Origin of the sequence: Gordonia oleivorans (assembly GCF_040044975.1) — a bacterium.
In the GTDB taxonomy this organism is placed as follows: Bacteria; Actinomycetota; Actinomycetes; order Mycobacteriales; family Mycobacteriaceae; genus Gordonia; species Gordonia oleivorans.
This window is the reverse complement of the sequence record NZ_JBDZDI010000008.1, coordinates 115,343-173,013: the sequence shown is the minus strand read 5'-3', so window position 1 is coordinate 173,013 and position 57,671 is coordinate 115,343. Positions and strand designations below refer to the sequence as shown.

The 57,671-nt window shown below is 68.5% G+C and carries 47 protein-coding genes and 1 pseudogene (2 of these 48 running past the window's edge); 28 read left to right on the top strand and 20 right to left on the bottom strand.

The window, feature by feature from the left end; all coding sequences use genetic code 11:
* From ABLE92_RS14540 to ABLE92_RS14530, 3 genes are all read right to left on the bottom strand, one after another.
* Window positions 1-2,447, bottom strand: the 5' portion of a protein-coding gene (locus ABLE92_RS14540) for an MMPL/RND family transporter (RefSeq protein WP_348805518.1). It extends 592 nt beyond the left edge of the window; the window shows 2,447 of its 3,039 coding nt (coding positions 1-2,447); it begins with the start codon at window positions 2,445-2,447; its stop codon lies beyond the left edge, outside the window.
* Window positions 2,448-2,533: 86 nt separating this feature from the next.
* A complete protein-coding gene (locus ABLE92_RS14535; protein WP_348805488.1) occupies window positions 2,534-3,172 on the bottom strand; it encodes a TetR/AcrR family transcriptional regulator in 639 nt (212 codons plus the stop codon).
* A 39-nt stretch (window positions 3,173-3,211) separates the two neighbouring features.
* Window positions 3,212-4,759 carry a CitMHS family transporter gene (locus ABLE92_RS14530; RefSeq protein WP_348805487.1) on the bottom strand — a complete coding sequence of 516 codons (1,548 nt, stop codon included), beginning with the start codon at window positions 4,757-4,759 and terminating at the stop codon, window positions 3,212-3,214.
* A 182-nt stretch (window positions 4,760-4,941) separates the two neighbouring features.
* Here ABLE92_RS14530 and ABLE92_RS14525 point away from each other — a divergent pair, with 182 nt between their 5' ends.
* Window positions 4,942-5,619: a response regulator transcription factor gene (locus ABLE92_RS14525; RefSeq protein WP_348805486.1), complete on the top strand. Its 678-nt coding sequence runs from the start codon at window positions 4,942-4,944 to the stop codon at window positions 5,617-5,619.
* Between the two features lie 6 nt (window positions 5,620-5,625).
* Here the strand turns inward: ABLE92_RS14525 and ABLE92_RS14520 are convergent, their stop codons facing one another.
* The gene (locus tag ABLE92_RS14520; protein WP_348805485.1) at window positions 5,626-7,071 is read right to left on the bottom strand and encodes a sensor histidine kinase; all 1,446 of its coding nucleotides are present in this window, start codon (window positions 7,069-7,071) and stop codon (window positions 5,626-5,628) included.
* Window positions 7,072-7,164: 93 nt separating this feature from the next.
* Between ABLE92_RS14520 and ABLE92_RS14515 the strand changes: the two genes are divergently transcribed.
* Window positions 7,165-7,872, top strand: a complete 708-nt coding sequence (locus ABLE92_RS14515; protein ID WP_348805484.1) for a phosphatase PAP2 family protein — start codon at window positions 7,165-7,167, stop codon at window positions 7,870-7,872.
* Between the two features lie 36 nt (window positions 7,873-7,908).
* On the opposite strand, the gene dinB is transcribed toward ABLE92_RS14515, so the two are convergent.
* Entirely contained in the window at window positions 7,909-9,135 is a 1,227-nt protein-coding gene (gene dinB / locus ABLE92_RS14510; protein ID WP_348805483.1) for a DNA polymerase IV, read from the bottom strand.
* A gap of 82 nt (window positions 9,136-9,217) precedes the next feature.
* Window positions 9,218-10,510, bottom strand: a complete 1,293-nt coding sequence (locus tag ABLE92_RS14505) for an ion channel protein (RefSeq protein ID WP_348805482.1) — start codon at window positions 10,508-10,510, stop codon at window positions 9,218-9,220.
* A gap of 48 nt (window positions 10,511-10,558) precedes the next feature.
* Between ABLE92_RS14505 and ABLE92_RS14500 the strand changes: the two genes are divergently transcribed.
* Entirely contained in the window at window positions 10,559-11,731 is a 1,173-nt protein-coding gene (locus ABLE92_RS14500) for a MalY/PatB family protein (protein ID WP_348805481.1), read from the top strand.
* 73 nt (window positions 11,732-11,804) lie between these two features.
* On the opposite strand, the gene ABLE92_RS14495 is transcribed toward ABLE92_RS14500, so the two are convergent.
* Window positions 11,805-12,431, bottom strand: coding sequence for a class I SAM-dependent methyltransferase (locus ABLE92_RS14495; protein ID WP_348805480.1), 627 nt, complete (start codon window positions 12,429-12,431; stop codon window positions 11,805-11,807).
* 76 nt (window positions 12,432-12,507) lie between these two features.
* Here ABLE92_RS14495 and ABLE92_RS14490 point away from each other — a divergent pair, with 76 nt between their 5' ends.
* From ABLE92_RS14490 to ABLE92_RS14480, 3 genes are read left to right on the top strand one after another with little or no spacing between them, the layout of a single operon-like run.
* A complete protein-coding gene (locus tag ABLE92_RS14490) occupies window positions 12,508-13,290 on the top strand; it encodes an LLM class F420-dependent oxidoreductase (RefSeq protein WP_348805479.1) in 783 nt (260 codons plus the stop codon).
* A 60-nt stretch (window positions 13,291-13,350) separates the two neighbouring features.
* Window positions 13,351-14,163, top strand: coding sequence for a DUF1295 domain-containing protein (locus tag ABLE92_RS14485; protein WP_348805478.1), 813 nt, complete (start codon window positions 13,351-13,353; stop codon window positions 14,161-14,163).
* Window positions 14,164-14,202: 39 nt separating this feature from the next.
* Window positions 14,203-16,218: a TPM domain-containing protein gene (locus tag ABLE92_RS14480; protein WP_496560803.1), complete on the top strand. Its 2,016-nt coding sequence runs from the start codon at window positions 14,203-14,205 to the stop codon at window positions 16,216-16,218.
* Window positions 16,219-16,293: 75 nt separating this feature from the next.
* On the opposite strand, the gene ABLE92_RS14475 is transcribed toward ABLE92_RS14480, so the two are convergent.
* A complete protein-coding gene (locus ABLE92_RS14475) occupies window positions 16,294-16,632 on the bottom strand; it encodes a PLD nuclease N-terminal domain-containing protein (protein ID WP_348805477.1) in 339 nt (112 codons plus the stop codon).
* A gap of 61 nt (window positions 16,633-16,693) precedes the next feature.
* On the opposite strand from ABLE92_RS14475, the gene ABLE92_RS14470 reads away from it, so the two are divergent.
* Both ABLE92_RS14470 and ABLE92_RS14465 read left to right on the top strand, forming a co-directional pair.
* Complete coding sequence (locus ABLE92_RS14470; RefSeq protein WP_348805516.1) at window positions 16,694-17,161, top strand: MarR family winged helix-turn-helix transcriptional regulator; 468 nt, start codon at window positions 16,694-16,696, stop codon at window positions 17,159-17,161.
* 23 nt (window positions 17,162-17,184) lie between these two features.
* Complete coding sequence (locus ABLE92_RS14465; RefSeq protein ID WP_348805476.1) at window positions 17,185-18,483, top strand: MFS transporter; 1,299 nt, start codon at window positions 17,185-17,187, stop codon at window positions 18,481-18,483.
* 114 nt (window positions 18,484-18,597) lie between these two features.
* On the opposite strand, the gene ggh is transcribed toward ABLE92_RS14465, so the two are convergent.
* Window positions 18,598-19,938 carry a glucosylglycerate hydrolase gene (gene ggh / locus ABLE92_RS14460; protein WP_348805475.1) on the bottom strand — a complete coding sequence of 447 codons (1,341 nt, stop codon included), beginning with the start codon at window positions 19,936-19,938 and terminating at the stop codon, window positions 18,598-18,600.
* Window positions 19,939-20,007: 69 nt separating this feature from the next.
* On the opposite strand from ggh, the gene ABLE92_RS14455 reads away from it, so the two are divergent.
* A complete protein-coding gene (locus ABLE92_RS14455) occupies window positions 20,008-20,688 on the top strand; it encodes an SDR family oxidoreductase (RefSeq protein WP_348805474.1) in 681 nt (226 codons plus the stop codon).
* 12 nt (window positions 20,689-20,700) lie between these two features.
* On the opposite strand, the gene ABLE92_RS14450 is transcribed toward ABLE92_RS14455, so the two are convergent.
* A complete protein-coding gene (locus tag ABLE92_RS14450; protein WP_348805473.1) occupies window positions 20,701-21,096 on the bottom strand; it encodes a nuclear transport factor 2 family protein in 396 nt (131 codons plus the stop codon).
* Between the two features lie 215 nt (window positions 21,097-21,311).
* Here ABLE92_RS14450 and ABLE92_RS14445 point away from each other — a divergent pair, with 215 nt between their 5' ends.
* The 6 genes from ABLE92_RS14445 (at window position 21,312) to ABLE92_RS14420 (ending at window position 29,006) form a co-directional block, all read left to right on the top strand.
* Window positions 21,312-22,340, top strand: coding sequence for a hypothetical protein (locus tag ABLE92_RS14445; RefSeq protein WP_348805472.1), 1,029 nt, complete (start codon window positions 21,312-21,314; stop codon window positions 22,338-22,340).
* Window positions 22,337-23,020 carry a DUF4129 domain-containing protein gene (locus tag ABLE92_RS14440; protein WP_348805471.1) on the top strand — a complete coding sequence of 228 codons (684 nt, stop codon included), beginning with the start codon at window positions 22,337-22,339 and terminating at the stop codon, window positions 23,018-23,020. Before ABLE92_RS14445 ends, ABLE92_RS14440 begins: the two co-directional genes overlap by 4 nt.
* Window positions 23,017-24,324 (top strand): DUF4350 domain-containing protein, encoded by a 1,308-nt coding sequence (locus ABLE92_RS14435; protein ID WP_348805470.1) that lies wholly within the window; start codon window positions 23,017-23,019, stop codon window positions 24,322-24,324. Before ABLE92_RS14440 ends, ABLE92_RS14435 begins: the two co-directional genes overlap by 4 nt.
* Entirely contained in the window at window positions 24,321-25,373 is a 1,053-nt protein-coding gene (locus ABLE92_RS14430) for an AAA family ATPase (RefSeq protein WP_348805469.1), read from the top strand. The genes ABLE92_RS14435 and ABLE92_RS14430 overlap by 4 nt, the downstream gene beginning before the upstream one ends.
* Window positions 25,373-26,662 carry a DUF58 domain-containing protein gene (locus ABLE92_RS14425; RefSeq protein ID WP_348805467.1) on the top strand — a complete coding sequence of 430 codons (1,290 nt, stop codon included), beginning with the start codon at window positions 25,373-25,375 and terminating at the stop codon, window positions 26,660-26,662. Before ABLE92_RS14430 ends, ABLE92_RS14425 begins: the two co-directional genes overlap by 1 nt.
* A gap of 268 nt (window positions 26,663-26,930) precedes the next feature.
* Window positions 26,931-29,006 (top strand): DUF222 domain-containing protein, encoded by a 2,076-nt coding sequence (locus tag ABLE92_RS14420; RefSeq protein ID WP_348805466.1) that lies wholly within the window; start codon window positions 26,931-26,933, stop codon window positions 29,004-29,006.
* 25 nt (window positions 29,007-29,031) lie between these two features.
* Here the strand turns inward: ABLE92_RS14420 and ABLE92_RS14415 are convergent, their stop codons facing one another.
* Both ABLE92_RS14415 and ABLE92_RS14410 read right to left on the bottom strand, forming a co-directional pair.
* On the bottom strand, window positions 29,032-29,559 hold the full coding sequence (locus ABLE92_RS14415) for a GNAT family N-acetyltransferase (RefSeq protein WP_348805465.1): 528 nt from the start codon (window positions 29,557-29,559) through the stop codon (window positions 29,032-29,034).
* A 5-nt stretch (window positions 29,560-29,564) separates the two neighbouring features.
* Window positions 29,565-30,557: a stage II sporulation protein M gene (locus ABLE92_RS14410; protein WP_348805464.1), complete on the bottom strand. Its 993-nt coding sequence runs from the start codon at window positions 30,555-30,557 to the stop codon at window positions 29,565-29,567.
* Window positions 30,558-30,668: 111 nt separating this feature from the next.
* On the opposite strand from ABLE92_RS14410, the gene ABLE92_RS14405 reads away from it, so the two are divergent.
* Window positions 30,669-31,538 carry an RDD family protein gene (locus ABLE92_RS14405; protein WP_496560808.1) on the top strand — a complete coding sequence of 290 codons (870 nt, stop codon included), beginning with the start codon at window positions 30,669-30,671 and terminating at the stop codon, window positions 31,536-31,538.
* Window positions 31,539-31,541: 3 nt separating this feature from the next.
* Here the strand turns inward: ABLE92_RS14405 and ABLE92_RS14400 are convergent, their stop codons facing one another.
* Window positions 31,542-32,735 (bottom strand): acyl-CoA dehydrogenase family protein, encoded by a 1,194-nt coding sequence (locus ABLE92_RS14400; RefSeq protein ID WP_348805463.1) that lies wholly within the window; start codon window positions 32,733-32,735, stop codon window positions 31,542-31,544.
* A gap of 128 nt (window positions 32,736-32,863) precedes the next feature.
* Between ABLE92_RS14400 and ABLE92_RS14395 the strand changes: the two genes are divergently transcribed.
* A complete protein-coding gene (locus tag ABLE92_RS14395; protein ID WP_348805462.1) occupies window positions 32,864-33,196 on the top strand; it encodes a TfoX/Sxy family protein in 333 nt (110 codons plus the stop codon).
* A gap of 32 nt (window positions 33,197-33,228) precedes the next feature.
* Here the strand turns inward: ABLE92_RS14395 and leuS are convergent, their stop codons facing one another.
* Complete coding sequence (gene leuS, locus ABLE92_RS14390; protein ID WP_348805461.1) at window positions 33,229-36,144, bottom strand: leucine--tRNA ligase; 2,916 nt, start codon at window positions 36,142-36,144, stop codon at window positions 33,229-33,231.
* A gap of 100 nt (window positions 36,145-36,244) precedes the next feature.
* Here leuS and ABLE92_RS14385 point away from each other — a divergent pair, with 100 nt between their 5' ends.
* Both ABLE92_RS14385 and ABLE92_RS14380 read left to right on the top strand, forming a co-directional pair.
* Window positions 36,245-36,808, top strand: coding sequence for an SdpI family protein (locus ABLE92_RS14385; protein ID WP_348805460.1), 564 nt, complete (start codon window positions 36,245-36,247; stop codon window positions 36,806-36,808).
* A gap of 6 nt (window positions 36,809-36,814) precedes the next feature.
* Entirely contained in the window at window positions 36,815-37,813 is a 999-nt protein-coding gene (locus ABLE92_RS14380; RefSeq protein ID WP_348805459.1) for a bile acid:sodium symporter family protein, read from the top strand.
* 231 nt (window positions 37,814-38,044) lie between these two features.
* Here the strand turns inward: ABLE92_RS14380 and ABLE92_RS14375 are convergent.
* Window positions 38,045-38,359: pseudogene (locus tag ABLE92_RS14375) on the bottom strand (DedA family protein); the annotation flags it as partial.
* A 154-nt stretch (window positions 38,360-38,513) separates the two neighbouring features.
* Entirely contained in the window at window positions 38,514-39,188 is a 675-nt protein-coding gene (locus ABLE92_RS14370; RefSeq protein ID WP_348805458.1) for a YqgE/AlgH family protein, read from the bottom strand.
* A 36-nt stretch (window positions 39,189-39,224) separates the two neighbouring features.
* Between ABLE92_RS14370 and ABLE92_RS14365 the strand changes: the two genes are divergently transcribed.
* Entirely contained in the window at window positions 39,225-40,532 is a 1,308-nt protein-coding gene (locus ABLE92_RS14365; RefSeq protein WP_348805457.1) for an MFS transporter, read from the top strand.
* Here ABLE92_RS14365 and ABLE92_RS14360 read toward each other — a convergent pair.
* Complete coding sequence (locus tag ABLE92_RS14360) at window positions 40,502-41,083, bottom strand: hypothetical protein (RefSeq protein ID WP_348805456.1); 582 nt, start codon at window positions 41,081-41,083, stop codon at window positions 40,502-40,504. The two genes, ABLE92_RS14365 and ABLE92_RS14360, sit on opposite strands and share 31 nt — an antisense overlap.
* Window positions 41,084-41,101: 18 nt before the next feature.
* On the opposite strand from ABLE92_RS14360, the gene ABLE92_RS14355 reads away from it, so the two are divergent.
* Window positions 41,102-42,196: an aminotransferase class V-fold PLP-dependent enzyme gene (locus ABLE92_RS14355; protein ID WP_348805455.1), complete on the top strand. Its 1,095-nt coding sequence runs from the start codon at window positions 41,102-41,104 to the stop codon at window positions 42,194-42,196.
* 28 nt (window positions 42,197-42,224) lie between these two features.
* Here the strand turns inward: ABLE92_RS14355 and ABLE92_RS14350 are convergent, their stop codons facing one another.
* Window positions 42,225-43,688: a CCA tRNA nucleotidyltransferase gene (locus tag ABLE92_RS14350; RefSeq protein ID WP_348805454.1), complete on the bottom strand. Its 1,464-nt coding sequence runs from the start codon at window positions 43,686-43,688 to the stop codon at window positions 42,225-42,227.
* A gap of 91 nt (window positions 43,689-43,779) precedes the next feature.
* Here ABLE92_RS14350 and ABLE92_RS14345 point away from each other — a divergent pair, with 91 nt between their 5' ends.
* The 5 genes from ABLE92_RS14345 to ABLE92_RS14325 all read left to right on the top strand — a co-directional run bounded on the left by ABLE92_RS14345 (window position 43,780) and on the right by ABLE92_RS14325 (window position 54,873).
* Window positions 43,780-45,192, top strand: coding sequence for an NUDIX hydrolase (locus tag ABLE92_RS14345; protein WP_348805453.1), 1,413 nt, complete (start codon window positions 43,780-43,782; stop codon window positions 45,190-45,192).
* Window positions 45,193-45,283: 91 nt separating this feature from the next.
* Window positions 45,284-47,941 carry a DUF6049 family protein gene (locus ABLE92_RS14340; protein ID WP_496560807.1) on the top strand — a complete coding sequence of 886 codons (2,658 nt, stop codon included), beginning with the start codon at window positions 45,284-45,286 and terminating at the stop codon, window positions 47,939-47,941.
* A gap of 43 nt (window positions 47,942-47,984) precedes the next feature.
* Window positions 47,985-51,998, top strand: a complete 4,014-nt coding sequence (locus ABLE92_RS14335; RefSeq protein ID WP_348805451.1) for a murein biosynthesis integral membrane protein MurJ — start codon at window positions 47,985-47,987, stop codon at window positions 51,996-51,998.
* 14 nt (window positions 51,999-52,012) lie between these two features.
* A complete protein-coding gene (locus ABLE92_RS14330; protein ID WP_348805450.1) occupies window positions 52,013-53,377 on the top strand; it encodes an MFS transporter in 1,365 nt (454 codons plus the stop codon).
* Window positions 53,374-54,873 carry a pyridoxal phosphate-dependent decarboxylase family protein gene (locus ABLE92_RS14325; protein WP_348805449.1) on the top strand — a complete coding sequence of 500 codons (1,500 nt, stop codon included), beginning with the start codon at window positions 53,374-53,376 and terminating at the stop codon, window positions 54,871-54,873. The genes ABLE92_RS14330 and ABLE92_RS14325 overlap by 4 nt, the downstream gene beginning before the upstream one ends.
* Window positions 54,874-54,904: 31 nt before the next feature.
* Here ABLE92_RS14325 and ABLE92_RS14320 read toward each other — a convergent pair whose 3' ends face one another.
* Complete coding sequence (locus tag ABLE92_RS14320) at window positions 54,905-55,489, bottom strand: LGFP repeat-containing protein (RefSeq protein ID WP_348805448.1); 585 nt, start codon at window positions 55,487-55,489, stop codon at window positions 54,905-54,907.
* A 189-nt stretch (window positions 55,490-55,678) separates the two neighbouring features.
* Window positions 55,679-56,629, bottom strand: a complete 951-nt coding sequence (locus tag ABLE92_RS14315) for a sterol desaturase family protein (RefSeq protein WP_348805447.1) — start codon at window positions 56,627-56,629, stop codon at window positions 55,679-55,681.
* 120 nt (window positions 56,630-56,749) lie between these two features.
* Here ABLE92_RS14315 and ABLE92_RS14310 point away from each other — a divergent pair, with 120 nt between their 5' ends.
* Together ABLE92_RS14310 and ABLE92_RS14305 are read left to right on the top strand one after the other, a co-directional pair.
* A complete protein-coding gene (locus ABLE92_RS14310; RefSeq protein ID WP_348805446.1) occupies window positions 56,750-57,445 on the top strand; it encodes a TetR/AcrR family transcriptional regulator in 696 nt (231 codons plus the stop codon).
* A gap of 8 nt (window positions 57,446-57,453) precedes the next feature.
* A protein-coding gene (locus ABLE92_RS14305; protein ID WP_348805514.1) for a PPOX class F420-dependent oxidoreductase crosses the window boundary here: on the top strand, window positions 57,454-57,671 show its 5' portion. It continues 211 nt past the right edge of the window; the window shows 218 of its 429 coding nt (coding positions 1-218); its start codon is at window positions 57,454-57,456; its stop codon lies off the right edge, out of view.

The window sequence follows — 57,671 nt, the reverse complement described above, 5'->3', positions numbered from 1 at the left end:
CCGGCCAGTGTCGTGTTCGGCTGCGCACCCACGGCCACATCGTGCACGGTCGCGGTGAGACGCATCGCGTCGTCGCTGTACGGGTCATGGGCGGTCTGGACGGCGAACCGCACCGTTCTGCCGTCCGGGGAGACGAATTGGCGTGCGACGTCTGCGAACTGGCGGTTGTCGAAGGTGTCGGCGGGCAGGTAGAACCCCGCCGCCGATACCGTGTCGCCGGTCTCGCGCGAGGGTGCTCGCAGTTGGGTGGCCAGTTGCGCCATATCACCGAGCATCTGCAGGTTGGAATCCACCAGGGCATGCACACCGTCCGCGAGCATGCGGGCGCCGTCGGCGAGTTGCCCGACACCCGACCGGAGCTCGGTGAGCCGGCCGGCCAGGTCGTTCGACGACGCCGTGCCCAGAGCGGAGGTCAGGGCGGTGAGGGTGCTCTGCAGTTGGGTGATCATCTCCGTGGTCGGGGTATCCGACGAACCGAGTGTGCCGGCGAGGGCGGTGACATCGGTGAACACACCGGTGCGCTGCGCGGCCACCAGTTCGTGCGCCTGGGTGCGCAGGGCGACGCAGGCGGGCACGCCGTCACACCACGGCGCGTTGTCGATCGCGGGCAGCAGCGGCGACATCGCGGTGATCGCATTGTCGGTGCGTTGTGCCGCGGGCCCCAATCCCGTTGCCGCACGGCCAAGTTGGTCCAGTACGGCGGAGTTCTCGGCGAGGCGGTCGAGCAGCGGCCGGTAGCGGGTGGCCTGCGCACCCGCGCGCTGCGCCTCGGTCAACAGAGAGTCCAGGGGACCGAGGTTGTCGGCGATCTGCGAGTTGAGTTCCGACAGCGCGTCGGCCAGTTGGTCGGCACCGGCGGCGAGCGCCGCCAGATCGCCGCGGCGAGCCTCACCGCCGTTCACCGACTCCTGTACCCGAGCCGCGATGTGGGCGTTCTGCCACGGCAGTTGGGCTTGCTGGAGTCGCTCCCCGGTCGGACGGGTGATTCCGACGACGCGGGTGACACCCGGTATCTGGGCCACGCGCGCGGCCATCTGCTCGAGGTCGGCCAGACCCGCCGCCGTCCGCAGGTCGTCGGGCGACTGCACCACCAGGAATTCGGTGACCACGATGTCCTTGGGGAAGTGGCGGTCGAGCACGGCGTAGCCGAGGTTGCTGTCGGTGTCATCGGGTTGACCGGTGCGGTCGTCGTAGGTCAGCGCCATGGTGGTGGCCGCCGCGCCGGCGCCGAGCAGGATGACCATGCTGATCGCGAACAGCCCGGCGGGACGCCGAATCACCAACACCCCCACCCGATTCCAGTACCGGCGTGTGAGTTCGCGACGGGGCATGCCGATGCCGCGTCGGGCCGCCACCGACAGCACCGGCGGAAGCAGGGTGACGGTGGCGGCGAACCCGACGGCCACCGCGATCGCGCACGCCGGACCCACCGAGGCGAAGGCGCTGAGCCGGGCCATCAGCATCGCGAGAAACGCCAGGGCGACGGTGGCGGCGGAGGCGAGGATCACCCGGCCGATGGAGGCGGTGGCATCGATGATCGCATCATCGGGGTCCATGCCCTGCCGCAGCCGTTCGTGGTAGCGGCTGATGAGAAAGACGGAGTAGTCGACGCCGGCGCCGAGCAGCACCACCGTCATGAACGCGATGGTGAACTGGGACAACGGAAATCCCACCTCACCGAAGGCGGAGAGCAGACCACGACCGACAGCGAGGCTGATGCCGACGACGATCAGCGGCAGCATCGCGGTGAACACCGAACGATAGACGATCAGCAAGATGACCACGATCAGTCCGACGGTGACCAGGGTGATCACATTGAGATCGGCTTCGGCAGTGGTGATCTGGTCGCTGAACGTCGCCGGCGGACCGGTCACGTACACCGAGGTGCCGGTGCCGTCGAAGGCCTCGGAGGCGATGTGGCGCACCGATTCGATGGCCAATGTCGACGTGGTGCCACCGAGGGTGCCGGTGATGCCGATCGGGAGATACCAGGCTCGCGTGTCGTCGCTGACGGCCTGGCGGGCGGTGACGGGATCGGCGAGCAGATCACGCACCGCGAGGACATGTGTGGTGTCGGCGCGGAGGTCGCGCACCATCGCGTCGTACCGGGCGCGGGTGCCCTCGTCGATCCCGGCGGGATTCTCCATGGCGATGACAACGGTGTTGGTGGAACCCTTTTCGTGGAATGCCTCGCCCATCGTGTCGAGGGATTGAAACGATGCGATGTCGCGGGGCAGCGGATCGAGCGATTGATCGCGGACCACCGCTTCCAGTTGCGGGAACGCGACGGCCAGGGCGATCGCCGCCGCGACCCACGCGAGGACCACCAATGCCTTGTGCCGCAACGTGAATCGGGCGAGCCGTTCGAGCGTCACACTGTATTCGCCCCGCTTCTGCGGGCCTTCGGGATCCACGGCAGGCCGTGGACGATTCGTGTCCTCGATCATTGTCACCGCGCACGCTCCCCGTTTCGGTACAGACTGGAGCGAAACGCTACACCATGTGCCAGAAGTCGGGAAGGGCTGCGTGCGGCCTACCCGGATGCGGTGGCGTGGGCCGCGAGGAAATCGTCGACGATCCGCTCCCGGTCGGCCGCGGTCAGCCCGATGGTGCCGGACAGACGGGCGAAGACCAGCGGCCCGCCGAGTTGCAGAATCGCCAGGTCGTGGTCGATCTCGCCGAGTTCGGCGTGCGCGACAGCACTGTCGAAGAACCGGTCGAACGGTGCGCGATACTGGTGGACCACCTTCTCGCGCAGTTCGGCGAGCCGCTTCTCGCGCCCCGACGAGGGTTCGGTTGCGTTGGTGCAGATGGCCAACCACGCCAGGCTCGTGAGGTGGATCGACGACGACTCGATGACCTCGGCGTGCCGATTCATCAGGTCGATGAGGCAGTCCCGGGCCGAGCCGTCGAAATCGTCGGGTTCCACGGCGTCGGGCAGGAGCCGCTCGAAGGCCGCGGCCAGCAGGTCGGTGGTGGTGTCGAAGTGCCGGTACAGGGTGGTACGCGCCACCTTCGACGCCCGGCTCACCGCGTTCGCGGTGACCGCCTCGACTCCCCCGTTGCGCAGCAATGCCACCGCCGCGTCGACCAGTCGGGCACGGGAACGCGCGCGCCGGGGATCGACATCGTCGTCGATCCCCGGCGCGGAGGGCGGATTGCCGGTGGGCATTGGTCAAGGGTAACCGCGAGGTTCACCCATCAGGGGGCTTCAGAAGGGGATCGCGCCGACCAGGCATCCGACCCCGAGCATCACCAGCGAGACCACCGCGGCCCGCCACAGCACCTTCTTGTGGTGATCGCCGAGGCCGACGCCGGCGAGGGCCACCAGCAGCAGGATCGCGGGGACCAGCGGAGACTGCATGTGGAAGGGCTGGCCGGTGATGGAGGCGCGGGCCATTTCGGTGGGGTCGATGCCATAGCGGGTGGCGGTCTCCGACAGCACCGGCAGCACGCCGAAGTAGAAGGCGTCGTTGCTCATCAGGAAGGTCATCGGGATGGACAGGACGCCGATGACCACCGCCATGTGCGGGCCCATCCAACTCGGGATGCCGTCGGCGAGCCAGTGAGCGATGGCGTCGACCATTCCCGTTCCGCTGAACACTCCGGTCAGCACGGCGGCGGCGAGCACCATCGCGACCACCGAGACGATGCTGGAACTGTGCCGGGTGATGGCCTCCTGCTGATCCTTGAGGTGGCCGAAGTTCACCGCGAGCGCCAGGGCGGCAAAGATCATGAACAGCACCGGGATGGCGACGATATCGGCGCCCAGGATCGCCAGCAGTGCGATGGTGAGTCCGGCGTTGACCCAGAAGAGCTTGGGCCGCAGGGTCTTCCGTTGCGGATCGAGGATGCCGGTGAAGCTGGTCTCGCCGTCGGCGTCGGTCTCGTTCGGATCGTAGGCGTGCACCGGGAGGTCGCCGGTGGACGGGGCGTCGGGGGTGGTGTCGCCGGTCGCGCCGGTGCCCGTTGCGCCACTGCCCGTTGCGTCACTGCCCGTTGCGTCACTGCCCGTCACGCCACTGCCCGTGCCCGGGTTGCGGCCACGTCGGAATCCGCCCCGACGCGGGGTGTCGGTACCCGTGCCGCCGCCGGCGAGGACGAGTTCGTCCTGCGGTGCGAGCAGCGACTCCTTGATCTCGATGCGGCCGATGCGGCGCCGTTCGAGAACACCGAGGTGGTAGGCGAAGGCGAGCACCACCAGCATGCCGATGGCCAGGGCCGGGACCATCGGAAGGAAGACGTCGTTGGTATCGATCTTGAGGGCACTCGCGGCGCGGGCGGTCGGGCCACCCCACGGCAGGATGTTCATGGTGCCGTTGGCCAGGCCGGCGACGACGGTGAGGACGACCGGGGAGACACCGAGCTTGAGATAGAGCGGCAGCATCGCGGCGGTGGTGATGATGAACGTCGTCGAACCGTCACCGTCGAGGGACACGATCGCCGCGAGTACCGCGGTACCGACGACGAGTCGTGCCGGATCGTTGCGGACCATCCGGACGATGAAGCGGACGATCGGGTCGAAGAGTCCGACGTCGATCATGACGCCGAAGAAGATGATCGCGAAGAACAGCATCGCCGCGGTCGGGGCGAGATCCTTGATGCCGTCCTTGATCATGTCGCTGATGCCGAGGCCCGCACCGGCGAACAGTCCGAACGCGACCGGCACCAGGATCAGCGCGACGACCGGTGTCGCGCGTTTGGTGATGATGAGGAACATGAAGGTGGCGACCATCGCCAACCCGAGAGCTACCAACATTTGCCTGACTTTCTGCCGAGGTTTCCGACGGTGACGCGAGGCGTGGCGTCGGCTACAGGTGAAGTCTGTGGGTAACTCAGATCACAGTCACCCTTGTGCTCATTACTCGGGTTTTGCGCATTGTGCGCACGCCGCGCCCAGCGGTGCGGAGGCAATCGTGCCGGGACGAGCATGATGGAGGGGTGCGAGTCCTGGTGGTCGACGACGACCGCAATGTGGCAGAGACCCTACGGCGAATGATGCTCGCCGAAGGCTGGGTCGTGGATGTCGCACATGACGGCCGGGCCGGCTTCGAGAAGGCCGTCGGCGGCGGCTTCGATGTGGCGATCCTCGACATCATGATGCCGGGACTCAACGGGTACGAACTGGTCCGGGACCTCCGTGCCGCCGGGATCTGGACGCCGGTGCTGATGCTGACGGCCAAGGACGGCGAATACGACCAGGCCGATGCGTTCGACTTCGGCGCCGATGACTACCTCACCAAGCCGTTCTCGTTCGTGGTGCTCATCGCCCGGTTGCGCGCACTCGCGCGGCGCGGTGCGCCGCAACGTCCCACTGTGCTCACGGCCGGATCGCTGCGGCTCGACCCGGCCGCACACACCGCGTCCCGGTGCGGCGACGACTTGACCTTGACCCCTCGTGAATTCGCCTTGCTCGAATTTCTGATGCAACACAAGGGCGAGGCGGTCACCAAGGCCGAGATCCTGGACTCCGTGTGGGACATCAACTATCGCGGCGACGAGAACGTGGTCGAGGTCTACATCAGTTATCTTCGGCGGCGCATCGACACCCCGTTCGGCTGCAAGGCGATCCAGACGGTGCGAGGCGTCGGATATCGCCTCGCCGCCGACGGCGGGTGAGGGCGGTCAGCTGCGGCCCACTCGACCCGGACGCGGGTGTTCGGAGGCGCCGCCGGAATGCCAGGGTTGTACCGGCAGGATGAAACCGACCGTGGCGCCGCCACCCGGGGTGTCGGCGATCCTGACCTCACCGTCATGTGCGCGGATGATCTCGGAGACGATCGCCAGACCCAGTCCCGATCCACCCCAACGACGTTCACGCGTGTTGTCGAGACGGACGAAACGTTCGGTGACACGGTCCTTGTCGGCATCGGGGATTCCGGGTCCGTTGTCGGCGACGGTGACCGACACCCGGGCACCGTCGTCGCTGAGCGTCATCGCCAGCGTCAGCCGATCCCGGGTGTGGCGGGCGGCGTTGTCGGCCAGGTTGCGCAGTGCCCGAGACAGCTTTTCCGCGTCACCACGCACGCGGACAGCGACGATCCGTGCCTCCACATGATGCCGACCGAGCGCCTCGAGACGATTCACTTCCGCGGTGCAGATCTCGTCGAGGTCGACATCGGTGATGCGCAGCGGAACACCGCTTTCGTCGGCCCGCGCGAGCAGCAACAGATCCGAGACCATCGACTGCAGGCGAAGTGCCTCGGGCAGCAGCACCGAGTCGACCGTCTCGGGATCGAGGGGTTGGTGTTTGCTCCGCGAAAGATCCAACAATCCGACCAGCGTCGTCAGCGGACTGTTCAGTTCGTGTGAGGCGTCATTGACGAAACGCATCTGTTGCGCGCGGGCGGTCTCGATGCGGTCGAGCATGTCGTTCATCGTGGTCGCCAGCGTGGCGATCTCGTCGCCGGTGCCCGGTACCGGAACACGTTGGTGCAGGTCGCCTCCCGAGATCTCCTCGACCTGACCGCGGATCAGGTCCACGGGTTTGAGTGCGCGTCCGACGAAGTAGTACGTCATCAGGGCCATGCCGATCACGATGATCGGGAACACGATGCAGCAGACGACAGCCGCGGTCAGGACCAACCAGTCGATCGGCCGCTCGAGAGCGCCGACCTCGACCGTCACCGGGCCGTCCGGTGTGTCCACCCCCAGCAGCGTCGCCCGGTACTCCGACCCCGACGGGCTCGTCGTGGCGTCGTCGACGGTGATCTCGGATCCGGCATCGACCCCGGGCCCGAGTGGCGTCGTGGAGTGGTTCAGACTCGACACCACCACGGTTCCCTCGGCATCCACGACCTGCACCACGTCGACGTTGCGGACCGGACTCAGAAGTGACTCGTCGAGCCCGGCGATGCCCTGCTCTTGCACCACCTCGGCGATCTCATGCGCCCGCGACTGTGTCGCGGCATCGGCTGCGTGCAGCAGCAGGTGACGCAGCACTAGGACGAGGACGACGGCCGCGATCGTAAGCGCGACGGTGACCAGAGTGGTCGCCACCAGGGTCAATCGGATGCGCACACCGCGAGTGCGTTCGGTCAACCAGGTGGGTACCAGGGATCGCACTCGCACATTCCGACAGTAACGGCCGGTGGTCGACGGTGATGCCGACGTCTCCGTACCGCACTCAGCGTCCACTAAGCGTTGCCGCGCCACGCTGGTCACATGTCCGTGCTCAATGGCCGCCGCGTGTCGGCGGGTGTCCTGCTGTTGCTCGTCTGTCTGGTCGGCCTCGTCCTCGCGTTCCGGAGTGGGCCGATCGGCATCGACCGGGCGGTGATGACCTGGTTCGTCGATCATCGCAGCCACGCTGCGGTGCCGGCGGTGTCCGCGTTCTCCGACCTCTTCGGTCCACTCCTGGTTGCGGTGTGGACGCTGGCGATCGCCGTGCTGTTCTTCCTGCGGGATCGCACCGTCGGCCGTTCGACCGCCATCGTGGCGGGTGTCGCATGTGCGGCGGTGGTGACCGAGGTCGTCAAACTCGTTGTCGCACGACCCCGACCACCGATGATCGACCACGTGGGTATCAGCGAGATGACCTACTCCTACCCTTCCGGCCACGTGACCGGCACCACCGCACTCGCCCTGACGACCGCTGTCGTCGCGACCGCCACCTCCGGCCGCCGCGCGAAGGTGTGGGCGGTGTCGGTGGCTGCTCTCGTCGGTGTCATCGGGGCCGCAACGCGCCTGTACCTCGGCGTCCACTGGTTCTCGGACGTCCTCGCGGCGTTCGCGGTGGCTACCGCGTCCGCGCTGGTGGTGCCCGGGGCGACCGACGCCGCGTTGCGTGAGATCCGCCGACGACTTCCGGCCACCCCGCCCGACTGGCTTGCCCCGGCCACCCGGCAGGCGGTCCCCACCCGAGGGCGCTGACCTGCGTCTGCCGGCGGTGCACGGGAAGCACCTGCCTCAGTCCGGCAGCATGGGCGCGTCGTCGCCGTGATGGCGGCCGAGCAGGACGCCGCGGGTCAGCGCATCACGACCGAATCGATCACGCAGAGCGTCCATGGTGGCGTCGAGGTCGGAGGCGTGGAGTTCACCGGCCGGGACGTCGTCGAACGGGAGGGCCAGTTGCGGGGTGTCGGCGTCGTCGAGGTTGGCGAGACTGACTCCGATCAGGGTGCAGCCGCGCTCGACGATCAGCGGCCGGGCGGCGTCGAAGAGCCCCCGCGCGCAGTCCATCAGCAGGTCGGTGCGGTCGGTGGCCTCGGGCAGGGTGCGCGACCGGGTGACGGCGGTGAAGTCATGGAACCGTAAGCGCAGCACCATGGTCCGGCAGTAGCGGTCGGCGTTGCGCAACCGTTTGCCGAGCCGGTCGACGATGGCGATCAGGGTGGCCTCGATGTCGGCGGCGGATCTGTGCCCACGGCCGAGCGCACGCTGCGAACCGATCGAGCTGCGGCGGCGGCCCGTCTCGACCCGACGCGGATCATGCGCGAGCGACAACGCGAACAGGTGCCGACCGGCACCGCCACCGACGATGCGGCACAACGACTTCTCGCCGATGCGGGCCATGTCGCCGACGGTGGTGATGCCCGCGTCGGCGAGCTTGGCCTCGGTGACCGGGCCGACTCCCCACAGACGCCGGACCGGCAACGGATGCAGGAACTCCAGTTCCCGGCCCGCCTCGACCTCGAGGAGACCGTCCGGCTTGCCGACCGCACTGGCCACCTTCGCGAGAAACTTGCTGCGCGCTACCCCGACGGTGATGGGCAGCCCTACCTCGACGCGAACGCGGGACCTCAGGGCTTCGGCGATCTGAACGGGAGTTCCCGCGGTGCGGCGCAGGCCCGCGACGTCGAGGAAGGCCTCGTCCACGGAGATGCCCTCGACCAGCGGCGTCGTGTCCCGGAAGATCTCGAATACCTCGCGGCTGGCCTGCATGTAGTCGTCGAAGCGGGGCCGCACCACCACCGCGTCGGGACACAAGGCGAGGGCGTCGCGGCCGCCCATCGGGCTCCGGACGCCGCGGGCCTTGGCCTCGTAACTGGCGGCGAGCACCACCCCACCGCCGACGAGCACCGGACGTCCACGCAGCGACGGGTCGTCACGCTGTTCGACCGAGGCGTAGAACGAGTCGAGGTCGGCGTGCAGGATCGATGCGTCCGGTCGGTCGGCGGTGTGGATGCGGCCCATCGTGTCACTCCCGTCGAGTCAACCCTGCATCGGATCGAACAGATAGGCGAATGATACCCGGCGCGTCCGACACGGTGGATGCTCAGCCCGTCGCGGACCGGGCCCGCTCCTCGTCGGTCGTCGCGCGCAATTCGGGAGCGTTGGCCACGACGAGCCACGCGGCGAGCGTCGCGAGGAGCACCGGAACAACCAGATTCCATTGCGGCACCACCGCGAGCGCGATGAACAGGCTCACCCAGCCGTTACGGGTGGCGGCCACCACGATGCCGGCCGTGGCGGCGGCGACGGCGTCGACCAGCGGGATGGACGTCCAGATCGTGTGGATACCGAAACCGAGTGCGACGCCGATGAAGACGGCCGGGAAGATCCGGCCGCCACGGAAACCGGCGGCCGCGGCGATCAGCAGGGCGAGGAGTTTGATACCGGCCATCACGAAGAAGCCCAGGGCGGTCGTCGAGCCGAGTTCCCCGGGTAGTTCCTTGGCCTGATCGAGGCCCTTGAACAGGGTGATCTCGCCGCCGAGTGCGCCGAGTGCGCCCAGCGCGAGTCCGGCGAGCGTCAGCAGCAGCACCGGGTTGGCGATCCGGTGCATCAGTCGGTGCAGCGGGTCGAAGACGAACGCGGCGACCACACCGAGCGCGGCCGCCACGACGGCGACGCCAATGGCGACGAGCACGTCGCGCAGACCGTCGAAGGAGTCGTCGGGCAGGCCGATCGACAGGCTCAGATCGGTGAATCGCAACATCACGAACGATCCGGTGGCGGCGGCCACCAGCGGCAGATACAGCCTGTTCCACAACGGGATACGCGAGTCCCCGGCATTGACCTCGGACAGCATCAGCGCCGCGGCCACCGGGGTACCGAACAGCGCGCCGATGGTGGCCGCGGTGGACAGTCCCAGCCAACGCTCGCCGCCCAGTGCGGGCAGCACCCGGACACCGATGGCGACGATGAGCGCGGCGTTGATCGCCATGATCGGGTTCTCCGGGCCCAGACTGACACCTCCGGCGAGGGTGAGCACCGTGGCGACGGTCAATCCGGGTACCGCGGACGGCGGCAGGGGACGCGACACCAGTTCGACGGTGGCCGGATCCTCGCCGGCGTGGCCGGGTGCGTACCGGATGACCAGGCCGACGAGCAGGCCGGTCGCCGTCAGGATCGTCAGCGTCCACCACCAGGTGTCGGCGGTGGCGCCGACCGTCGACGCGAGGTCGTCCCAGATGAGTCGCTGCAGGAACTCGGCCAGCGCCGAGATGCCCCACAGGCCGAGCGCGCAGACGGCGCCGACGGCGAGGGCCACCGGCGTCAGGGCAAGGAGCCGGCCGACTGGTACCCGCACCGACCCCTCGGTGGATGGCTCTGGCGTTTCACTCACAGAGCGATTGTGGTCGATTGGGTAGACGGGTTGGGTAGACAGGTGGACATGCACCCGCAATCCTCCCGTCCCGTTGCGCCTCCACTGTCCGAGTTGCGACGCCGGACCAGTGCGAAGTGGCGCACCTATCCCGACGACGTGCTGCCGTTGTTCGTCGCGGAGATGGACTACGGACTCGCGCCGGTGGTCGCCGAGGCGATGGTGGATCTGATCCGGACCTCGGATCTGGGCTACGCCGAGTCCGCGGGCCCGGCCGGTCCGGCGTTCGCCGGGTTCGCGCGACGACGATGGGGCTGGGACGTCGCACCCGAGGACGTGCACCCGACCACCGACGTGAGCGTGGTGATCGTCGAAGCCCTGCGGGTGGCGATCACCCCCGGTGACCCGGTGATCATCACGCCGCCGGTGTATCCGCCGTTCTTCGATCTCATTCCCGAGGCCGGCGGGCAGCCGGTGACGGTGCCGCTCGTGCGCGATGACGCCCGGACGACTGGACATCGTCTTGATCTGGACGGGATCTCGGCCGCCTTCGCGGCCGGGGCTCGCGCAATCCTGTTGTGCCATCCGCACAATCCGCTCGGGCTGGTCCACCCGCGCGGCGACCTCGAGGCGCTGGCCGAATTGGCCGCCGAGCACGGGGCGGTGGTGCTCAGCGACGAGATCCACGCGCCGCTGGTGCATCCCGGAACCGAGTTCGTCCCGTTCCTGGCGGTGAGCGACACGGCGCGCGAGGTCGGGATCGCGGCGGAGTCGGCGAGCAAGGCGTTCAATCTCGCCGGTGCGAAATGTGCGCTGACCGTCGTCGGCAGCAACCCGATGCGCGCGCTGATCGACCGGCAACCCGAGGAGGTCGCGTTCCGCACCAGCATCCTCGGGCGGGCCGCGACCGCGGCGGCCTTCGAGCACGGCGACGACTGGCTCGACGCCACCCTCGAGGTGATCGGCGAGAGTTTCGACCTGCTGGATCAGCTTGTCGTGCAACACCTTCCGCAGGTCCGGTGGCGGCGCCCACAAGCGTCATACCTGGCCTGGCTGGACTTCCGAGCCACCGGCCTCGGTGACGATCCCGGCATCCCCATCCTCGACGACGGCCGCGTCGCCCTGCACCGCGGACCCGCATTCGGGTTGCAGGGCAACGGCTTTGCCCGACTCAACGTGGCCTGCTCGGCGGAGGTGCTCACCGAGGCGGTCGAGCGGATCGGGCGGGTGGTGGGCGGGTAGGTGGGCGCTGTCACTGCGTGGGAGAGCGCTGTCAGCGTGGGCGCGAGCGCCGTCAATGAACAAGCGAGCGCCGTCAGCTCCGCTGCGCTCGCAGCACCACGTCGTTGATGTGGTGTCCGCCGCCGGCGGGCCGCCCCCGTTCCCGGGTCTCGTGGGTGTGGATCGTCCAGCCGTCGCCCAACATTTTGGCGATGTCGCCGGGTTGGACGTAGTCGTCCGGGTCGAAGCCGTGGGCTCGCACGCCTTCGGGTGCGTGCGCGACGACGAGCAGCGTCCCACCGGGCCCGACGGCGTCGATCAGCTTGCGTGCGACGTGGACGTCGGTGGCCTTGATCGGGAAGTAGTGTGCGGTCACCAGCCCGAAGTCGCGGCCGGGGACGTCGTCGGCGGTCAGGTCGGCACGGACCCAGGTGATGGCCTCGCGCGGATCGATCTCCCGGGCGCGGTCAATGGCGACCTGGGAGATGTCGAGGGCGATCACCTGCCAACCCTGATCGGCCAGCCAGCGGGCGTCGGCGCCCTCACCCGATCCGACCTCCAGCGCGGTGCCCGGTTCGAGGTCCGAAACCTCTACGGGCAGAGCCGGATTGACGTCAGATGTCCAGAGCTTCCCGGCGTCGCGGTACCGCGCATCCCATTCGTCGGCACTGTGCGGATTCTTGTCCGAATGGACGTCTGTGTGGTGGTTCTCGGTGGTCATGACGCCACTGTGACACGGCGACCGGCCGTCGTCGAGGCTCCTTGCGCGCTCGGCAAGAACGGGCAGACTGGTGCTCATGGCCTTCCCCATTCGTATCGGTGTCCAGATCCAGCCCCAGCACGCCCCCGACTACTCACTCATCCGTGATGCGGTCCTGCGCGCCGAAGACGCCGGCGTCGACGTCGTCTTCAACTGGGATCACTTCTATCCGCTCTACGGCGACCCCGACGGCGCCCACTTCGAATGCTGGACGATGCTCGGCGCGTGGGCCGAGCAGACCGAACGCGTCGAGATCGGCGCCCTGGTGACCTGCAACTCCTACCGCAATCCCGAACTGCTCGCCGACATGGCGCGCACCGTCGACCACATCTCCGGCGGTCGGCTCATCCTCGGTATCGGTGCGGGCTGGTTCCAGAAGGACTACGACGAGTACGGCTACGAATTCGGCACGCCCGGAACTCGACTCGCCGATCTCAGCGAGGCCCTGCCACGCATCGATGCCCGGCTGAAGAAACTCAATCCGGCACCGACCCGCCACATCCCGGTCCTCATCGGGGGTAGCGGCGAGAAGAAGACCCTGCGGTATGTCGCCGAATACGGCGATGCCTGGCACGGCTTCAACGACGTGGAGACCTACCGGCACAAGTCGAAGGTGCTCGCCGAGCATTGCGCCGCGGTGGGCCGCGATCCCGAGGACATCGAGCGGTCGGCCGGGGTCCAGTACAAGGGCGACGTCGACGAACTGCTGCGCAGCGCCGACGCGATCAGCGCCGAGGGCGTGACGTTGCTGACCGTCGGGATCACCGGACCCGACTACGACATGACCCCGCTCGAGGCGCTGTGCCGCTGGCGCGGATGATGACTCACTGAACTCAAGAATCATCAGGGAGCGGGGCCCGCAGAGTCCGAGGAGACGACGATGTCGGCGATCTGGGTGGTGGCGATCATCGCGGCCGCGGTCTGCGTGTGTTGCTGGGTGGCGTCGCTGATCACCGGCGACACGTCCTGGGTCGACCGCATCTGGTCGGTCGTGCCGGTCGTCTACCTGTGGGTGTTCTGCGGTGCCGCCGGATTCGACGACCCGCGCCTGCTGGTGATGGCGATCCTGGTGACCCTGTGGGGTGCGCGGTTGACGTTCAACTTCGCGCGCCGCGGCGGGTACTCGGGCATGGAGGACTACCGCTGGCAGATCCTGCGGTCCAAGATGAGCGGCCCGCAGTTCGGGCTGTTCAACCTGTTCTTCATCGTCATCTACCAGAATCTGCTGCTGGTGCTGATCACGCTGCCGGCCAACACCGCCCTGCATCACCAGGGCGGTTTCGGTGTGCTCGACGTCGTCCTGGCGATGCTGTTCCTGGCCTTCCTGGCCGGCGAGACCGTCGCCGACCAGCAGCAGTGGGCGTTCCACGCCCGCAAGGCCGCGGACGTCGCGGCGGGTCGGGAGCCGGCCTCGCGGTTCGTGCGCACCGGGCTGTTCCGCTACTGCCGGCATCCGAACTACTTCTGCGAGCAGGCGCAGTGGTGGGTGATCTATGCGTTCGGGGCGTCGGCGGCGGGTTCGGTACTGCAACCGAGCATCGTCGGCGCGGTGCTGCTGACCGTGTTGTTCATCGGATCGACGAGGTTCACCGAGTCGATCACCGTGTCCAAGTACCCGGAGTACGCCGACTACCAGCGCAGCACCTCCGGATACTTTCCGCTGCCACCGCGCAGACACACGCAGGTTGCCTGACCCACCGATCCGGTCGGGGGTAGTGACTATCTTGTTCCCATGGGTTGCGCACGAGTGTCCGGACCTGTCCGTGCCGCGCTGACTGTGGTGGTGAGCGCTGCCGCGTTGCTGCTGTGCCTGCTCACCGCCGGTTTCGCGGCCGCCGAACCGCCGTCCCGGCTTCCCGAGCCGGTGTCCGACCCGGCCGACGTGCTCACCGAATCCCAACGCGCCGAGGTCGAGCGGGCCGTCGACGAACTCTCCGACAAGCACAACGTGCAGCTGTGGGTGGTCTACGTGAAGACCTTCGACGGTCTGGACACCACCACCTGGGCGCAGCAGACGATCGCGCTCAGCGAGCTCGGCAATCAGGATCTGCTGCTCGCGGTTGCGACCGATGACCGCGCCTACCGGTTCACGGTTCCCGACAACGCATCGACCACCGATCTGACCAACGAGGATCTGGCGTCGATCGCGCAGGACGACATCGTCCCCGCGCTGCGCCGGCAGGACTGGGCCGGGGCGGCCATCGGCGCGGCCAACGGCGTCAGTTCGACCCTCGATCCGTCCTATACCGGCTACCTGGTGGCCGGCGGGGTCGGCGCGGTCGCGGTGGTCGGCGGCGGTGGTGCGTGGGCCTACTCGCGGCGCCGCAAGCGCCAACAGGTCGAGGCCGGCGTGGAGGCCGTCAGGGATCAGGAACTGACCGCCGATCAGCTGGCGGCGCAGCCGCTGGAGGTGCTCGATCCGTGGTCGCGGGAGGTGCTCACCGACACCGACAACGCGATCCGCACCAGCGACGAGGAACTCCGGCTGGCGGTCGGCGAGTTCGGCGAGGGGCAGACGGCGCCGTTCCGGTCGGCGGTCGACGCCGCCAAGGCGGCGCTCGCGTCGTCGTTCGCGCTGCGGCAACGTCTCGACGACAACATCCCCGAGACCCCCGACGAACAGCGCTCGATGCTGGTGCAGATCATCACCACCTGCACCGACGCCGACCGCGCCCTCGACGAGCAGGTCGCCGCGTTCGACGAGATGCGCAATCTGCTGATCAACGCGCCGGCGCGGTTCGACGAGCTCACCCGCCGGGTCGTCGACCTGCATACCCGGGCCGATGCGTCCGAGCAGCAGTTGAGCGGACTCGTCGCCCGGCACGGTGAGCAGACGTGCACCTCGATCCTGCAGAACGTGGTGCTCGCGCGGCAGGAGATCGAGTTCGCCGAGCGCAGCGCCGATCAGGGCCGGTCGGCCATCGCCCGCCCGGCCGGTGAACAGGGACCGGCCGTCGCCGACATCCGCGCCGCCGAGGGCGCGATCGCCCAGGCCGACAAACTCCTCGACGCCATCGACAACGCCGAGGGCAACATCGCCGCCGCGCACAGCCGGATGGGTTCGCTGATCGCCGAGGTGGAGGGCGAGATCGCGGAGGCCGCCGCGCTGACCGCCGACGGCGGGCCCGGCCTGGCGACCGCGGTGACGGCGGCGTCGACGGCATTGTCAGATGCGAAGACCCGGTCGGACAGTGATCTGCTCGGCACCTTCACCGCCCTCGTCGACGCCGACGCCGACCTCGATGACGCACTGGAAGCGGCGCGTGGCGCGGCCGCCGAACGCACCCGCCGCGCCGAAGTGCTGTCGGCGGCACTGACCGCCGCCGAGGCCAAGGTGTCGGCGGCGCGGGACTTCATCGGCACCCGGCGCGGTGCCGTGCAGTCGGTGGCACGCACCCGGCTGTCGGAATCCGAACGGCTCCTGCAGGCCGCCCGCGACGCGTCGGCCACCGATCCGTTCACCGCGACCGACTCGGCGCGACGGGCCGGTGCCCTCGCCGATCAGGCTCTGATGGCGGCCCAGGGCGACGTCGTCAGCTGGCAGCAGGGTCAGCAGCGATCGTCCGGGTCGTCGGCCGCGGGGGCAGTGCTCGGCGGCATCCTCGTGGACAGCTTCCTGCGTGGCAGCATGCGCGGCGGCGGTTTCGGGGGTGGATTCGGCGGCGGCTACACCAGCGGAGGTCGCAGTCCCGGGTCGTTCGGCGGGTCGTCGAGCTCGGGTCGGATCGGGGTCGGCGGGCGGTTCTGATTGTCCGGTTCTCGGGCGGTGCCCGCAGCCGTCCCTACTGCCACGCCCGAGTTCGCGTCGGGCTACGTCGTCGGGCTACGTCGCGAAGTCCGGGGACGACGATGCGGGGTCGGCATCGGCGGGCGGACCATCATCGGCACCGGAAGCCGGTTCGGATCGGAGCTTGGGCGGTGCACTGGGCACCGGCGTGGCCTGCTGCCGTCCCCACATGAAGTAGGCGATCGGGCCGAGGAAGTTGACGAAGCCGGCGGCGACCCACGCCCCCTTGGGTCCGCGCACCAGGTAGTCGGGCCGTAACCACAGGTCGCGCATCGCGGCCACCTGCAGGGCGATCTGTGCTGTCGCGCCACCGATGATCAGCGCTCGCGAACGGGTGGACAGTTCGGTGAACCGCTTCTTTCGGCGTCGCGTCATATATGTCACAGTAGTCCCGACTTTTACTTCGAGTCTCTAAGTATTAGAGTTACGAAGTGTGATGGCGACCAAGGACGACAACGTGGCAGTGGCTCGGCGGCTGCGGCCCGCGGTCACCCGGCTGTATCTGATGATGCGTCGCCACACCCCGATCCCCGAGTACACCGCGGCACAGGCATCCGGCATGGCCACCCTGCTCGACCACGGGCCGATGCGGATGGGCGAGTTCGCCGACCGCGAATCGATCCGGATGCCGACCGCCACCAGCCTCATCGACGGACTCATCCGCGACGGGCTGGTGCAACGCGAACGCGATCCGGCCGACCGCCGTGCGGTTCTGGTGTCGGTGACCGATCACGGTCATGCGGTCCTCGACCGGGTTCGGGCCCAACGCGATGACGCCCTGGCCGTCGCCATCGCAGCGCTCTCCGACGACGACCGCGCCGCGCTGGCCGCCGCCGCACCGGCCCTGCAGGCCCTCCACGAATCACTCGAGGGTGCTGTGCAATCGAAAAACGTCCACCGATAGACACACCGTCAGCGAGGAGAACAATGACCACCACCTCGACGACGCCGGCCCAGAGTTCCGACGCCGCAACACCTTCCGATCAGCCCCACGACGAGCACTCGCTGCTCGCGACCTTTGCCCGGCAACCGAGAACCGTCTGGGTGACCGCCTTCGCCGCGGTCATCGCCTTCATGGGCATCGGCTTGGTCGACCCGATCCTCAACAGCATCGCCGAGGCACTCAACGCCCCGCCGGACAAGCTGACCCTGCTGTTCGGTGTCTACGTCGGGGTGCAGTGCGTGGCCATGCTGATCACCGGATGGTCGGCGTATCGGTTCGGCCCGAAGCGAACCCTGACCGTCGGACTGTCACTGATTGTCGTCGCCGCGGGAATCTCGGCCTTTGCCAACGGAATCGACCAGCTGATCGCCTACCGCGTCATCTGGGGATTGGGTAATGCGCTGTTCATCGCGACCGCGCTGGCCTTCATCGTCAGCTCCGCCAAGGGCAGTCAGCACGGCGCGATCATGCTCTACGAGGCGGCACTCGGCGTCGGCCTGGCCGTCGGCCCGCTATTGGGTGCGATCCTCGGCTCGTGGACCTGGCGTGCACCTTTCGGCGGTACCGCCATCCTGATGCTGATCGGCGCCGTCCTGTGCGCAGTGATGTTGCCCGCCGACGGCCCGCGCACCGAACGCCAGCCCGTGCGGATCATCGATCCGCTCAAGGCACTACGCAACCGCACACTGCTGATCACCTCGATCGGTTCGGCCTTCTACACCGGTGCCCTGTTCACCGTCATCGCGTGGGCCCCGATCGCCATGGGGCTCAAGCCGATCTGGGCCGGACTCATCTTCTTCGGCTGGGGTCTGCTGACCGCGCTGGCCGGTGTGTTCGTGGCTCCTCGCCTCGCCGAGAAGATCGGCCAGCGCGGTGGTGTGATGACGGCGATCGCCACCTACGCCGTCGTCATGGCCCTGGCCGGCATCGGCACCTTTGCCGGCCAGGTGTGGCTGATCGGTCTGGCCGTCGTCCTCTCCGGTATCCCGTCGGGCGTGCTCAACACGCTGTTCACCGGCGTCGCCATGTCCTCGGGTGACGCGAGCACCCCGCGGTCGGTGTCGAGTGCCGGCTACTCGTTCCTGCGCTGGGCCGGCGCCGCGGTCGCCGCGGTGCTCGTCGCCCATCTGGCCGAATGGTTCTCGTCGGTGGCCGCTCCGTGGTGGTTCGCCGCCGGATACTGCGTCATCGCCGTCATCGCGGTGAGTTTCGTGACCACCAAGGCCGCCGAATCGCATGACGTCGACGAGGATGCCGCGTTGATCGGGGCCGAGGAGTACTGAGGCCTTCGCACCGCCCGGCAACGGCATGTTCGCGGCGAGAATGCTGTTGGCACAAGAGGTCTCGAGGCTCGTCGCTAGCGCTCCTCGACACCTCGACCAGCGGCTGGGGGTGGTTCAGTCCAGCCAGTCCAGCACCGACGCCGCGGTCCAGCTCTGCTGCATACTGCCGAGCGGTTCCCCGGTGAACGGTTCGTAGTACTCGGCGAACGCCCCGTCGGTGGCCTGCCGCAACCCCTCGTCGCGCAGTCGGGCCGAGCGTTCCGGCCAGCCGCGCCGCGCGAACGCCCAACTGAACAGCCACGTCATCACCGGCCACACCGGGCCACGCCAGTACTCCCGCGGCCGGAAGTCGTTGGAGATCGGCGACGTCGACGGCGGTACGGCGTAGCGCAGGTCGGGGTGACCGCAGAACCGAGGGCCGTCGAACAGGCGCATCAGCGCGCGTTCGGAATCTCGGGACAGCCCACCGCACAGCAACGGCGCGAACTGCGCGATCGTCTCGGTGGTGATCCACCTGTTCGCGCGGAGATCGAAATCCCGTGCCGCACCGTTTCTCTCGTTGGAGGCCGCGACCACGCCGGCCCGGAACCGATCCGCCCAGGCCCGCAGATCGCGGACATCGGCGCGGGGCTTCGAGTAGTCCTCGCCGATCGTCGCGAGGACGTCACAGGCGAGCGCGAAGATCGCGCTGACGAAGACGTCCTCGACGGCGAAGCTCATCACCTTGGGGAGCAGAGCGTCGTCGTAGTTGGCGCGCTTCATCTCCTCGACGAGCCAGATGTAGCGGTCGTACTCGAGATCGGTTGGCCGCATCGACAGGTCGGTGACGTGGTCGAGGTCGGCGCGCTGGAACGGTGGGAGGTCGTCACCCGGCGTGACGCCCGCGTAGGGCTTGTCCCAGCGCGGGGAGTTGTCCATCCCTGATTCCCACCCGTGATAGATGGTGATGCGGCCCCGGCCGTTGGGGTCCCGGGCGTGCGCGAGCCACCGATGCCACCGCACCAGCGAACCCCACCGGCGGTCGATGAACTCGTTGGCCACCTGACGGGTGGTGCGCCCATGACGTCGCGAGTGATCGAGGATGCGCTGCACCGCGATCGCGTGCACCGGCGGCTGGGTGATGCCGGAGGTGTCGGGGTAATCCGGCGAGCAGTCGGCCAGCCGCGCGCACTCCCACCGGCGTGGACCCGGGAAGTAGCCGTCGCGACCGTTGGCGAACACGATGTGCGGGATCATCCCGTTGGTCCACTGCGCCGAGAGCAGCGTGTCCATCTCGATGACGGCGCGCTCCACCGACAACGGGGCCAACCCGACCGTGACGAACGCCGCATCCCAGCTCCACATATGCGGGTAGAGCCGGGGTGCGGCACTGGTCATCGTGCCCAGGTCGTTGCCCCGCAGCAGATACGCGGCACGCGCCGCGAGCTGCGTCGGGGTGAATCCATAGCGCGCCACGCGTCGATTCTGCCCCGCGGACCCCGATGCCGCCGGGCGAGCGCAGTCGCGCGCTCTAGGCTCGACCCCATGCCCACCGCACTGATCACCGGCGCGAGCCGCGGACTCGGCGCCGAGATCGCCCGGCAACTCGCCCCCACCCACGACCTGCTGCTCGGCGGCCGACCGTCGGCCGAGCTGGATACCTTGACCACGCAGCTCGACGGCGCCTCGACCTTTCCGGTGGAGCTGACCGACCACGACGCCGTCGAGGCCGCCGCGGAGGCCATCACCTCCCTCGACGTGCTGGTGCACAACGCCGGGGTGGGCAGCAGCCTGTCACCGGTCGGCGGGACACCCGCCGACGAGTGGCGTCACGTCCTCGAGGTGAACCTGATCGCCGCGGCCGAGCTCACCCGGCTGCTGCTCCCGGCACTGCGAGCGGCGGGCGGGCACGTCGTCTTCATCAACTCCGGTGCCGGTCAACGCGCCAATCCCGGGTGGGCGCCGTACGCGGCGAGCAAGTTCGGGCTGCGCGCGCTGGCCGACGCCCTGCGGGCCGAGGAACCGGACCTGCGAGTCACCTCGGTGTTCCCCGGCCGCATCGACACCGACATGCAACGCGACCTCATCGCCATCGAGGGCAAGGAGTACGACGCGTCGCAGTTCCTCGCCCCGACGACGGTGGCCGCGGCCGTGGTGATGGCGATCCACACGCCTGCCGACGCCCACCCCACCGAGATCGTGCTGCGGCCGACCGGACGTCGGTGACGCTTCAGGGCGTCACAACTGGACCAGGTCGGAGGCCTGCCACACCGCACGCATCGAGGTGATCTTGCCGTCGGCGTCGAACACCATGATGTCGACCGGGGTGATCTCGAAGCGCATCCCGGAGGTGCCGGTGACCAGGGTGAACTCGAAGACCGCGGTGTCGCCGGCGGTCTTCTTCCACTTCAGGGTCGCGGTGCGCTCGTCCATGCCGGTGATCACCGAGTAGAACTCCACCAGTTGCTCGCGGGTGGTGCGGATGTCGGCGCCGATCGGATCCTCGACCGTGGCGCCGGCGGCGTACAGATCGGCGATCTGTTCGGCGGTGCCACTGGTGAGGTACTCGATGTAGTTCTCGACGACGGCGTTCATCTTGTCGCTGAGTTCGGCGGTGTCCTGCTCGACGGTCATGGGTGCCCTTCCGGTGAAACGAGAACGTGTTCTAGTTTCACGGTAGCAGTCGCGCACCACGTCATGCGATCAAACGATCGGGACTGACGCCGCGTCGGCAGGCGGGGCAGGGTTGGGTGTTTGATATGTTCGCCGACACGTTGGCGAACGCCGATGCGTGCTCAAACGAACCGGGGATCACGCGCGACCCCGACGACCCGCTGTGAGGAGCCGCGATGACCTACCCACCGGACGGGCCCACGGGTCCGCAAGGGGGTTCGGTGCAGTGGGATCCGGTGCCGAGTGGTCCGGTGCAGTGGGGATCGGCCATCGGCGGACCGCAGCCACCGCCGGTGTGGCAGCAGCCGACACCCGCGCACAAGCCCGGCGTCGTACCGTTGCGGCCGCTCGACACACGTGACCTGATCGACGCCACGTTCTCGGCGATCCGATTCTTCCCCGGCATCACCTTCGGGATCACGGCCGGTCTCACCGCTCTCCTGACCGTCGTCTCGGCCGTCCTCGCCGCAGTGATCGTCACCGTCGAATCCGGCGGACATCCCGACCTCACGTCGTGGTTGGGCGCGATGGACAACGACTGGGCGAACTCACTGATCGGCGCGGCGGTCGTGGCCCTGGCGGCCGGCCCCCTGGCCTACCCGCTCAACGCCGCCGCGGTCGGCGTGCGCACCACGTGGGCGGAACTGTGGGCTCAGGTCCGTCCCGTCGGCGGGCGCATCCTGGCGGTGGCGCTGGTGCTGTGCGGGGTGTTCTGCATTCCCGACGTCGTCGTCCTCGCCCTCGATTCGCTGACGGGCGGCGACGACGATCTCGTCGTCGCGGCCATCCTCCTCGTCGGAGTCGCGGCGATCATCCCGACCATCTGGGTCACCGTGCGGATCGCGCTCGCCCCGGCGGCGGTGGTGATCGAACGGCTCGGCCCGCTCGCCGCGATCCGCCGGTCCGCGACGCTGACGCACCGATCCTTCTGGCGCTACTTCGTTGTGCTGCTCCTCATCTGGATCCTCTCCGGGATCATCAACGGGGTGCTGGGTATGTCATCGGAGATGATCTCCGATGCCACCGGAAGCGGCGGGGTGGCCGCCCTCGTCTCCGCAGCGGTTCTGGTACCGCTGATCACCGCGCTGGTCTCCCCCGTCGAGGCGATCGCGACGTCGCTGCTGCACGTCGACGCCCGGATCCGGCGCGAGGGCTACGACCAACAACTCGCCCAGATCGCCGCCGCGCGGGGAGGCCCGCGATGAGCGGCTCGATCATCCTTCTCGCCGACGGACTCTCGCCTGACAACGACCAGGCCCGCCAGTGGGCCCGCGACGAGTTGTCGGGATCGCGCTATCAGCCCCCACAACCCGGTCTGCTCGACCGACTCGCCGACGGGCTCTCGCGCTGGTTCACCGACCGGGTCGGGGATCTGCTCTGGTCGGATGCGAGTGTCGCCACGATCATCGGGGTCGTGCTGGGGCTGCTCGTCCTCGCATTGATCGTCTACGCGCTACTCTTCGTCCGCCGCACGCCACGCTCCGATTCCGACGCCGAGGTCGGTCCGGTCCTGGGCGGTGACCCGTTGTCGGCCAAGGAGTTTCGTCGCAAGGCCGAGGAGATGCTCGCCGCCGGCGATCACGACGGATGTGTACGCGAGGCGATGCGTGCGCTGACCCGGCGCTCCGCCGAACGGGGTGTGCTGCGCGACGCCCCGTCGCTGACCGCACACGAGGTGGCGGTGCGCCTACGCACGCCGTTCCCCGACCACGGACGCGAACTCACCTACGCGGCCAACCTGTTCGACGCGGTGGTCTACGGATACCGGCACGCCACCGCCGAGCAGGCCCGCCTCGTCCTCGATCTCGATGAGTCCCTGCGCGCGACCCGGCCGGCGACGTCGACGACACCCGCTGCCGTCGAGGGATTCGCGGTGCCGCGATGACCACCGACGTCTCTGCCGGAGGCACCGCCGCCGCATCGACGGGCCCGGTGCCGGCCCCGCCCCGCCGGAACCGCCGGCGGGCCCTGTGGATCTGGTTGCCGATTGCCGCGGTCATCCTGGTCATCGTCGCGATCCTGGCGATCGTCGCCGTCGGCGGGTCCGCCGACGACCGCGGCAACTCCGTCCCCGGCGATCCCGGCAATTACAGCGGGAACGGTTCCAGTGCCCTCGCGAACATCATCGGTGACCACGGCGTCGACGTGAAGGTCGTTCGCGGACTTGCCGATCTGACGGTCACCCCGAAACCCGACGGCGACACCACCGTCGTGGTCACCAACACGCCGGCGATGACCGCCGAGACCGCCCGGGCGTTTGCCGAGCGGGTCCGGGGCGCGAGACGGGTGGTGCTCGTCGACGCGAACGATACGGTGCTGGACGCCCTCGGTCTCCCGGTGACCGAGTCGAGCAGTGTGGTTTTCGGCCAGTCGGACATCCGTGCGGACTGCAGCGTCGCCGGAATCGAACCGACCGATACGGTGACGCCGTCGACCGCCCACTACGTGGCCACCGATGCGTCGTCGACGGTGTCGTGCTTCCCCTCCGGGTCGGCGAACGATCCGGCGGCGGGAACACCCGGCGCCGAGGTGGTGGTCGCCGATCCCTCGGCCGACCTGCCCGAGACGATCGTGATGACCGGCGCGATGACCACCAACTCCGATCTGGCCGACGTCGACAATGCCGGGGTCACCGTGCGCACCATGGCCACCGGCGACAACGTGCTCTGGTACGTTCCCCGGCCCTCCGATCGTGTCGAGAGCGAGGACGACGATGAGGAATCCGTCCTCCCGTCGATCGTGTGGCCATTGTTCTTCCTCGCCTTCTTCGTCGCGATCGCCGTCTCGCTGTGGCGTGGACGCCGATTCGGACCACTTGTCGCCGAACCACTTCCGGCCGTCGTCAAGGCCATCGAGACGACCCGGTCACGGGGACGCCTCTACCGCAAGGCCGCCGACGCCGGGCGTGCCGCGGCGATTCTGCGCGTGCACACCACCGCGTCGATCGCCCGCTACCTCGGCCTGGCCTACGACCCGGTCCGGGCCCTCGACGCGATCTCCTCGGACACGCCGATCGAGCACGACCCGGCGCTGGATTCCGTCGTTGCCGCCGTCGCGTCGGCGACCGGACGCGACTCCCGGCAGGTCGCCGCGCTGCTGGCCGGCCCACTCCCCACCGACGACACCCAGCTGGCGCAGTTCACCTCCGACCTGACCGACCTCGAGAAGGAAGTTCGACGCACACCATGACCTCTGAACCCGCGACCCCTCACCCCACTGCGCCCTCCGAGCCCGCCGTCTCCGTCGCCAAGGACACCGCCGGAGCCACGGACACTGCCGGAGCCGCAGCCCGCGATCCACGTCAGACCCTGGGTGCGGTCCGCGCCGAGGTCGCCAAAGCGGTTGTCGGACAAGACCCGGCCGTCGCCGGTATCCTCATCGCGCTGCTGTGCCGTGGTCACATCCTGCTCGAAGGTGTTCCGGGAGTGGCGAAAACCCTGCTGGTGCGATCGGTGGCGCAGGCGTTGGCGGTGGACACCAAACGGGTGCAGTTCACCCCGGATCTGATGCCCGGTGACGTCACCGGCTCGCTGATCTTCGACAACGCCACCTCCGAGTTCACCTTCCGGCCCGGCCCCGTCTTCACCAATCTGCTTCTCGCCGACGAGATCAACCGCACCCCACCCAAGACCCAGGCCTCCCTGCTGGAGGCGATGGAGGAACGTCAGGTCTCCGTCGACGGTGTGCCGCGGCCGCTGCCCGACCCGTTCCTGGTGGCGGCCACCCAGAATCCCGTCGAATACGAGGGCACCTATCCGCTGCCCGAGGCCCAGTTGGACCGGTTCCTCCTGAAGGTCACGTTGCCGATCCCGCCGCGCGACGACGAGATCACCGTATTGAGCAGGCACGCAGCCGGATTCAACCCGCGCGACCTGACCGCCGCGGGCCTGCGACCGGTGGCCTCGGCGGCCGACATCGTGGCCGGCGCCGACGCGATCCGGCATGTGGCGGTGGCGCCGGCGATCGCCGCGTACATCGTCGACATCGCGCGCGCCACCCGCAGTTCGCCGTCGCTGGCATTGGGGGTCAGTCCGCGCGGTGCCACCGCATTGTTGTCCACGAGCCGTGCCTGGGCGTGGCTGTCCGGCCGTGACTTCGTCACCCCGGACGACGTCAAGGCACTCGCGCAATCGACTCTGGCCCATCGGCTCTCGTTGCGTCCGGAGGCGGAGTTGGAGGGCGTCTCGGTGGCCGCGGTGCTCGACGCCGCGATCCACTCGGTGCCGGTCCCGCGCTGATGGTGCTGACCGGCCGCTTCGTCGCCCTCCTCGCGCTGGGCATCATTCCCGCGGTGGTGTTCCCCCACGTGTGGGTGGTGTTGCTGTGGGTGTTCGCCTGCGCGGTGGTGATGGCGGTCGATCTGCTCGCGGCCGGTTCGACGGCACTGCGACTGTATCGCCTTCCGTCGGCACCAATCCGTCTCGGCGGTGCCGGTTCGTCGGTGATCGTCGCCGAGAATGTCGGGACCCGGAGATTCAGAGGGCGGCTGCGTGATTCGTGGCAGCCCTCGGCCGGGGTGCGGTCCGGTGAGCACGACCTCGACATCCCGCCGGGGGAACGCCGGGAACTGACCACGGTTCTGGTGCCGGTGCGTCGCGGTGATCGGCTCGCGGTACGCGCGACCATCCGACGCCCCGGTCCGCTCGGCCTGGCCGCACGACAGCACAGCTATCCCCTGCCCGGGGTGATTCGTGCTCTGCCACCGTTCAATTCACGCAAGCATCTCCCGTCACGCCTGGCCCGACTACGCCAGCTCGACGGTCGGTCGGCCGTGCGTATCCGCGGTCAGGGCACCGAATTCGATTCGCTGCGTGACTATGTCGAGGGCGATGACGTCCGCAGCATCGACTGGCGCGCGACGGCACGCCGACGCTCGGTGGTGGTGCGCACCTGGCAACCGGAGAAGGACCGCCACATCATCATCGTGCTGGACACCTCACGGACCTCCGCCGCACGCGTCGGTGACGCGCCCCGCCTCGACGCGGCGATGGATGCGGCACTGCTGTTGTCGGCGTTGGCCGCCCACGCCGGTGATCGGGTCGACCTGATCGCCGGTGACCGGGTGATCCACCGACGTGTCGTCGGATCGCCGCGCACCACCCTCCTCGGCGACCTGGTCAACGCGATGACCGAGCTGCAACCGGCTCTGCTGGAGGCGGATTGGCCGTTGCTCGCCGCCGAGGTCACCACGCTTACGCGCCAACGGGCGCTGGTCGTGCTGCTCACGCCGCTCGAACCGGCCGCGGTGGAGGAATCGCTGCTGGCTCCACTGTCGGTGCTCGCGTTGCGGCACAAGGTGATCATCGGCTCGGTCCGCGACCCGGCGGTGGAGGAGATGAGTGCGCGACGCGACGACGCCGCCGAGATCTACGAGGCAGCCGCGGCGGCGCGCACCCTGATGGTGCGTGAACGGACCGAATCGGCGCTGGGACGCATCGGGGTCGACGTGGTCGATGCCGATCCCGAACACCTCCCGGCCGCTCTGGCCGATCACTACCTGGTGCTCAAGTCACGCGGGCTGTTGTAGCAGTTTCGGTGGGGCCCTTCGTGATTCGATGCGCGGCCGAGTGCCGACGATCCTGCGAGTAGGAGTATTCGCCGGACCGAGCGGGTCGCGGTCGGGGCCACCGTCCGTCACCCGACGTCGGGCGCGGAGCTGAGTTGTCCCCAGAAGTCGATTGGTCCACAGATGGGGTGGCCGATCGTCGGCGTGAACGGTTTTGTCGGTGGCCGTCTTTACAATGATGGTCAGATCGAAGAGAGCTTCGACGGTCATCTTGTTCGAGGGGGCGAGGGTGAGCAGCATTCCATGGAGCGCGCGGATTCGTGGGGATGTGCGCGACGCGTTGTTGAAGCAGGGGCCGTCGCCGTGGCCGGGGTTGCCGCCGGAGTTTCTGTTCGGGGTGGATCCGGATCGGTTGGATCAGCATTCGATCAACGAGGTGTTGGTCGCGATGACCGAGTTGGATCGGTGCCGTTCCTATATGGCGTGGCTGGATTCGTATTTCACCGCGTATGTGGTGAGGTGTCTGACCGACCGGCCGTTGGACGAGTCGGCGGAGTACGCGCAGATCGCGGCCGAACACATCTCCCGCACCCGCAACCTGGCGATGGTGACCACCCGGCGGATGCTGGATGAGGCGATCGTGATGGCCACCCGCCTGCCGAAGACGGGGCGGGCACTACGCGAGGGGCGGATCAGCCACAGCCAGTTCCGGACCCTGATCGACCGCACCAACCTGCTCGATCCGGGGCCGGCCTTGCATCCGAACACCGCGCTGGTCGACGCAGCGATCGCCGAGCGGTTGTTCAGCAGGCAGGGGCAGTGGCCGGCGACGAGTTTGCGGGACATGGTCGACAAGATCGTGTTCCAGCATGCTCCGGACGCCGTGCGGGAACCGCGGAAACGGAACCTGGACAAGCGGGGTGTGTTCACTCATTTCGAGGGGGATGGGACCGGGGAGATCACCGGCACCATGTCCGCGGAGAACATCACGATCGCGGAGAAGACGATCGCCGCCCTGGCCGACTGCGCCTGCCGGAAAGACCCGCGGACGCGGCGGCAACGCCAGGCCGATGCCATGTACTCGTTGTTGTCGGGGACGCAGTTCGCGTGTGAATGCGGCAAAGAGGACTGCCCCGCCGACATTCCGGAACCGGGCTGTATTCCGGATGTGCAGATCGTGCTGCACGTCATCGCCGATGAGACCACCGCTGCGGCGATCGAGGAACGCCAACAGGAACAGGAGCGCCAGGAACAGGAGCGCCAGGAACAGGAGCGGCAGGCGCAAGGACGGGGACGGTCCGATGCCGGCGACGAATCCGGTGGAGGTGCACGCCAATCGGTAGTTCAGTCGCGCCGTACGGAACCGAAGCCCGCATCCGAGCCGGATCTCGAGCCTGAGCTCGAGAAGGAACCCGAGCCCGAGCCGGCCACGCATACCGACACGCGTGCGGTGCAGATGACTCTGCCCGACGAATGCGGCTCGGACGCCGAGAGCGCAAGCGCAGAAACGGATGTCGCTGCGGAACCGCCACCCGAACCCGCCGACGATGGACCTCCCGATGCGGCGCCCGACGATGACACGGACGCCGCGCCCGCCGACGCCGAATCCCGCTCGGGCAGCACCGTTTCGGCCGCCGAGATGCCGATCGACGGGAACCTCGGCTACCTCGTCGGGCAGGGTGCGGTCATCCCCGAGCAGATCCTCGATCTGATCAGCCGATACCCGACCACGATCCGACGGATGGTGCCCAAGGGCGTGAATCCCGAGGACGTCGAACTCCCGTCGGCGTTGCCGTCGGATCCATACCGACTGTCGACGGCGTTGGACACATTCATCCGGATGCGTCACGGTGAGTGCGTCATCCCCGCCTGCCGGGGTAGTGCCTTCGACGGCGATTGTGATCACGTGCACGAATACGACCACGAGCACCCCGAACTCGGTGGACAGACCACCCCCGACGGGCTGAACGCCAAGTGCCGTGGACATCACCTGCAGAAAACGCACTCCCGCTGGCTCGATGACCAGTACCGCGACGAGAACGGACGGCTGGTCACCGTCTTCACCACGCCGGAAGGGCTGAACATTCCGGGGCCGGCGGAAACCCTCGAAGACTTCTTCGGCGGGTTGCGTCGCTACCGGTTCGCCGACCCACCAGCCGCACCACCGGCACCACGGGAACCCGGGGTCATCCCCACCAGCAAGCGGGATCGGCTCGCCGCCAAGTACGAACGGCGACGCCGCGAACGCGAACGCAACCGGACCCGCATCGCCGATGGCGTCGACCCTTTGAACCCGCCACGCCCGAGACGACGCAAGAAGCGATACCCCGTCGTGCCTGATGACGGCGCACCACCACCCTTCTGAGGTGACTCCGATCAGCTACTGAATGTCACAGCTCATCGAAGGGTGCGGCGTACCGAAACGTGCCGCGGATCGGCGATTCCGATTGCCCCTCCGGGATTCGCAGTGCCTGAAAGTGCCTACCCCACTCGGGGTCCGGTGCTTCGATCCCCAGGTCGGCGGCCGTCCGGAAGCCGAACCGGGCGTAGTACTCGGGATCGCCGAGCAACGCGAGGACGTGCTCGCCGGCGGCCGCCGCGTCGTCGATCAGCCGCGTCATGAGGGCCGAACCGATGCCACCGCCCTGGGCGTGCGGGATGACCGCGAGGGGCCCGATGCCGATCGCGGGATCGTCGCCGACCCAGCCGCGGGTGCCGATCACGAAGCCGACGATCTCACCGTCGTCGACGGCGACGAGCGACAGAGCGAGCAGATAGCCGTCGTCGGCGAACAACGCGTCGGTCAACGCGGCCTCGACCGCGTCCTCCCCATCGGTGCCGTCGTCGAAGGCCGCCAAAATGATGTCCCGGATACGGGGTCGATCCTGCGTCGTCTCCTGGCGGATGTCGATCGTCATCCGACTCACGCTACCGGTGCCATGAAATCACGGTCGGCGGCGTCGATGTCGCCGCGCTCGCCGTCGTTGTACGCCCACCGTCCGAGCGTGAAGACGTAGACGAAGAAGCCGACCCACACGGTGACACCGATCCCGATGCGCGCCCAGGTGGGCAGCGGCGACGGCGTGACGAAGGCCTCGATGATGCCGGTGATCAGCAGCAGCCCCACCAGCCCGAGGGCGATGCCGATGGCGGCGCGACCCTGCGCGGCCAGCGACTGCAGCCTCGGCGTGTCGCCGGGCGCCACCCACGCCCAGAAGACGCGGAGTCCGACGCCGGCGGCCACGAACAGGCAGGTCATCTCCAGCAGCCCATGGGGGGTGATGAGGCCGAAGAACACGTCGGCGCGGCCGTGCCGGATCATGATCGACGCGGTGACGGCGAGGTTGAGCACGTTGCTCCACAGCACCATGATCACCGGTAACCCGAACACCCCGAAGGCGATACAGGTGGCCGCGAGCCAGAAGTTGTTGGACCACACGCGAAATGCGAACGAGGTTGCCGCGTGCTCGGAGTAGTAGTTCGCGAAGTCGTTGTTGACGAGTTCCTCGATCTCCTGTGGTGAGCCGAAACTGGTCTCCACCCGCGGATGATCGAGGAACCACCACGTCAACGCCACCATGGCGAGCACCGAGGCGATCATCGTCGTCAGCCACCACCAGCGGGTCGCATACAGCGCGGCCGGGAAGGTGCGTCCGAGGTAACGCCCGAGGGTCGCCCAGGCGCCGAGTTTGACCCCGGCCGCCCGCGACCGCGCCCGGGCCAGCAGCGACGACAGGTATCCGACGAGCGCGGGGTCGGGGGCGCTGGATCGGATCACCGACAGGTGCGTCGCCACCTTCTGATACTCGTCGATCATCTCGTCGGCCTCCGAGCCGGTGAGCCGACGCCGACGCGACAATTCGTCGAGTCGGTCCCAGGTCGGCTTCTTGGCCGCCACGTAGGCATCGAGATCCACGCCGACATGGTAGTGGCTGCGATGTTCACCGGGGCCGATCCGGCCACGGCACCGTCATTCGGTCGGCTGTCCGCCGAAGCCGCGGCCGACGTGCTGGTTAGAGTGTCGCGTATGTATCCGATGGCTCCCCCGTCGCCGCGCGGGCCGTACCCGGCCGCGCCGGCGGGCACCGCGGCCTGGGGTCGGGGCGTACCCGCGACGGTGGGCGTCGGCCGCGACGATCTGGTGTCCGGGGAGGCGGTCGCCCTCGATCTGCCCGCCGCATCGCTGGGACTGCGCATCGCGTCCGGCCTCATCGACTTCGTCGTGGGGATGGCCGTCCTGATCTTCCTGCTGTGGCTGTCGTTCAAATTGGCCACCGACGAGGCCCTGTTCGGCGCCTGCGCCACGATGTCGGTGGTGCTGGCGTGGGCGGCGCTGCCGACGATCGTGGAGACCACCACCCGGGGCAAGACCCTGGGGCATCTGGCGCTCGGCCTGCGTACCGTCCGCGACGACGCCGGGCCGATCCAGTTCCGGCATGCGTTGACGCGCGCCATGCTCGGCGTCGTCGAGATCTACACCTTCTTCGGCGTCCCGGCGCTCATCGCGTCGGCCATCAGCCGGAAGAACAAACGCCTCGGCGACATGGTCGCCGGGACGTACGTGATCCGCGACCGCTTCCGCTTCCAGATGCCCGACCCCGTCGGCATGCCGCCGATGCTCGAACCCTGGGCGCGGACCGCCGACCTCTCGTCGATACCGGACTCGACCGCCATCTCACTGCGCCTGTTCCTCACGCGCGCCGAGCAGTACACCCCGGCCGCGCGTCGCGCGCTGTCGGATCGGCTGATCATCGCGGTCGCGCCGTACGTGGCACCCGCCCCGCCGTCGGGCGCACCGTATGAACTCGTGCTCGCGGCGATCCTCGCCGAACGACGCCGACGCGACGCCGAGCGCCTGGCCCGCGAAGAGCGGCTGCGACGTAACCTGTTGCGCTGAAACCTACTTCAGGTCGGCGCTGGACTTCCCGAGGATCCGGCGGGCGATGATCAGTTGCTGGATCTGCTGGGTGCCCTCGAAGATGTCGAGGATCTTGGCGTCGCGCGCCCACTTCTCCAGCAGCATCGTCTCCGAATATGCCGCCGTCGCACCGAGTTCCACCGCCTTGTTGGTGACGTCGGTGACCATCCGTCCGGCCTTGGCCTTCGACATCGACGCCTCGAGGGAGTTCGGCTGCTTGTTGTCGGCCATCCAGGCGGCCCGCAGCGCGAGCAACCACGATGCCTCCCAATCGGATTCGAGGCGGATGAACTCCGCGACCGCGGCATGCATCGTGGTCGTGGACGCGTCGTAGTCGATCGTGTGGCCGGCACCCTCGAGCAGGGCCCGCAGTTCTTCGAGGGCGGCGCGGCCCACGCCGACCGCCATCGCCGCCACCACCGGACGGGTGTTGTCGAAGGTCTGCATGACCCCGGCGAACGCCTTCTTGGTCTCGACCTCCGGGGAACCGAGCAGGTGATCGGCGGGTACGCGGGCGTTCTCGAACCGCAGCACGGCGGTGTCGGAGGCACGGATGCCCAGCTTGTGCTCGAGCCGCACCACGCTGACACCGTCGGCATCGAGCGGGACGACGAAACTCTTGATGGCCGCGCGGCCGGCACTCTTGTCCACGGTGGCCCACACGACGACGTGATCGGCGCGCGAACCCGCGGTCACGAAGATCTTCTCCCCGTTGATGACGTAGTCGTCGCCGTCGCGGGTGGCGGTCGTGGAGACGGCGGCCGAGTCGGAACCGAAGCTCGGCTCGGTGATCGCCATGGCCGCCCACACCCCGGCGAACTTCTCGAGCTGTTCGGGGTTGGCCACCGCCGAGATCGCGGCGTTACCGAGTCCCTGATACGGAATCGATAGCATCAGGGCGACGTCGCCCCAGCCCATCTCCACGCCGTGCAGCACGCCGCGGATGTTGGCGCCGTTGACGGTGTCGGCCGTCGACGACGGCTCCGCCTTCTCGGCCTCCCTGGTCTTGGCCCGCGACTCCTTGACCAGTTTGCCCAGTTCATCGAGCTCTTTGGGGTACTCATGCTCGGCCGCATCATAGGTGCGGGAGATCGGCCGGAAGATGTGCTCGGCCGCCAGGTGTGCCTGTTCGACCGCGGAGTCGAACTTCTTCGGGAGTTCGAGGTTGATCGCCATGGGCCTATCTTACTCATCGGTAAGATAGACGCAAGTGTGGTGCACGATATAGCCACGAACTCTCACCGAGACAATCACGGTCGCCGACGCCGCTGGCCGCACACACCGATGCGTCCTACCCTCGTGGGGTGGCCTACGACGAGGATCTCGCCCTCCGCATCCGCGCGATGCTGGCTGCCGAATCCAACGTCGACGAGAAGCCGATGTTCGGCGGCCTGGCATTCCTCATCAACGGCAACATGGTGCTCGCGGCGAGCTCACGCGGCGGCCTGATGGTCCGGGTACCGCCCGAGGAAACCGAGACCCTGCTCGAGTACCCGCACACCGATCCGATGATCATGTCCGGCCGGCAGACGCGCGGATGGATCCGCGTCACCGACGAGGGTGTGCGCACCGAACGCCAGCTCACCCGCTGGGTGACCCTCGGCTCCGACTACGCCCGGAAACTGCCGGGGAAGTAGGTCACTTCCCCGGCCCACGCGTCATCGAGTGCTCACGGCACGATGTTGACGAGCCGTCCGGGCACCACGATCACCTTGCGCGGCTCACCGTCGAGCAGGCCGACGATCTTCTCGTCGGCGAGTGCGGCGGTCCGCAACGTGGCCTCGTCGGCGTCGGCGGCGACCTGAATGACGCTGCGCTTCTTGCCTTTCACCTGCACCACGATCTCGACGGTGTCCTCCACCAGCAGGGCGTCGTCGGCGATCGGGAACGGTCCGCGCACCAGCAGATCCTCGTGACCGAGACGGTGCCACAGTTCCTCGGCGATGTGCGGGGCCAGCGGCGCCAGCATCAGCACCAGCGGCTCGACGATCGCGCGGGGCGCGCCGGTGGCCTCGAAATTCTTCGTCAGGTGATTGGTCAGCACGGTCAGCTTGGCGACCGCGGTGTTGTTGCGCAGCGCCTCGTAATCCTCCCGCACACCGGCAATCGTCTTGTGCAGCAGGCGAAGTGTGTCCTCATCGGCGTCGGCGTCGCTGACCCGGCCGGCGCCGGTCTCCTCGTCGACGACGAGCCGCCAGATGCGCTGCAGGAAGCGCTGCGACCCGACGACGTCCTTGGTGGCCCACGGCCGCGACTGATCCAGCGGTCCCATGAACATCTCGTAGACGCGCAGGGTGTCGGCGCCGTAGTCGGTAGCGATGTCGTCGGGGGTCACCGAGTTCTTCAGCGACTTGCCCATCTTGCCGTACTCCTGGGTGACCGGCTCACCGTTGTAGAAGAAGCCGCCGTCGCGTTCGGTCACCTCCTCGGCCGGCACGTAGATGCCGCGGGCGTCCTTGTAGGCATACGCCTGGATCATGCCCTGGTTGAACAGCTTTCGGTACGGTTCCCGGCTCGTCACGTAGCCGAGGTCGAAGAGCACCTTGTGCCAGAAGCGTGAATACAGCAGGTGCAGCACCGCATGCTCGACACCACCGATGTAGAGGTCGAGCCCACCGGGATCGTTCGGACCGTGCAGCGCCGGTCGCGGACCCATCCAGTACGCCTCGTTCTCCTTGGCGCACAACGTGTCCTCGTTGGTGGGATCGATGTAGCGCAGTTGGTACCAGGAGCTGCCCGCCCACTGCGGCATCACGTTGGCGTCGCGGGTGTAGGTCTTGAGCCCGTCACCCAGGTCGAGTTCCACGGTCATCCAGTCGGTGGCCTTGGCCAGCGGCGGCGACGGTTCGGAATCGGCGTCCTCCGGATCGAAGGAGACCGGTGCGTAGTCGTCGACCTCCGGGAGTTCCACCGGCAGCATCGATTCCGGCAACACGTGCGCCTGTCCGGCGTCGTCGTAGACGATCGGGAACGGCTCACCCCAGTAGCGCTGCCGCGCGAACAGCCAGTCCCGCAACTTGTACTGGATGGTGCCGGTACCGGCGCCACGCTCCTCGAGCCAGGCGATGATCGCGGCCTTCGCCTCCTCGACGCGCATGCCGTCGAGGAAGTCGGAGTTCACCAGCGGGCCGTCGCCGACGAAGGCCTCGGCGTCCACACCCTGCTCGGAGCCGATGACCTCACGGATCGGCAACCCGAAGACGGTCGCGAACTCGTGGTCACGGGTGTCGTGGGCGGGCACCGCCATGATGGCGCCGGTGCCGTATCCCATCAGCACGTAGTCGGCGATGAACACCGGAACATCGCGCCCGTCAACGGGATTGGTGGCGAAGGTGCCGGTGAAGACACCGGTCTTCTCCTTGTTCTCCTGCCGTTCCAGATCCGACTTCGCGGCGATCGAGCTGCGGTAGGCGGCGATCGCGTCGGCCGGGGTGGCGGCCTGCGCCGTCCAGCGCTCATCGGTGCCGTCGGGCCAGGCGCCCGCGGTCAGCGTGTCCACCAGCGGATGCTCGGGACTGAGCACCATATAGGTGGCGCCGAACAGCGTGTCCGGCCGGGTGGTGAACACCTCGATCGCGGCGTCGGCGGACGGGACCGCGAAACGCACCTGCGCACCACGCGAGCGCCCGATCCAGTTGCGCTGCATGGTCTTGACCTTCTCCGGCCAGTCCAGGTCGTCGAGATCGTCGAGCAGCCGGTCGGAGTACGCGGTGATCCGCATCATCCACTGCCGCAGGTGCTTGCGGAACACCGGGAAGTTGCCGCGGTCGCTGCGGCCGTCGGCGGTGACCTCCTCGTTGGCCAGCACGGTGCCCAGACCCGGGCACCAGTTGACCAGCGAATCACTCTGGTACACAAGACGATAGGAGTCGATGACCTCGTTGCGCCCGGCACCGCTCAGCTCCGCCCAGGTTTGGCCCGCATACGCGGTGCCGTCGAGAGTGCGTGCGCCGGAGTCGAATTCGTCGATCAGCTCCGAGATGGGGCGGGCCTTACCCTGCTCGGCATCGTAGAAGGCGTTGTAGATCTGGGCGAAGATCCACTGCGTCCACCGGTAGAAGTCGACATCGGTGGTGGCCACCCGCCGACGCTCGTCATGGCCGAGACCCAGACGGCGGATCTGTCCGAGGTAGCGCTCGATGTTGGCCTCGGTGGTCGTGCGCGGATGGGTTCCGGTCTGCACCGCATACTGCTCGGCGGGCAGCCCGAAGGAGTCGAAGCCCATCGTGTGCAGCACGTTCTTGCCGATCATCCGCTGATAGCGGGCGTAGACGTCGCTGGCGATGAAGCCGAGCGGATGCCCGACGTGCAGGCCCGCCCCCGACGGATACGGGAACATGTCCTGCACGAACACCTTGTCCGGGGCGTCGGCCGACGCGCCGCCGTAGGGGGTCAGGTCACCGGCGAGCGGGCCCACCGGGTTGGGCGCCTCGTAGGCGTGCCGATCGGCCCAGTTCCGCTGCCAGCGCCGCTCGATCTGACCGGCGAGCTCGGCGGTGTAACGGTGGGTGCCGGGGGCACCGTCGGCCACCGATGAGGCGCCTGCCGAGGAGCCGTTGCTGCGCGAAGTATCCGCTGAAGTCACTCCACCAGCGTAAATGGTCGCCTCTGCGCGTCTGCACCGGCGGCCCGGCCGCGCAGGCGCCGGTTTCGCCCCGACGGCGCCGGGCTCGTATGGTGGTCGGGTGAGTGTCGTGTCCATCATCGTCGCCGTCGTCGTCTTCGTGCCGGCCCTGGTGTGGCTTGCCGTCGGCGTCGCGGGTCTGCGCGGAACGCTGCGCCGCAACCGGTGGGTGGGCGTGCGCTCGCCCGAGACGCTGAGCTCCGACGACGCCTTCGCCGTGGCCAACCGGGTCGCCGCGCCGGGCACGATCGGCGCCGCCGTGATCCTTCTCGCCGGCGGCCTGCTCACCCTCGGTGTCGATTCCGCATGGTCATACCTCTTCGGCGTGGGTGCCGCGGTGGGCGCGCTGATCATCGTCGGCGCGGTCAGCGGCTACGCGGTGCGCGCGGCCCGGTGGGCGTCGTCCGAGGACTCCGATGCGGGCTGCTCCTGCTGTTCGGGCGCGGACGCCCATGATCACGATGAGGCACCCGCCACAACGAAATCCGCGACTGCCGGTTCCGATGCCGCAGGCTCCGTGACCGCCGGCTCCGAGGCCGCCGACTGCGGCGAGTCGAGCTGCGCGTCGTGCACCCTGCGCGGGGCCTGCCTCGGCGACGACGACACCGCCACCAGCCGGGTCTGAGCGTCGGTGCGTTCTCTGCTGAGCCGTTCCCCCATCGACGGCTTCATCCTCGCAATCCTCGCCGCAGTGGGTATCGCCGCGATCTTCCCGGCCCGCGGCACCTTCGCCGACGTCCTCGACTGGGTGGTCGTCGTCGCGATCGCTCTGCTGTTCTTCCTCTACGGTGCGCGGCTGCATCCGCGTCAGGCCCTCGAGGGGCTGGCGCACTGGCGACTGCACCTGATCATCCTGTCGTTCACCTTCGTCGCCTTCCCGCTGATCGGGCTCGCACTGCAACCGGTGCTGCGTCCCCTGCTCGGCCACGACCTCGCCGCCGGCATGCTCTACCTGTGCCTGGTCCCCTCGACGGTGCAGTCCTCCATCGCGTTCACCTCGATCGCGCGGGGCAATGTGGCCGGCGCGATCGTCAGTGCGTCGGCGTCGAATCTGATCGGGGTGGTGCTCACCCCGCTGCTGGTGGTGGCGTTGATGTCGGGGACCAACGGCGTGCACATCACCGGCTCGTCGATCGGGAAGATCGTCGCCGAGATCCTCGTCCCGTTCGTCCTCGGACAACTGTGCCGGCCCTGGGTGAGCCCCTTCCTGAAGCGGTTCGCCGAACCCACCAAGCTCGTCGACCGCGGCTCCATCGTGCTGGTGGTCTACGCGGCGTTCAGTGAGGGCGTGCGCAACGGCATCTGGTCGATCGTCGACGCGTGGCAGGTGGTGGCGATGGCGGCGATCGCGACCGCGTTGGTGGTGGCGATGCTGTGGTTCACCGGCTGGCTGCCGCGTCGGCTGCACTTCAGCCGCGAGGACGTCATCGCGATCCAGTTCTGCGGAACGAAGAAGAGCCTGGCCACCGGGCTACCGATGGCGACGGTCCTGTTCAGCGGCTCGGTGGTCGGTCTGATCGTGCTGCCGCTGATGATCTTCCACCAGATCCAGCTCATCATCTGCTCCTGGATGGCCACCCGCTACGCCCGGGAAGCCGCCGCCGACACCTCCGACGAGGCCGCCCGCTGAGCCGAGAGGCTCCTCGATCACCGGGCCGAGCGGCTCCTCGATCACCGGGCCGGCGCGGTGATGCCAGCGGGCCATCGCCCACTTCCCGGCCAGCAGCACCGCCACCAGCGACACCACCACGAGAACCGCGTACAGCAGGATCGTCGCACCCAGCACGGCGCCGGCGAAGAAGCCGACCAGCAGCACCGTCGTCACCCAGCTGACGGCGCCGACCACGTCGGCCGCACCGAATCGGGCGAACCGCATCTGCGTCATCCCCGCCACCCGCGGCACGATCGACCGGACGTAACCGATCCACCGGCCCGTCGTCACGACGACGATCCCGGAGGTGTCGATCCGTTGCTGCGCGCGGTCCCAGCGCTGCTCCCCGAACCGGCGGCCCAACGCCGAACCACGCAACCGCGGTCCGCCGAGACGACCCAGCCAGTAGCCGGTGACATCACCGGCGATCGCACAGATGCACGCGATCACGATCAACGCGACGATGTTGGTCTGGCCGACCGCGGCGGCCACTCCCGCCGCCAGCAGCAATGCCTCGCTGGGCATGATCAGCCCCGCCAACAGCAACGCCGTCTCGGCATACACCGCCCCGCCGGCGATCAGATACACCGCCCACGCAGGCACCGACTCGATCACGTGGATCAACCAATCGGCGAAAGCGTTCACCCTCGCGACGATAACCGCAGAACGGTCACATCACTCAATTCATGGATACGTCGACCGGGTGGGTGGCCAGCAGCGGCATCGGCCAGGGCTGTCGGCGCAGGACGTCGGCCCAGATGTCGACCGAGGGCGGGGCCAGCACATCCCGAGGCAGCGCCGACGCCAGCATCCAGCTGTCGGTCTCCATCTCCGAGTCGAGTTGCCCGATTCCCCAGCCGGCGTAACCGGCGAAGATCCGCACCCCCTCGACGACGGTCGCGATGAGTTCCGGGTCGGCGTCGAGGTCGATGAGCGCGACCCGGCCGCTGACCGGGCGGATCGCCTCGACATCGCCGACATCCACGCCGCGTCGGATCACGCCGAGGCACAGGGCCGAATCCTGCTTCACCGGACCGCCGATGAACAGGGCCCGCGGCGCCGCGGTGACGTCGGTCCACGACGGCATCACATTGTGCACCGCGGTCTGGCTGAGCCGATTGATCACGACGCCGAGACTGCCGGCGTCGTTGTGTTCGATGACGTAGATGACCGTGCGGGCGAAGGTCGGTTCGATCAGATCCGTCGACGCCAACAGCAGTGTGCCGGGCCGGATGGAGTTCGCCGATTCGATGTCGCGGGCCGCATCCGCGCTCGACCCACCACCCCCGATGCCGTCGGGCAGATCCGGGGTGGGATCGTCTGCGCTGTCACCGCCGTCCACGAGAACCATCATCGCATGGCTGCCCGGCCCAGTCGGTACTGTAGGCCCGTGAACCCCACGGCGACTCATGGCGCGTCCTCGTGGAAGACCTTTACCCATTCCCTGCATCATTCGCCGGGGTTGTCCCGGCTCCTCGCCGTACGCCTGACCAGCCAACTGACCGACGGCGTCTTCCAGGCCGCCCTCATCGGCGGGGTGCTGTTCAATCCGGAACGGCACGCCGACCCGTTGGCGGCCGCGCTCGGATTCGCCGTGCTGCTGCTTCCCTATTCGGTGCTCGGTCCGTTCGCCGGCGCATTGCTCGACCGCTGGGACCGACGCAGTGTCCTGTTGTGGGCGAACGTCATCCGCGCGGTCCTGATCGGGCTCGTCGCCATCGCGATCGCCACCGGCAGTCCCGACACGCTCGTGCTCATCAGTGCGCTGGCCGTCACCGGCGCCAGCCGATTCGTCGCGTCCGGGTTGTCGGCGTCGTTGCCGCATGTCGCGCACCGCGAGGTGATCGTCGCGGTCAACGCCCTGTTCACCACGTTGGGCGGGGCGATGCTGTCGGTGGGTGCGGGGATCGCCTTCGGCGTCCGCGACCTCGTCGGTACCGGCAACGTGGGTAGCGCCGAGACCACCCTGGCCGGCGTGCTCATCGCTCTCATCGCGGCGATCATCGCGCGCGGTTTCCCGCCGCGGCTGCTCGGACCCGACCAGCCCGACGACATCGGGCATTCGGCGCTGCACGCGGTCGCCGTGGGTTTCGGGCACGGCACCCGGGCGATTGTTCACTGCAAACCGGCCGCCGCCGCGCTCTCGGCCATCGGGGTGCATCGTCTCGTGTTCGGTCTGAACACCCTGATGCTGTTCGTCTTCGCCCGGCACACCGGCCAGGGCGACGGCCTGGCGACCATCAGCCTGGTGCTCGGTCTCGTCGCCGCGGGTGCGTTCGTGGCGGCCTTCACCACGCCGCTGTCGGTGGCCCGATTCGGGCGACGCACCACCCTGATCGCGACGCTGGCACTCGGCGCGGCCGCCGAACTGATCCTGCTCACCTTCACCGTGCCCGGCTTCTGCGTCGCCGCCCTACTGCTCGGCCTCGTCGGCCAGACCACCAAACTGTGCGGTGACGTCGCCATGCAGGTCGACATCGGCGACAGCGTCCGCGGCCAGGTGTTCTCCGCCCAGGATGCGCTGTTCAACATCGCCTACGTGATCGCCATGGTGATCACCGCGCTGGTCATCGGGCCGACCGGGCGCTCGGTGGCGTTGGTGATCATCGGGTCGTTGGTCTATGTGTGCGGTGTGTTCGCGGTGCGCGCCATCCAGCCGGCGGTGTCTCACCGCGACCCGGTGGCACCCTCCTCGTAATCATCGACGACCCCGTCGCCGTCGGTGTCGACGAGGATCTGATCGGCGGTGCCGTCGTGGTCGTCGTCGATGGACAATCGGCGGACGGCTCCCCCCTCGACGATCACCTCCACGTCGGGGACGCCGTCGCCGTCGAGGTCATGTGACTCGACGCGGGTCGGTGGCGGGGTCGGTGGAGTGGCGGGTGTCTCCGGCTCCGCGGACGGCGGCGCCGGTGCCGCCTCCCCCGGCCGGGCGGTCGGGATCGCCCACACCCCGTTGCCGCTGTCGCGGAAACACGCCTCCCCGGTGCCGTCATCGTCGAGGTCGAGGGCAGCCACATCGACGACACCGTCGCCGTCGACATCCCACATCAGGTCGTCGGCGCGCCCGTCGCCGTCGAAGTCCAGCCACAGCGCGTTGCGCACGCCGTCACCGTCGGGATCGGCATCGGCGGCGGTGTGCCAGTGGGTGGGATCACCGTCGCCGGTGCCGAAGAAATACTCGAGGACCGGTTCCATGTCGAGTTGGACGCAGCGCGACGCCGGTCGGTTCCATCCGATTTCACCCACACGGTAGGTTCTTGGGCTATGTATGTCAGCGTTCTCGGTGAAACGTTCCACCGGGCACGTCTCACCCCGGCACTCACCCACCTGGATTCGGCCTCGGCGGGGCGCTCCTCCAACGCCGTCGTCGGGACCATCTCGGCGCATCTGTGGCGCGAGGCCGAACGCGGTTCCTACGTGGCCGCCGACGACCGTGCCGATGAGTTCGCCCGTGACACAAGAGATCTCGCAGCACTCGTCGGTCATACCGCCGACGAGATCATCTTCCGGGAGAGCGCTCGGGCGGCGCTGCGGGCGCTGCTCAACGGCTGGAGTCTGCCGGTGTCGTCGACGGTGTGGGTCACCAAGAATGAGTTCGGACCCAACCTGGTGGAATTCGAACGCCGCGGATATGCGGTGCGCCCGCTGCCCGACGGCGATGTCTACGGCCACGTCGACCTCGACGCCCTGGAGAACATGCTGCAGTTCGAGCAGCCCGACTTCATCCACGTCTGTCACATCGGGTCGATGTCGGGGGTGGTGCAGCCGGTGGCTCGCATCGTCGAGATCGCCCACGCCGCACACGTTCCCGTCGTCGTCGACATGGCCCAGTCGGTCGGGCACGTCCCGACGGTCACCGGCGCCGACATCGTCTACGGCACCAGCCGCAAATGGCTCACCGGACCACGCGGCGTCGGATTCCTGGCCGTGCGCCGCGACTCGCTGCGCACCGTCGACATCGAGAGCTCCGAGGCATTCCTGGCGGGCCGGCTCGGGCTCGGCGTCGCCGTCGCCGAACTCGCCCAGGTCGGTCAGCAACGCGTCTACCGGGAACTCGCCGCGATCGGCCGCGCCACCCGGGAGCGACTCGACGGCATCGGCAGCTGGGAGATCCTCGAACCCGTCGACGAACCGTCGGCGCTGGTCACGCTCGCGCCGCCGCCGGGCTGGCAGCCCGCGGACCTGCGCGCGGCACGCGACCGCTTGTTCGACGACCTCGGAATTCTGGTGACCGCCGCCGACTCGTGGCGTGCGCCGCTCGCCGGTGATCAGTCGGTGCTGCGGATCAGCCCGCACCTCGACCTGCGTCGCGAGGACCTCGACCGCCTCGCCGACGCGCTGCGCACGATGGGGTACTGACAGACAGCCATCGGAGGCCGGGCGCCACTCAGGACTGCCCGTTCTCCGCCCACCACGCCCGCAGCGCCTCCTCCGCCTCCTCGTGGGTGAGCGGACCCCGATCCAGACGCAGTTCCTTGAGATACCGCCACGCCTTGCCGACCAGCGGTCCCGGCGGCACGTCGAGGATCTCCATGATCGCGTTGCCGTCGAGGTCCGGGCGCACCCGGGCGAGATCCTCGGCCGCACGCAGCTGCTCGATCCGCGCCTCGAGGTCGTCGTAGTTGGACTGCAGCCGCCTGGCCCGGCGCTTGTTGCGCGTCGTGCAGTCGGCCCGGACCAGCTTGTGCAACCGTTCCAGCAGCGGCCCGGCGTCGGTGACGTAGCGGCGCACCGCCGAATCCGTCCAGGTGCCGTCGCCATAGCCGTGGAACCGCAGGTGCAGGAACACCAGATTCGCGACGTCCTCCACCACGGCCTTCGGATACTTCAGCGCGCGCATCCGCTTGCGGACCATCTTGGCGCCGACCACCTCGTGGTGATGGAAGCTGACGCCGCCGTTCGGTTCGTGACGACGCGTCGCCGGCTTGCCGATGTCGTGCAGCAGTGCCGCCCACCGCAGGACCAGATCGGGATCGCCGTCCTCGAGATCGATGGCCTGCCGCAACACCGTCAACGAGTGCTGATAGACGTCCTTGTGCTGGTGGTGTTCGTCGATCGTCAACTGCATCCCGGGTACCTCCGGCAGGATGCGTTGCGCCAGACCGGTCGACACCATCAGCTCGATCGCCTCGATCGGATGCTCCCCGGTGATCATCTTGTCCAGCTCGGCACGGACGCGTTCGGCGGTGATCCGCTCGATCTGCCCGGACATCTCGGTGATCGCGTCGGCGACCCGCGGCGCCACCCGGAATCCGAGCTGCGAGACGAACCGCACCGCGCGCAGCATCCGCAGCGGATCGTCGTCGAAGGACTCCTGCGGGGTCGCGGGGGTGTCGATCACCCCGGCCAGCGCCGCCGACAACCCGTCCAGCGGATCGTGGAACTCCTCGGCGCCGCCACGCCCGATCCGCACCGCCATCGCGTTGATCGTGAAGTCGCGCCGCACCAGGTCGTCGTCGATCGACGATCCGAAGGTCACCACCGGGTTGCGTCCGACGCGGTCGTACTTGTCCGCGCGGTACGTGGTGATCTCGAGGATCAGGTCGTTGCGCCGTGCGCTGACGGTGCCGAATTCGATCCCGGCGTCCCACAACGCGTCGGCCCAGCCGCGAAGCAGCTCCTGGACCTGCTCGGGGCGGGCATCGGTGGTGAAATCCAGGTCGGTGCCGAGCCTGCCGAGCACCGCATCCCGGACGGATCCGCCGACGAGATACAGCTCGTGGCCGGCGTCGGCGAACAAGGTGCCCAGTGGCTCGGTGATGTCCGACAGACCGCGCAAGGAGACCGCCGCCGCCGCCAGGAGCCGGGTCCGGCGCTCGGCGGTGTCCGGGTCATCACTGCGCTGCGTCACGGCACGCCAGCCTACCGGCCACCGTCGACACCCGATCGGTACCGGCACCATGTGGGCAAACAGCAGGTGACCAGCCGCTAGCATCGAAGGCGTGTCCCCCGATCCGCCCACCGACCCCCGAGACGCCTCCGGCGACGTCGGCGCTGGTCGTGGACCCCACATCGACGGTGGACACCATCGCACCGGAGCAACCACCCCGGAAACCTCGATGGATCCGCACCCGGCCCGTGGCACCCCCGGACAGGGTCGGCGCCGCCCACGGCGCGGCCGGCGGCGTCGCCGCTCCCCCGAACCCCGCGCCACCGCCGACACGCACGCCCCGGCCGACACGACCGACACCGACGCCGAGGTCCGGCGGCCATCACCGGCCGATCTGGCCGGTCGGACCCGCCGCCCACACGGTGGCGCGGCGAGTGACACCCCGACCGACACCCCGGTGAACGGATCGCCGACCGCCACGAACCCGACCGTCAACGGTCACCCCGGCCCCCACCCCACCCGCCCGCACCCCGCCGAGCCGCCCACCGAGCGGGCCGTGGCCCACAAGTCACCGAAACCCGGCGACCGGCGGGTGACACCCGGTGACATGCGGACAAAGCCCGGCGACATGCGGACAAAGCCCGGCGACATGCGGACAAAGCCCGGCGACATGCGGACAAAGCCCGGCGACAATCGGACAAAGCCCGGCGACAATCGGAACCCGGCCCCCGGGGACGCCGCCGCGATGAGCGCTGCCCGGGTGTCCGGGCCGAAGCCGTCGGACATGGCGGCGGTGATGACGGCCAAGATCACCAAGACCGGCCTGAGTCAGGACACCTCGGCACCGACCGCGGTCACCCCGACCACCCGCAATCGTCGACGCGGCAGCAAACGACCCGAAAAGGGCGAGCGCCTGCGCACGGTCCGCGAGACCTCCGCCGGCGGCCTGGTGCTCTCCGACCTCGACCTTCCCGTCGAGGAGTTGGCGGCCGCACTGATCGGCCGCGTCGACCGTCGTGGCCGGATGATGTGGTCACTGCCCAAGGGCCACATCGAAACCGGTGAGACCGCCGAACAGACAGCCGTTCGCGAGGTCGCCGAGGAGACCGGTATCCAGGGCACCGTGGTCGCCCCGCTGGGCAAGATCGACTACTGGTTCGTCAGCGAGGGCCGACGCATCCACAAGACGGTGCATCACTATCTGCTGCGCAGCGTCGGCGGGGAGTTGTCCGACGAGGATTACGAGGTCAGCGAGGTCGCGTGGGTGCCATTGCACGAGCTTCCGCGCCGCCTGACGTACTCTGACGAGCGTCGACTGGCCCGGATGGCCCGCGGTGTCATCGCCGACCTGACTGGGGATCCCGACCGGTTGGCCGAGTCCGAGGCGCAGAGCAGTCGGACAGAACCCAACGCATATGAGAGAGCCGCAGCCGCCCGCAATCAGCGCCGAAATGAGCCGCCACCCCCGGCCCGCTCGCGTCGGCGTCGCAGGCGTCCCCGCCGCCCGGCCGCCGGTGATGGCTGACCCGCACCCCACTCATCGTCGCCGTCGGAACGTCATTGCCATCCCTGCGTGGGTGCGACTCTTCGTGGTCGCCGCCGTCGCCACGCTGACGATGGTGTGTGCCGCACCGGCCGCCGCCGCACCGCAGACATCGGCCACCTCCACCGACACCACGTCCACAAGCACCACATCGGCAGACACCGACGGCGACGCCGGTCCGACCCGTTTCGCCCGCATCACCATCGATTCGCTGACGCCGTCGATGGTGACCAGCGGCTCGGGATCCACGGTGAGCATCACCGGTCAGGTCACCAACACCAGCAGCAGGACCCTGCGTGACCTGGGTATTCGCCTTGAGCGCGGGGATCCGGTGACCACGGCCGATGAGCTCCGAACCTCGCTGGCCGTCGAGCACCCGCCGGTGTCGGCGGCCACCGCGTTCGCACCGCTGGGCTCCGGTGAACTCGACCCGGGACAGAAGGCGTCGTTCTCGATGTCGGTTCCGCTGTCCGGTGACAACGGCCTGGACATCTCCGAACGGGGCGTCTATCCCCTGCAACTCAACGTCAACGGGATGCCCGACTACGGCGGGGTGGCGCAGGTCGCCGGATCGCGGACCCTGCTGCCGGTGTTGTCCCTGCCCCCCGACGCCGACCGTGCGTCGTCCTACCTCGACCCCATCGCCAGCGGCGGTGCAACGACCGTCCCGGGCCTCGGTTCGGACGGCTCGATCTCGGCGAACACGTCCGCACCGTCCCGGTTCACCATGCTGTGGCCACTCGCCGCGCCCCCACAACTCGCACCCGGTGTGCTCGGCGGCGACACCGAGCCGGTCCGCCTGATCAGCGAGGACCTCGCCCACTCCCTCGGTGACGGCGGTCGGCTCCACTCCCTGCTCGAACCACTGCAACAGCTGGTCGCCGACGCCGCGCCGAGCGCCGACGACGGTTCGGGGGGTGCCGGTTCCGGGGCTTCGGACACGAGTGCGGACACACCGGCACCGACGGCGGCGTCGCCCACAAGTCCCGCCCCGGTGCCGGCGGGCTCTGATCTGACCCGCGCCATGTGTCTGGGAATCGACCCGGATCTGCTGGTCACCGTGCGTTCGATGTCCCTGGGCTACGTCGTGTCGACCAATCCGTCGGACCCCATGTCGACGACCGTCCCGGGAACCGGGCAGGCCGCCGCGGCCGACTGGCTCGAGGAGCTGCGCGGCATCGCCCAACGGATGTGTGTGGTGGCACTGCCCTTCGCGGGCGTCGATCTGAGAGCACTCGCGACGGTCAAGAACACCGGTCTCACCGCCGCGGCACTCGACTCCCCCGCCGACATCGTCGACGCCATCCTCGATGTCACCAGCGTGCGCGGGTTGACCATCCCGGCTCTCGGCGCGATCGATACCACCGGCGCAGGTGTGCTCACGTCGACCGACCACACCGCCGCACTCACCTCGGCGGCCAACGTGGCCCCGCAACGGGCCGCCGACACCGGCGCCTACCGCATCGGTGATCTGTCGGCGCAGACCTACGACGAGCCGGTGACCGCGGCGCTGGCCGGCCTGGGCAGCCGACCACGCACACCTGCCATCACACCGGCCGATCAGGTCGTCGACCTCGCCGACGAATCCCCGCTGAGTCGGCGTCAGGCCGGAGTCGGAGCCCTCGCATTCGCCGCGATCACCGCACCCGACGACGACGCCGAGGACGCCCTCCCGTCCCGGACCGCGGAGTCCGACCTGCCCACCACCGGCCGATCCCAGCTCATCGTCCCGTCCCTGTACTGGTCGCCGACCAGCGAGGACGCCGACGCGCTGCTGTCGACCGCGACCGTCCTGCTCGGGGCCAGGACCGCCACGGCCACACCGCTGACCGACGTCGTGGCCACGATCAACGCGGCGGCCACGTCGGCGCGACTGACCCCGCCCAACGGCGTCACGGTGGCCTCGGTGTCGGTGCCGGTACCGGCGGCGACGGCCACCGCGATCGGCGATCAGGCCGACCTGACGTGGCGATTGCAGGGTTCCCTGCTCAACTCCGCCGACGTCCAGACCAGCCCGGAAACCTACCTGGCACCGCTGCGCGAGGATCAGTTGCGCGCGATGACCACTCCCGGCGAGCGGGGTTCGACCACCCGTGATCGGCTCGTACAGACCCGATCGGAGTCGGTCGCCGCCGTCGACGAGACATTGGGGCGGATGCAGTCGGCCGTGGCGATCCTCGATCCCGGCGGCCGCTACACCCTGGCCTCCGAACGCAGCCCCCTGCTGCTGGTGGTCCGCAACGACCTCGCGCTGCCGATCCGGGTGAACATCACCACCACGGCCCCCTCCGACCTCGACATCGGCGACCTCGGCACCATCGAGATCCCCGCCCGGGGTACCCGGCAGATCCAGCTGCCCACCCGGGCCAACTCGTCGGAGGCGGTCACCGTGACCATCGCCCTGTCGACGGTCACCGGCGTCTCCCTGGGATCTCCGATCACGCTGTCGGTGCACGCCAATGCCTACGGCAAGGCGTTGTTCATCATCACGATCATCGCCGGCGCGGCACTGATCCTGCTGACCGCTCGGCGTCTCTGGCATCGGTTCCGGGGCAAGCCCGACCCCGCCGACGCCGACCGCCCCGAGCCCGACGAGATCGAGCGACTGCTGGCGGCGACGACCTACCAGCAACGACGACGTACCCTGCAGAGCGAGGACGACCACCGCGAGGCCGAGCCGGCGCAGCACCCGCCGGCCGATGATCAGCAGGACAGCACCACGCACCAGTGACCAGCACAAGCACGACCGGCACTCAGATGACGAAGGCAGGGGTATGAGCGATCGAGGACCGGACGACGTTCCGCGTCGCGCCGCACCCCGTCGCATCCCGCCGAACCCCTCCGGTCGCGTTCCGCCGGGGCGTGTTCCCCCCTCACGTGTCCCACCCGGCCGTGTCCCGCCCGATCGGGTCCCGCCCGATCGTTCGCCGGCCGGTCCCACTCCCCTCGCCGGACCTCTTGCCGACGCCCCGCCGATCTCCGGGCATCGGGGTACCACGGTGGGCGCCGCGGCAGCATCGACGCCATCGGAGCCCACCCACGGCCGACACGAACGCGCCGCCCGGCCGGCTCCTGCCGGTGGCACGGTGACGGCCGACGCGCCGGCCACCGACGGCGACGGCGACGGCGGCAACGAGTCGCATCAGTTGGCGCGAGACTCCGATTCGAGCATCATGCGGACCAGCGGCTCCATCGCGCTGGCCACTCTGACCAGCCGCATCACCGGTTTCGTCCGTACCGTGCTGGTGCTGGCGATGCTGGGCCCGGCGATCGCGTCGGCATTCCAGGCCGCCTACGTGCTGCCCAACATGATCGCCGAGGTCGTGCTCGGTGCCGTGCTCACCGCGATCGTCATCCCGGTGCTGGTGCGCGCGGAGGCCGAGGACGACGACGGCGGGCGCGGCTTCATCAACCGCATCTTCACCCTGACCGTGGTCACGCTCGGTGTCGCGACCGTCATCGCGCTGATCGCCGCGCCGCTGCTGACCCTGCTCAACGTCGGCGACGGCGACGTCAACCGGCCGCTGACCACCGCGTTGGCGTACCTGCTGCTCCCGGAGATCCTGTTCTACGGACTGTCCGCGCTGTTCATCGCCATCCTGAACATGAAGGGCTTCTTCAAGCCCGGGGCCTGGGCACCGGTGCTCAACAACATCGTGCAGATCACCACCCTGGTGATCTACGCGCTGATGCCCGGCGAGATCTCACTAAATCCGGTGCGGATGACCGACCCGCAGCTGCTGGTCCTCGGCATCGGCACCACGCTGGGCGTCGTCATGCAGGTGACGATCCTGGTGCCGTGGCTGCGTCGCGCCGGTGTGCGCCTGGCCTGGAAGTGGGGCCTGGACGCCCGCCTGCGACGGTTCGGCAACATGGCCGTCGCGATCGTCGGGTACGTGGCGGTGCTGCAGGTCGGTCTCGTCGTCACCTACCGGATCGCCGCACACGCCGACGCGTCCGGCATCTCGGTGTACGCCACGCACTGGCAGTTGCTGCAGCTGCCCTACGGGGTGCTGGGTGTGACGATCCTGACGGCGATCATGCCGCGACTGTCGCGCAACGCCGCCGCCGAGGACACCCAGTCCGTCGTCGACGATCTCTCGCTGGCCACCCGTCTGACGATGGTGGCGTTGGTGCCGGTGGTCGCCTACATGACGTTCTTCGGGCCGGCGATCGGCATCGCCGTCTTCAACTTCGGGAAGTTCGACGCCGCGGTCGCCTCCCAGCTGGGCTCGACCCTGGCGTGGGGTGCCTTCACCCTCATCCCGTATGCGATGACGCTGGTGCAACTGCGCGTGTTCTACGCCCGCGAGGACGCCTGGACCCCGACGGTGATGGTGCTGGGTATCACAGCGGTGAAGGTCGCCTCGTCGTATCTGGGTCCGGTGCTGTTCAGCGACCCCGACCTGGTGGTGCGCTGGCTGGCGCTGTCCAACGGACTCGGCTACCTCGTCGGCGCGATCGTCGGGCACTACCTGCTGCAGAATCGTCTCGCCGCCGACCAGCGCGCGATCGGCAAGGAGCCGTTGCGGCCCACCCTCGGCTCCGCCTGGACGACGACGGTGACGCTGATCATCTCGATCGCCATGGCATTCGTCATCTGGCTGATCTCCGAGCTGTCCGGACTCCACCTGGCCACCCAGCACGGCAAGATCGGCTCGATTGCCTACCTGTTCTTCACCGCGGTGATCGTGCTCGGTGTGATCTACGCCGGGCTGGCGGCGGCCGGGGTGCCCGACGTCGTCGCCATTCTGACGGCGGTGCAACGGATGGCCGGCCGCTTCGTCCCGGCGCTGGCCCCGAAGGGCGCGCCCGAACCCGAATCCGCGGCAACCATCACGGTTCAGTTTCCGCGGATCACCGGTGACGAACCCCTCCCGTACTCTGGTCAGGTACAGGTCGTGAGGCGTTTCGACCGCGGATCCGCCACGTGGCAGTCGTATTCGGTGCACACCGGTGGCGCTGCCGGCAACACCGGCGTCACCCCGTGGTCACCACCGCAACGACCACCGGACATGCGCTATCGGAGAAGAGGAGTCCGCCGCGTGAACGAGAGCGGAGTCGATACCGGCCCTGAGCATCCGACCCCCCAGCGCCCGACCACCCAGCGCCCGAGCACCGACGGTGATACTCCGGCTCCGGCTGCGCCGCATTCCGCGGCGGCCACGCCGAAGGCAGCGCCGACGCCGAACGCCGTGCCCACCCCGAATCCGGATCAGGCCGACCCGATCCGTGCGCCGCGTCGCCGGGGACCTCGTCTCGTGCCGGGTGCCGCGGTCGCCGGCGGACGCTACCGTCTGCTCGAATCCCACGGTGGCACGCGTGGTCTGCAGTTCTGGAAGGCGCAGGACATCAACCTCGACCGCGAGGTCGGTCTCACCTTCGTCGACGCCGAGCAACTCGCACCCCCTCCCGAGAAGGGGTCGCCGACGAAGGCCGCCGACACCGGACCGCAGGCGGTGCTGACGCGCACGCTACGCCTGGGGCAGATCTCGTCGGCGGGTGTGGCGCGGGTACTCGACGTGGTCCGCGGGTCGTCGGGCGGCATCGTCGTCGCCGAATGGGTGCAGGGTTCCTCCCTCGCCGAGGTCGCCGGTACCCATCCGTCGCCGATCGGCGCGGCCCGCGCGGTCCGTGCCCTCGCGGCGGCCGCCGAGGCCGCTCACCGCTCCGGTGGGGCGTTGTCGATCGATCATCCCGATCGCATCCGCATCAGTGCCGACGGCAACGCCGTGCTGGCCTTCCCGGGCACCCTCGCCGGCGACGATCAGGCCTCCGACGTGCGCGGACTCGGTGCCGTCCTCTACGCCCTGCTGCTGGCGCGCTGGCCGTTGGACGCCGAGACCGGTTCCCGGCCGATCACCACCAAGGATTCGACGGCACCGGTCGCCGGTCTGGCCGTCGCCTCCCCGTCGGCGGACGGCAGTGGTCCCATCGAACCGCGTGAGGTCGATCCGGACATCCCGTTCGAGATCTCGGCGGTGGCCGCGCGGGCGCTGTCGGGTACCCGCGGTATCCGCACCGCGGCCACGGTGCAGCATGTGCTCGATCAGGCGACCGTCGTCGATCTGAAGACCGACATGTTGCCCGCGGTCACCGACTCCGACGATCCGCCCGTCACCATGGCACCGCCCGGACGTATCGGGTCCGATCAACCCGACCGGCGCAGCCGCAACCTGCCCCTCCTCGTCGGCGCGGCGCTGCTGGTCGTCTTCGTGATCGTCGCCCTGGTCGTGTGGATCACCGGCGTCTTCGGATCCGATGACTCGCAGACCGACATCAACGAGTTCCTGTCCACCACGCCGTCGCAATCTGCGCCCGCGGCACCGGGAGCGGCTCCGGCCACCGGTGCCATCACGCCGAGGTCGGCCACGCTCGTCGACTTCTCCTCGCAGTCCGGTGACAATCCGGGACAGGCACCGAACGTCATCACCGGGGCATCCGGTGGGTGGCGTTCGGATGCCAATTACGCCACCGCCGACTTCGGCAGTCTCAAGGACGGTCTCGGGCTGATGCTCGATCTCGGCTCCCCGCAGGCGGTCAAGACGGTCACCATCGCCACCACGACGCCGGGCTTCGACGTGGAGTTGCGCACCGCCACCAGCGCCGACGCCACGCTCGCCGAGACGACCCGCGTCGGTCAGGGCACCGTCGACCAATCGAGCACCACCCTGACGATCACCAATCCGCAGCAGGCCCGCTACCTGCTGGTGTGGATCACGTCGCTGCCGTCGAGCGGCTCCAACGGCTATCAGGTGCAGGTCTCCAAGATCACGATGACGAGCTGAGGCGAGTCGCCGACGTGACACGGTTGTCGCGTGCCACCGTGGCACGGTACGGCGTCGGGTCGCTCGGTACCGGTGGCTTCGCCACGCTGCCCGGCCTCGTCCTGATCTACTACCTCACCGACACCCTCGGCGTCGGTGCCGCGGTCGCCGGGATCATCGTGGCGGTGGCCAAGATCTGGGATGTCGCCATCGATCCGGGGATCGGCGCGTTCGCCGATCATCGCGTCGCGCGCAGTGGTTCGCGTCGGGGCGTGATGACAATCGGCGCGCTGCTGTTACCGGTCTTCTTCACCCTGACATTCGCCGCTCCCGCCGGCCTGCCGACCGGCGTCGACGCGCTCTGGGTTGCACTCGCCTTCCTCTTGGCCGCAACGAGTTTCAGCCTCTTCCAGGTTCCCTACATCGCGCTGCCGGCCGAACTGACCGACCGCTACGACGAGCGAACCCGACTGCTCACGGTGCGGGTGGTGGTGCTGTCGGTGGCGATCCTCGCGTTCGGTGCGGGTGGGCCCGCGCTGCGCGAGGTCGGTGGCTCCCCCACCGTCGGCTACCTGCTGATGGCCGTCGTCGCCGGAGTGCTCATCGGCGTCGCGATGTTGATCGCGGCGCGTGCCGCCGACGCGGCGCGGCCTCCGGCGTCACCGGACGACGGCTTCTCCCTCAGCGAGGGATACCGAACCGGCTGGGCGGTGCTACGTCGCAGTGAGCCACTTCGAACCCTGTTGGCCGCGTTCATGCTTCAAGGTCTGGCCACCGGTCTGATGCTCGCCGGGGCGCAGTACATCGCGACCTGGGTACTCGACTCCGAGGCCGCCATCTCCGGACTGTTCGCGGCTCTGATCGCCCCGGCAGTGGTGTTCGCACCGCTCTGGGGCGGATTCGCGCGCCACGTCGGCAAGGAGGTCGGATTCGCCTCGGCCACGGTCGTTTTCGCGTTGGCCGCGCTCGCGTTGGCCGGCCTGTGGATCGCGCCGGGCTGGTGGGTGTATCCGGTGATCGGGGTCGCCGGGGCGGCGTATGCGGGGATGCAGGCGCTGCCGATGGCGATGTTGCCGGATGTGATCAGCCATGACGAGAGCTCGTCGGGGCGTTCGAGTGCCGGTGTCGTCGGCGGGGTGTGGACGGCGGGGGAGACCACCGGGATGGCGTTGGGTGCGGTGCTCTTCACCGTCATCCTGACGGTGGGCGGGTACATCTCCTCGGATGCGGATTCGTCGGTCACCCAACCCGGGTCGGCGGTGTCGGCCATGGTGGCGGGTTTCAGTGTGGTGCCGGCCGTGCTCGCCCTGATCAGCCTGTGGTTCGTCATCCGTTACCCGTTGCGGCGCAGCGATATCGACGGTACGTTGCCGCCATCGAGCACCGAGGGGGCTCCATGACCTCACCGGGTACCGGAGGTCGGATCGACGACATTCTGCGCCGACTCGATTCGCTGCGCGCCGACGACGCGCCCACACACGGCGGCCACGTCCTGTCCTATGTGTACGACTCCGGTGTGGCCGAACTCGACGACCTCGCCCGGCGGGCCGCCGCCGCGGTGTCGGGCGTCAACGGTCTCGATCCGACGACCTTCCCGTCGGTCGCCCGGATGGAACACGACGTCATCGGGTTCGCGGCGTCGCTGATGCACGGGGATCAGGCGGTGGGCCTGGTGACCAGCGGTGGTACCGAAAGCTGTGTGCTGGCAGTCAAATCGGCCCGCGATCGGTGGCGGTCGGTCCACCCCGCGGCCGACGAACGTCCGGTCCTGCTGGCGCCGGTCTCGGTGCACGCCGCCTTCCACAAGGCGGCACACTACTTCGATCTCGACCTCGATCTGGTCCCCGTCGACGCGCAGGGAGCGGTCCGCGCCGCCGATCTCGTCGGGCGGTTCTCCTCGCGCACCGCGATCGTCGTGGTGTCGGCGCCCAATTACCCGTACGGCACCCTCGACCCGGTAGCCGAGGTCGCTCCCGCGGCGGCCGCGGCCGGGATCGTCTGCCACGTCGACTCCTGCATCGGCGGCTGGGTGCTGCCGTTCTGGGAGACGTCGGCGGATTCCTCGGAGATACTTCCGCCCTGGGACTTTCGGGTGCCCGGCGTCACCAGCATCTCGATGGACGCCCACAAGTACGGGTTCGCCCCGAAGGGCGCCTCGGTGCTGCTGTTCGCCGACCGGGACGCCAAACGCGCCGCGGGTTTCGCCACCGTACGGTGGCCCGGCTATCCGGTGGTGAATCCGACGATGCTCGGCAGCCGGTCGGTGACCTCGCTGGCCGCGGCGTGGGCCATCATCGCCTACCTACGTCCGGAATCGGGCACGGGCGTGGGTTTTTCCGGGCTCACCGCTCGTACGCGCCGCGCCACGGAGACCGTACGAGCCTGCATCGCGGGGATCCGGGGCCTGTCCGTCGTCGGTGACCCGGTCGGTCCGCTCTTGGCGGTTCGGTCGGATACCGCGGTGCCGCAAGCTGATCGGGTGGATCCGCATCTGTGGGCCGATCAGGTCCGTGGCCTGGGGTGGGTGCTGCAGCCGCAACCCGGTCTCGGCTCCGACCATCCGCACACCACTCATCTCACCATCACCCCCGTCACGGCCGATGTGGTCGACGAACTGTGTGCCGCCTTGGTCACCGGCGCCGACGCCGTGCGGGGTGCGCCACCCGTGGACCTGTCGGAGATCGTGACGGCGATACCGCAACTGGGGCGCAGTGGTGCACTCGATTCGGTTGCGGCCCAGGATGTTCTGGCGGCGCTCGGCCTGGGCGGTGGGGGAGCAGGGTCGGCGGCACTGCCCGATCAGCTCGCGCCGGTGATGGCGTTGCTGGAGGTCATCGAGCCGGAGCGCGCCGAATCCCTTCTCGCCGAGCTGATCGCGCGGCTCAACGAGGACTGACCACTGTGGCGTGCCCGTCGATCCGGCGGGATCAGCTCGGAGTCACCGTCACGCGTCCGTTGATGAAGGTGATGGTGCCGTGATCGTAGGTCTGACGCAGACCCCCGTCGGTACGGGTCTCGTCACTGGTCGGATACCCGAGTTCACCGTTCTCGTGGTTGCGCTCACCCCAGGCGTCACCGATCATTCCGTGCACCGCGAAGACCTTGCCGCTCTGCGGGTTCTGGTACAACGACCCGTTCTGCAGAGTGATGAACGAACCGCCGGTCGGCAGCGTCACCACCGGTCCGAGGGGCTTGCCGAGGTAGCCCTGCGGTCCACCGCGCTCGCCGTAGGACGCGGCGATGGCCTCGTTGTCGATGGTGATGTTCGCACCGGCGGCCGTGGTCAACGGAGTGGAGGTGGTGATGTTGGTGGGTGTCGCCATTGCGGTCGTCGATTCGCCGGACATGCCCGTCATCCCCGCCATGTCTTCTGAGGCCATCGTGCTCATCGTTTCCGACGACGCGGCGGTGGAATCGTCGTCGGACGAGCAGGCGGTGCCGACCAGCCCGAGGGCCGCCACCGCGGCGATCGTGCACAGCGTGCGCTTGGCGATTGCTCCGTCAATCATCATGCAGGACCCCTCTTTTCAGATGTGGACGTGGATCGGTCCACGCCGACGGCATCCACCGGAATCGGTGGTGCGAGTTCGAGGGGCGAGACATCGGTGGTGGACACACCGACCGTGGCGCCGCTCGTTCGCCGGGACGTGACGAACGGTCGGCCTCCCCCCACAAGCTCAGGCTGACTTTAGCATGGCGAACTATATCGTGTGTGGTTCCACTGAGAGTTCGGAATCCGTTGTCCCCACCGACACCTGCCCGCTGGGACGGCCAACGTCACGTGACACCGCCGGAGCCCAGCCGGGCGGACCGAAGACGTACCCCAGTCGGGCCCGCCAGTGGTCCGCGCGGCGCACGTCGCGGGCGATGGCGGCGTACTCGTGGGTCTGCAGCGTCCAGATGTTGTACGTGCCCACCGGTGTGGTGAGACCGTAGTGCGGCCGGTGGGTTTCGGCGGCGAAGGAACGGAACATCCGGTCCCACAGGATGAAAACGCCGGCGTAGTTCTTGTCGAGGTACTCCGGATCGCTGCCGTGATGGACTCGATGATGCGACGGCGTGTTGAGGACGAACTCGATCGGTCGCCACATCCGATCGATGTGCTCGGTGTGAATCCAGAACTGGTAGACGAGGTTGATTCCGTAGCACGCGAAGACGACGGCCGGCGGAATCCCGAGGAAGGGGAGTGGCAGCCACATCACCAGTGCCGCACTGATATTCCACTTCTGACGAAGAGCCGTCGCGAAGTTGAAGTACTCGCTGGAGTGATGCGCCTGGTGGGTCGCCCACACCAGACGTACCCGGTGGGAGATCCGGTGGTTCCAGTAGTAGAGGACATCGACGCCGATGAACCCCATGACCCAGGTGTACCAGGCGGTCATCGGCAACTGCCACGGCGCGAGGTAGGCGAAGATGGCCGTGTACACCAGCAGACCGGCCAGTTTCCAGGCGGCGCTGGTGGCGATGGACACCAATCCCATCGTGATGCTGGCGGTGGCGTCCCGGCGTTCGTACGCGCCGGACGGCTTGCGGCCGTCGTCGTCGTGGTCCTCGAGTTTCCACGCGGCGATCCACTCGAGGATCAACAATGCGAGGAAGAAGGGCACCGCGAGCAGCGTGGGCTCCTGCATGGGGTCCGGCAGCAGATCCATCGGCATTCCATCCTTCCGCGATCTGACACAGCCTCGTGTCAGATAAGTATGTGACATGGTAGCGTGTCACATGCTCGCCTGTCCACGGTTCGTCGACGGCTGCTTTCGTGAGGAGACGACATGCCCGGTGCACGAACAACCACCGAGGGACGGCGATACGGCGGTGCCGACGCCGACGAGCGGCGGGAACGTCGGCGCGCCACTCTCATCGAGGCCGGGCTCGATCTGTTCGGGGAGGTCGGGTATCCGCATGTGTCGGTGAAACGTCTCTGCGAGCGGGCCGGCCTCACCCAGCGGTACTTCTACGAGTCCTTCGCCGACCGCTCCGCGTTACTCATCGCGGTGTACGACCACTGCGTCGAGATCGCGCGGTCGGCGACCGTTGCGGCCGCCGATGTCTACCTCACCGGGCCCGATGGCGTTGCGCCTGCCGAGGTTCCGGCCGCCGCGAGAGCGGCACTCGGGGCCTTCATGGACGCGATCGCCGGCGACCCGCGACGGGCTCGCGTCATGCTGGTGGAGGTGGTCGGCGTCGACCCGGAGGTCGAATCCACTCGTCTGCGCGCGATTCACGAGTGGGCGAATCTCGTTCTCGCGCTGGCGATGGGGGAGAGGGCGGTGAGCGTTCCGCAGCGTCTGGCCGCGATCGGCCTCGTCGGTGCCGTCACCCAACTCCTGGTCGACTGGTACTTCACCTCCATCGCCGCCGATCCCGTCGATATCGGCACGACCACCGATGTCGGTCTCGATACCGTCCTCGACGTCAGCGTCGAAATGTTCATCGCGACCCACGACCGGTTGCTACGGCAGGCATGATGGTTGCCATGTCGAATTCTGAATTGACCGATGACGTGATCGACTTTCTCACCGCCGGTACGCGGACAGGCAAGGTGGGTTTTGTGGCGCGCGACGGACGCGCACTTGTCGCACCGATCTGGTTTATCGTCGACGACGGTCAACTCGTTTTCAACACCGGTTCGGCGACCGCGAAAGGTCGTGCACTGCAACGTGATCCGCGGATAACGCTGCTCGTCGACGATGA

Bases quoted from the DNA above. Each gene is read 5' to 3' on its own strand.
- ABLE92_RS14490 (WP_348805479.1), top strand. From the start codon at position 12,508: ATGGCCTTCCCCATTCGTATCGGTGTCCAGATCCAGCCCCAGCACGCC.
- ABLE92_RS14470 (WP_348805516.1), top strand. From the start codon at position 16,694: ATGGCGACCAAGGACGACAACGTGGCAGTGGCTCGGCGGCTGCGGCCC.
- ABLE92_RS14480 (WP_496560803.1), top strand. From the start codon at position 14,203: ATGGGTTGCGCACGAGTGTCCGGACCTGTCCGTGCCGCGCTGACTGTG.
- ABLE92_RS14530 (WP_348805487.1), bottom strand. From the start codon at position 4,759: ATGTTGGTAGCTCTCGGGTTGGCGATGGTCGCCACCTTCATGTTCCTC.
- dinB (WP_348805483.1), bottom strand. From the start codon at position 9,135: ATGGGCCGCATCCACACCGCCGACCGACCGGACGCATCGATCCTGCAC.
- ABLE92_RS14405 (WP_496560808.1), top strand. From the start codon at position 30,669: ATGTATCCGATGGCTCCCCCGTCGCCGCGCGGGCCGTACCCGGCCGCG.
- ABLE92_RS14535 (WP_348805488.1), bottom strand. From the start codon at position 3,172: ATGCCCACCGGCAATCCGCCCTCCGCGCCGGGGATCGACGACGATGTC.
- ABLE92_RS14310 (WP_348805446.1), top strand. From the start codon at position 56,750: ATGCCCGGTGCACGAACAACCACCGAGGGACGGCGATACGGCGGTGCC.
- ABLE92_RS14400 (WP_348805463.1), bottom strand. From the start codon at position 32,735: ATGGCGATCAACCTCGAACTCCCGAAGAAGTTCGACTCCGCGGTCGAA.
- ABLE92_RS14435 (WP_348805470.1), top strand. From the start codon at position 23,017: ATGACCACCGACGTCTCTGCCGGAGGCACCGCCGCCGCATCGACGGGC.
- ABLE92_RS14515 (WP_348805484.1), top strand. From the start codon at position 7,165: ATGTCCGTGCTCAATGGCCGCCGCGTGTCGGCGGGTGTCCTGCTGTTG.
- ABLE92_RS14485 (WP_348805478.1), top strand. From the start codon at position 13,351: ATGTCGGCGATCTGGGTGGTGGCGATCATCGCGGCCGCGGTCTGCGTG.
- ABLE92_RS14445 (WP_348805472.1), top strand. From the start codon at position 21,312: ATGACCTACCCACCGGACGGGCCCACGGGTCCGCAAGGGGGTTCGGTG.
- ABLE92_RS14500 (WP_348805481.1), top strand. From the start codon at position 10,559: ATGCACCCGCAATCCTCCCGTCCCGTTGCGCCTCCACTGTCCGAGTTG.
- ABLE92_RS14465 (WP_348805476.1), top strand. From the start codon at position 17,185: ATGACCACCACCTCGACGACGCCGGCCCAGAGTTCCGACGCCGCAACA.
- ABLE92_RS14355 (WP_348805455.1), top strand. From the start codon at position 41,102: ATGTATGTCAGCGTTCTCGGTGAAACGTTCCACCGGGCACGTCTCACC.
- ABLE92_RS14340 (WP_496560807.1), top strand. From the start codon at position 45,284: ATGGTGTGTGCCGCACCGGCCGCCGCCGCACCGCAGACATCGGCCACC.
- ABLE92_RS14455 (WP_348805474.1), top strand. From the start codon at position 20,008: ATGCCCACCGCACTGATCACCGGCGCGAGCCGCGGACTCGGCGCCGAG.
- ABLE92_RS14475 (WP_348805477.1), bottom strand. From the start codon at position 16,632: ATGACGCGACGCCGAAAGAAGCGGTTCACCGAACTGTCCACCCGTTCG.
- ABLE92_RS14430 (WP_348805469.1), top strand. From the start codon at position 24,321: ATGACCTCTGAACCCGCGACCCCTCACCCCACTGCGCCCTCCGAGCCC.
- ABLE92_RS14425 (WP_348805467.1), top strand. From the start codon at position 25,373: ATGGTGCTGACCGGCCGCTTCGTCGCCCTCCTCGCGCTGGGCATCATT.
- ABLE92_RS14440 (WP_348805471.1), top strand. From the start codon at position 22,337: ATGAGCGGCTCGATCATCCTTCTCGCCGACGGACTCTCGCCTGACAAC.
- ABLE92_RS14370 (WP_348805458.1), bottom strand. From the start codon at position 39,188: ATGATGGTTCTCGTGGACGGCGGTGACAGCGCAGACGATCCCACCCCG.
- ABLE92_RS14495 (WP_348805480.1), bottom strand. From the start codon at position 12,431: ATGACCACCGAGAACCACCACACAGACGTCCATTCGGACAAGAATCCG.
- ABLE92_RS14450 (WP_348805473.1), bottom strand. From the start codon at position 21,096: ATGACCGTCGAGCAGGACACCGCCGAACTCAGCGACAAGATGAACGCC.
- ABLE92_RS14320 (WP_348805448.1), bottom strand. From the start codon at position 55,489: ATGATGATTGACGGAGCAATCGCCAAGCGCACGCTGTGCACGATCGCC.
- ABLE92_RS14325 (WP_348805449.1), top strand. From the start codon at position 53,374: ATGACCTCACCGGGTACCGGAGGTCGGATCGACGACATTCTGCGCCGA.
- ABLE92_RS14315 (WP_348805447.1), bottom strand. From the start codon at position 56,629: ATGGATCTGCTGCCGGACCCCATGCAGGAGCCCACGCTGCTCGCGGTG.
- ABLE92_RS14415 (WP_348805465.1), bottom strand. From the start codon at position 29,559: ATGACGATCGACATCCGCCAGGAGACGACGCAGGATCGACCCCGTATC.
- ABLE92_RS14335 (WP_348805451.1), top strand. From the start codon at position 47,985: ATGAGCGATCGAGGACCGGACGACGTTCCGCGTCGCGCCGCACCCCGT.